The 57,152-nt window shown below is 60.9% G+C and carries 51 protein-coding genes and 1 pseudogene (1 of these 52 running past the window's edge); 26 read left to right on the top strand and 26 right to left on the bottom strand.

Going from position 1 to position 57,152, the window contains the following annotated elements:
* The first annotated feature begins 89 nt into the window (after window positions 1-89).
* On the top strand, window positions 90-290 hold the full coding sequence (locus G0Q00_RS06660; protein WP_370458546.1) for a DUF1513 domain-containing protein: 201 nt from the start codon (window positions 90-92) through the stop codon (window positions 288-290).
* 100 nt (window positions 291-390) lie between these two features.
* Here the strand turns inward: G0Q00_RS06660 and G0Q00_RS15850 are convergent, their stop codons facing one another.
* The 5 genes from G0Q00_RS15850 to G0Q00_RS06685 form a co-directional block, all read right to left on the bottom strand.
* Window positions 391-672, bottom strand: a complete 282-nt coding sequence (locus G0Q00_RS15850; RefSeq protein WP_239058336.1) for a hypothetical protein — start codon at window positions 670-672, stop codon at window positions 391-393.
* Window positions 673-832: 160 nt separating this feature from the next.
* On the bottom strand, window positions 833-3,337 hold the full coding sequence (locus G0Q00_RS06670; protein ID WP_163037536.1) for an FAD-dependent oxidoreductase: 2,505 nt from the start codon (window positions 3,335-3,337) through the stop codon (window positions 833-835).
* A 109-nt stretch (window positions 3,338-3,446) separates the two neighbouring features.
* Complete coding sequence (locus G0Q00_RS06675; RefSeq protein WP_163037538.1) at window positions 3,447-4,103, bottom strand: hypothetical protein; 657 nt, start codon at window positions 4,101-4,103, stop codon at window positions 3,447-3,449.
* Window position 4,104: 1 nt separating this feature from the next.
* Window positions 4,105-4,638, bottom strand: a complete 534-nt coding sequence (locus G0Q00_RS06680; protein WP_163037540.1) for a hypothetical protein — start codon at window positions 4,636-4,638, stop codon at window positions 4,105-4,107.
* Between the two features lie 6 nt (window positions 4,639-4,644).
* On the bottom strand, window positions 4,645-5,631 hold the full coding sequence (locus G0Q00_RS06685; protein ID WP_163037542.1) for a D-glycerate dehydrogenase: 987 nt from the start codon (window positions 5,629-5,631) through the stop codon (window positions 4,645-4,647).
* A 185-nt stretch (window positions 5,632-5,816) separates the two neighbouring features.
* Here G0Q00_RS06685 and G0Q00_RS06690 point away from each other — a divergent pair, with 185 nt between their 5' ends.
* Both G0Q00_RS06690 and G0Q00_RS06695 read left to right on the top strand, forming a co-directional pair.
* Window positions 5,817-6,299 carry an SH3 domain-containing protein gene (locus G0Q00_RS06690; protein ID WP_239058393.1) on the top strand — a complete coding sequence of 161 codons (483 nt, stop codon included), beginning with the start codon at window positions 5,817-5,819 and terminating at the stop codon, window positions 6,297-6,299.
* A gap of 45 nt (window positions 6,300-6,344) precedes the next feature.
* A complete protein-coding gene (locus tag G0Q00_RS06695; RefSeq protein ID WP_163037544.1) occupies window positions 6,345-7,256 on the top strand; it encodes a cation diffusion facilitator family transporter in 912 nt (303 codons plus the stop codon).
* Here G0Q00_RS06695 and G0Q00_RS06700 read toward each other — a convergent pair.
* From G0Q00_RS06700 to G0Q00_RS06725, 6 genes are all read right to left on the bottom strand, one after another.
* A complete protein-coding gene (locus G0Q00_RS06700) occupies window positions 7,253-9,271 on the bottom strand; it encodes a M3 family metallopeptidase (RefSeq protein WP_163037546.1) in 2,019 nt (672 codons plus the stop codon). The genes G0Q00_RS06695 and G0Q00_RS06700 overlap by 4 nt on opposite strands.
* A gap of 54 nt (window positions 9,272-9,325) precedes the next feature.
* Window positions 9,326-9,721, bottom strand: coding sequence for an ACT domain-containing protein (locus tag G0Q00_RS06705; RefSeq protein WP_163037548.1), 396 nt, complete (start codon window positions 9,719-9,721; stop codon window positions 9,326-9,328).
* Window positions 9,722-9,812: 91 nt separating this feature from the next.
* A complete protein-coding gene (locus G0Q00_RS06710; protein ID WP_163037550.1) occupies window positions 9,813-10,844 on the bottom strand; it encodes a molybdopterin-synthase adenylyltransferase MoeB in 1,032 nt (343 codons plus the stop codon).
* 1 nt (window position 10,845) lies between these two features.
* The gene (gene dut, locus G0Q00_RS06715) at window positions 10,846-11,310 is read right to left on the bottom strand and encodes a dUTP diphosphatase (protein WP_163037552.1); all 465 of its coding nucleotides are present in this window, start codon (window positions 11,308-11,310) and stop codon (window positions 10,846-10,848) included.
* A 49-nt stretch (window positions 11,311-11,359) separates the two neighbouring features.
* Window positions 11,360-12,559 carry a bifunctional phosphopantothenoylcysteine decarboxylase/phosphopantothenate--cysteine ligase CoaBC gene (coaBC, locus tag G0Q00_RS06720; RefSeq protein ID WP_163037554.1) on the bottom strand — a complete coding sequence of 400 codons (1,200 nt, stop codon included), beginning with the start codon at window positions 12,557-12,559 and terminating at the stop codon, window positions 11,360-11,362.
* Window positions 12,560-12,625: 66 nt separating this feature from the next.
* The gene (locus tag G0Q00_RS06725) at window positions 12,626-13,399 is read right to left on the bottom strand and encodes a ChaN family lipoprotein (RefSeq protein ID WP_163037556.1); all 774 of its coding nucleotides are present in this window, start codon (window positions 13,397-13,399) and stop codon (window positions 12,626-12,628) included.
* Between the two features lie 82 nt (window positions 13,400-13,481).
* On the opposite strand from G0Q00_RS06725, the gene cobU reads away from it, so the two are divergent.
* The 4 genes from cobU to G0Q00_RS06745 all read left to right on the top strand — a co-directional run bounded on the left by cobU (window position 13,482) and on the right by G0Q00_RS06745 (window position 17,120).
* Window positions 13,482-14,024, top strand: coding sequence for a bifunctional adenosylcobinamide kinase/adenosylcobinamide-phosphate guanylyltransferase (cobU, locus tag G0Q00_RS06730; protein WP_163037558.1), 543 nt, complete (start codon window positions 13,482-13,484; stop codon window positions 14,022-14,024).
* Window positions 14,021-14,605: a histidine phosphatase family protein gene (locus tag G0Q00_RS06735; protein ID WP_163037560.1), complete on the top strand. Its 585-nt coding sequence runs from the start codon at window positions 14,021-14,023 to the stop codon at window positions 14,603-14,605. The genes cobU and G0Q00_RS06735 overlap by 4 nt, the downstream gene beginning before the upstream one ends.
* Before the next feature lie 57 nt (window positions 14,606-14,662).
* Entirely contained in the window at window positions 14,663-15,544 is an 882-nt protein-coding gene (locus G0Q00_RS06740) for a glutathione S-transferase (protein ID WP_163037562.1), read from the top strand.
* 64 nt (window positions 15,545-15,608) lie between these two features.
* Complete coding sequence (locus G0Q00_RS06745; RefSeq protein WP_163037564.1) at window positions 15,609-17,120, top strand: YifB family Mg chelatase-like AAA ATPase; 1,512 nt, start codon at window positions 15,609-15,611, stop codon at window positions 17,118-17,120.
* Here G0Q00_RS06745 and G0Q00_RS06750 read toward each other — a convergent pair.
* From G0Q00_RS06750 to rsmI, 4 genes are all read right to left on the bottom strand, one after another.
* Window positions 17,108-18,022 carry an alpha/beta hydrolase gene (locus tag G0Q00_RS06750; protein WP_163037566.1) on the bottom strand — a complete coding sequence of 305 codons (915 nt, stop codon included), beginning with the start codon at window positions 18,020-18,022 and terminating at the stop codon, window positions 17,108-17,110. The two genes, G0Q00_RS06745 and G0Q00_RS06750, sit on opposite strands and share 13 nt — an antisense overlap.
* A complete protein-coding gene (gene gshB / locus G0Q00_RS06755; RefSeq protein WP_163037568.1) occupies window positions 18,019-18,960 on the bottom strand; it encodes a glutathione synthase in 942 nt (313 codons plus the stop codon). Before gshB ends, G0Q00_RS06750 begins: the two co-directional genes overlap by 4 nt.
* Window positions 18,961-19,036: 76 nt before the next feature.
* Window positions 19,037-19,390, bottom strand: coding sequence for a YraN family protein (locus tag G0Q00_RS06760; RefSeq protein ID WP_163037570.1), 354 nt, complete (start codon window positions 19,388-19,390; stop codon window positions 19,037-19,039).
* Entirely contained in the window at window positions 19,387-20,244 is an 858-nt protein-coding gene (rsmI, locus tag G0Q00_RS06765) for a 16S rRNA (cytidine(1402)-2'-O)-methyltransferase (protein ID WP_163037572.1), read from the bottom strand. The genes G0Q00_RS06760 and rsmI overlap by 4 nt, the downstream gene beginning before the upstream one ends.
* Window positions 20,245-20,323: 79 nt before the next feature.
* On the opposite strand from rsmI, the gene G0Q00_RS06770 reads away from it, so the two are divergent.
* The 3 genes from G0Q00_RS06770 to murJ are packed head-to-tail and all read left to right on the top strand — an operon-like array spanning window position 20,324 to window position 25,804.
* Window positions 20,324-21,496 (top strand): penicillin-binding protein activator, encoded by a 1,173-nt coding sequence (locus tag G0Q00_RS06770; protein WP_163037574.1) that lies wholly within the window; start codon window positions 20,324-20,326, stop codon window positions 21,494-21,496.
* Window positions 21,483-24,266 (top strand): [protein-PII] uridylyltransferase, encoded by a 2,784-nt coding sequence (locus tag G0Q00_RS06775; protein WP_370458547.1) that lies wholly within the window; start codon window positions 21,483-21,485, stop codon window positions 24,264-24,266. The genes G0Q00_RS06770 and G0Q00_RS06775 overlap by 14 nt, the downstream gene beginning before the upstream one ends.
* On the top strand, window positions 24,266-25,804 hold the full coding sequence (gene murJ, locus G0Q00_RS06780; protein ID WP_163037576.1) for a murein biosynthesis integral membrane protein MurJ: 1,539 nt from the start codon (window positions 24,266-24,268) through the stop codon (window positions 25,802-25,804). Before G0Q00_RS06775 ends, murJ begins: the two co-directional genes overlap by 1 nt.
* A 62-nt stretch (window positions 25,805-25,866) precedes the next feature.
* On the opposite strand, the gene G0Q00_RS06785 is transcribed toward murJ, so the two are convergent.
* A complete protein-coding gene (locus G0Q00_RS06785) occupies window positions 25,867-26,553 on the bottom strand; it encodes a rhomboid family intramembrane serine protease (protein ID WP_163037578.1) in 687 nt (228 codons plus the stop codon).
* A 98-nt stretch (window positions 26,554-26,651) separates the two neighbouring features.
* Here G0Q00_RS06785 and trpS point away from each other — a divergent pair, with 98 nt between their 5' ends.
* The 3 genes from trpS (at window position 26,652) to G0Q00_RS06800 (ending at window position 29,113) form a co-directional block, all read left to right on the top strand.
* A complete protein-coding gene (gene trpS / locus G0Q00_RS06790; RefSeq protein ID WP_163037580.1) occupies window positions 26,652-27,677 on the top strand; it encodes a tryptophan--tRNA ligase in 1,026 nt (341 codons plus the stop codon).
* 141 nt (window positions 27,678-27,818) lie between these two features.
* Window positions 27,819-28,463, top strand: coding sequence for a CDGSH iron-sulfur domain-containing protein (locus tag G0Q00_RS06795; protein ID WP_163037582.1), 645 nt, complete (start codon window positions 27,819-27,821; stop codon window positions 28,461-28,463).
* A complete protein-coding gene (locus G0Q00_RS06800; RefSeq protein WP_163037583.1) occupies window positions 28,460-29,113 on the top strand; it encodes a TIGR02453 family protein in 654 nt (217 codons plus the stop codon). Before G0Q00_RS06795 ends, G0Q00_RS06800 begins: the two co-directional genes overlap by 4 nt.
* Here G0Q00_RS06800 and hisG read toward each other — a convergent pair.
* From hisG to hisS, 3 genes are read right to left on the bottom strand one after another with little or no spacing between them, the layout of a single operon-like run.
* The gene (gene hisG, locus G0Q00_RS06805; protein WP_163037584.1) at window positions 29,110-29,808 is read right to left on the bottom strand and encodes an ATP phosphoribosyltransferase; all 699 of its coding nucleotides are present in this window, start codon (window positions 29,806-29,808) and stop codon (window positions 29,110-29,112) included. The genes G0Q00_RS06800 and hisG overlap by 4 nt on opposite strands.
* A complete protein-coding gene (locus G0Q00_RS06810) occupies window positions 29,805-30,902 on the bottom strand; it encodes an ATP phosphoribosyltransferase regulatory subunit (RefSeq protein ID WP_163037585.1) in 1,098 nt (365 codons plus the stop codon). Before G0Q00_RS06810 ends, hisG begins: the two co-directional genes overlap by 4 nt.
* The gene (gene hisS / locus G0Q00_RS06815) at window positions 30,892-32,490 is read right to left on the bottom strand and encodes a histidine--tRNA ligase (protein WP_163037586.1); all 1,599 of its coding nucleotides are present in this window, start codon (window positions 32,488-32,490) and stop codon (window positions 30,892-30,894) included. Before hisS ends, G0Q00_RS06810 begins: the two co-directional genes overlap by 11 nt.
* 95 nt (window positions 32,491-32,585) lie before the next feature.
* On the opposite strand from hisS, the gene G0Q00_RS06820 reads away from it, so the two are divergent.
* Window positions 32,586-32,843 (top strand): SlyX family protein, encoded by a 258-nt coding sequence (locus G0Q00_RS06820; protein ID WP_370458548.1) that lies wholly within the window; start codon window positions 32,586-32,588, stop codon window positions 32,841-32,843.
* Window positions 32,844-33,018: 175 nt separating this feature from the next.
* On the opposite strand, the gene dnaE is transcribed toward G0Q00_RS06820, so the two are convergent.
* On the bottom strand, window positions 33,019-36,534 hold the full coding sequence (gene dnaE, locus G0Q00_RS06825) for a DNA polymerase III subunit alpha (RefSeq protein ID WP_163037587.1): 3,516 nt from the start codon (window positions 36,532-36,534) through the stop codon (window positions 33,019-33,021).
* A 197-nt stretch (window positions 36,535-36,731) separates the two neighbouring features.
* Between dnaE and xdhA the strand changes: the two genes are divergently transcribed.
* The 11 genes from xdhA to G0Q00_RS06880 all read left to right on the top strand — a co-directional run bounded on the left by xdhA (window position 36,732) and on the right by G0Q00_RS06880 (window position 49,475).
* Window positions 36,732-38,093: a xanthine dehydrogenase small subunit gene (gene xdhA / locus G0Q00_RS06830; RefSeq protein WP_163037588.1), complete on the top strand. Its 1,362-nt coding sequence runs from the start codon at window positions 36,732-36,734 to the stop codon at window positions 38,091-38,093.
* Complete coding sequence (gene xdhB / locus G0Q00_RS06835; RefSeq protein WP_163037590.1) at window positions 38,090-40,366, top strand: xanthine dehydrogenase molybdopterin binding subunit; 2,277 nt, start codon at window positions 38,090-38,092, stop codon at window positions 40,364-40,366. Before xdhA ends, xdhB begins: the two co-directional genes overlap by 4 nt.
* On the top strand, window positions 40,356-41,312 hold the full coding sequence (gene xdhC / locus G0Q00_RS06840) for a xanthine dehydrogenase accessory protein XdhC (protein ID WP_163037592.1): 957 nt from the start codon (window positions 40,356-40,358) through the stop codon (window positions 41,310-41,312). The genes xdhB and xdhC overlap by 11 nt, the downstream gene beginning before the upstream one ends.
* Before the next feature lie 29 nt (window positions 41,313-41,341).
* Complete coding sequence (locus tag G0Q00_RS06845; protein ID WP_163037594.1) at window positions 41,342-42,841, top strand: ABC transporter ATP-binding protein; 1,500 nt, start codon at window positions 41,342-41,344, stop codon at window positions 42,839-42,841.
* Window positions 42,838-43,938, top strand: coding sequence for an ABC transporter permease (locus G0Q00_RS06850; RefSeq protein ID WP_163037596.1), 1,101 nt, complete (start codon window positions 42,838-42,840; stop codon window positions 43,936-43,938). The genes G0Q00_RS06845 and G0Q00_RS06850 overlap by 4 nt, the downstream gene beginning before the upstream one ends.
* Window positions 43,938-44,861, top strand: a complete 924-nt coding sequence (locus G0Q00_RS06855) for an ABC transporter permease (RefSeq protein ID WP_203564905.1) — start codon at window positions 43,938-43,940, stop codon at window positions 44,859-44,861. The genes G0Q00_RS06850 and G0Q00_RS06855 overlap by 1 nt, the downstream gene beginning before the upstream one ends.
* A 15-nt stretch (window positions 44,862-44,876) precedes the next feature.
* Window positions 44,877-45,656 (top strand): ion transporter, encoded by a 780-nt coding sequence (locus G0Q00_RS06860; RefSeq protein WP_163037598.1) that lies wholly within the window; start codon window positions 44,877-44,879, stop codon window positions 45,654-45,656.
* Between the two features lies 1 nt (window position 45,657).
* Window positions 45,658-46,743 carry a BMP family ABC transporter substrate-binding protein gene (locus tag G0Q00_RS06865; RefSeq protein WP_163037600.1) on the top strand — a complete coding sequence of 362 codons (1,086 nt, stop codon included), beginning with the start codon at window positions 45,658-45,660 and terminating at the stop codon, window positions 46,741-46,743.
* Window positions 46,744-46,867: 124 nt separating this feature from the next.
* On the top strand, window positions 46,868-47,374 hold the full coding sequence (locus G0Q00_RS06870; RefSeq protein ID WP_163037601.1) for an EF-hand domain-containing protein: 507 nt from the start codon (window positions 46,868-46,870) through the stop codon (window positions 47,372-47,374).
* A 99-nt stretch (window positions 47,375-47,473) separates the two neighbouring features.
* Entirely contained in the window at window positions 47,474-48,409 is a 936-nt protein-coding gene (locus G0Q00_RS06875) for an aldo/keto reductase (protein ID WP_163037603.1), read from the top strand.
* Window positions 48,402-49,475: an FAD-binding oxidoreductase gene (locus tag G0Q00_RS06880; protein ID WP_163037605.1), complete on the top strand. Its 1,074-nt coding sequence runs from the start codon at window positions 48,402-48,404 to the stop codon at window positions 49,473-49,475. The genes G0Q00_RS06875 and G0Q00_RS06880 overlap by 8 nt, the downstream gene beginning before the upstream one ends.
* 79 nt (window positions 49,476-49,554) lie before the next feature.
* Here the strand turns inward: G0Q00_RS06880 and G0Q00_RS06885 are convergent, their stop codons facing one another.
* The 4 genes from G0Q00_RS06885 to G0Q00_RS06900 all read right to left on the bottom strand — a co-directional run bounded on the left by G0Q00_RS06885 (window position 49,555) and on the right by G0Q00_RS06900 (window position 56,135).
* A complete protein-coding gene (locus tag G0Q00_RS06885) occupies window positions 49,555-50,478 on the bottom strand; it encodes a histone deacetylase family protein (RefSeq protein ID WP_163037607.1) in 924 nt (307 codons plus the stop codon).
* Window positions 50,479-50,502: 24 nt separating this feature from the next.
* Window positions 50,503-53,184, bottom strand: a complete 2,682-nt coding sequence (locus G0Q00_RS06890; protein ID WP_163037609.1) for a bifunctional acetate--CoA ligase family protein/GNAT family N-acetyltransferase — start codon at window positions 53,182-53,184, stop codon at window positions 50,503-50,505.
* A 90-nt stretch (window positions 53,185-53,274) separates the two neighbouring features.
* Window positions 53,275-53,676: a Cu(I)-responsive transcriptional regulator gene (gene cueR / locus G0Q00_RS06895; RefSeq protein ID WP_163037611.1), complete on the bottom strand. Its 402-nt coding sequence runs from the start codon at window positions 53,674-53,676 to the stop codon at window positions 53,275-53,277.
* Window positions 53,673-56,135: a heavy metal translocating P-type ATPase gene (locus G0Q00_RS06900; RefSeq protein ID WP_163037613.1), complete on the bottom strand. Its 2,463-nt coding sequence runs from the start codon at window positions 56,133-56,135 to the stop codon at window positions 53,673-53,675. The genes cueR and G0Q00_RS06900 overlap by 4 nt, the downstream gene beginning before the upstream one ends.
* A 120-nt stretch (window positions 56,136-56,255) precedes the next feature.
* Between G0Q00_RS06900 and G0Q00_RS06905 the strand changes: the two genes are divergently transcribed.
* Window positions 56,256-56,447, top strand: a complete 192-nt coding sequence (locus G0Q00_RS06905) for a heavy-metal-associated domain-containing protein (protein WP_163037615.1) — start codon at window positions 56,256-56,258, stop codon at window positions 56,445-56,447.
* Window positions 56,448-56,544: 97 nt separating this feature from the next.
* On the opposite strand, the pseudogene oppB reads toward G0Q00_RS06905, so the two are convergent.
* Window positions 56,545-56,712 (bottom strand): annotated as a pseudogene (gene oppB / locus G0Q00_RS06910) (oligopeptide transporter permease); the annotation flags it as partial.
* Between the two features lie 185 nt (window positions 56,713-56,897).
* A protein-coding gene (locus tag G0Q00_RS15855; RefSeq protein WP_239058338.1) for a hypothetical protein crosses the window boundary here: on the bottom strand, window positions 56,898-57,152 show its 3' portion. Its footprint extends 9 nt past the window's final position; 255 of the gene's 264 nt are visible here — the last part of the coding sequence; the start codon falls outside the window, past its right edge — the gene reads right to left on this strand; the stop codon is at window positions 56,898-56,900.

Raw genomic sequence — 57,152 nt, forward strand, 5'->3', positions numbered from 1 at the left:
CCGAATAGGTTTGAACCCCGAAACACCAGGGCGGCCACGCAGATGGACCCGCGCGGCATTGTCTTGGCTCAGACGATCACACAGGATTGGTGCTGCGTTTATCCGTTCCCGGCGAGGTTTCGGGCCGTGTTCTGACCAATCTGGACGCCAAGGGCAGTATTACCGATCAGGCCGTGCTGGACAGCGAGGTACATCAAAACTCAATCCGCCATATCGCGCTGGATCACCGGGACCACGCGGTCGCCGCACTGCAATGGCAGGGGCCGCGCGGCGCCGTACCGGCGGGTTGATGATCACCCGCGACGGTGGGCTTGTGCATCGTGTGAACGGAGGGAAAACGCTTATTCCGGTCACCGGAGACTGGGCGTGGGGCAATCACCTGGTTGCGCTCTAGTCCAAAAACTCAAAACTGTCGGCCCCATCGAAATGGCGCGCCGTCAGCGCATTCATGACCTCAAGCGGCGCCATGCGCAGGTTGACCGCGAACCGTTCCTGATCCGCGTTTTTCCCCGGCCCCCAATGAGTGATACAGCCGCAGGTTTTGCAGGCGTGGAAGTCGATCATGTGATCGCCCCAGCTGTGGGTTCTTGTGTGGCCATGCCCGGTCAGGATCGCGCCTTCATTGGGCGGGCAATGCGCCCAGAGCGCGCCATACGGCGACACATCGAACAATTGCAGGACACCACGAATTCAGGTTGGCTCACCTCGAATGTCACCGCACCGCAGTGGCAGGATCCTTGGATTTCTTCGGGCATTGAACACCTCCTGAGCGATGCTTGCACAAAGAAAAAGGCCCCGCGATCGCGGGGCCTTTTGTCTGTTTCTGAAGCGATTAGCCGTTGACGCGGATCGTTTCGTTTTTCGGGTCATAGGGGCTGTCGACCGTAACTTCGGCGTCATAAAGACCACCCATGATCTTGACCTTCAGCTTCTGGCCCGGCACCGCCAGTTCAGGCGGCAGATAGCCCATGCCGATCGACTTCTCGAACGCGACCGAATAGCCGCCCGAGGTCAGACGACCCACTTTCTTGCCATCCAGGAACAGCGCCTCGCGACCCCACGGATCGGCATCATCCGGACCGTCGATCAGAAGGGTGCAGCACTTCACGCGCACGCCGGTTGCCACCATGGCGTCCTTACCGTGGAAGTCTTTTTCCAGATCAATGAAGCGCGGCAGGTCGGCTTCGGCCGGGGTTGCATCGCGGCCCAGTTCGGTGCCGAATGCACGGTAGGATTTCTCCTGACGCAGCCAGTTCTGGGCGCGGGCGCCAACCAGCTTCATGCCGTGCTTCTCGCCTGCATTGACCAGCAGATCCCACAGATAGTTCTGCATCTCGATCGGGTGGTGAAGTTCCCAACCCAGTTCGCCGGTATAGGCCACACGGATCGCGTTCACCGGGCACATGCCCAGTTCGATCTGCTTCGCCGACAGCCACGGAAACGCTTTGTTGGTCAGCGCGTTTTCCGGGTCTGCATCGACGATGATCTCTTTCAGAACATCACGCGATTTCGGACCTGCGATGGCGAAAACGCCCCACTGGGTGGTCACGTCCTGGATCTCGATGTAGCCGAACTCGTCCATCTTGTCCTCGGCGGCCTTACGCAGGAAGTCGGCGTCGTACTCGGTCCATGCACCGGCCGAAACGAGGTAGTAGTTATCCTCGCCATTGCGGACGATGGTGTATTCGGTGCGGGTGGTGCCGTGCGAGGTCAGCGCATAGGTCAGGTTGATCCGGCCAACGCGCGGCAGCTTGTTACAGGTGAACCAGTCCAAGAACTGAGTCGCACCGGGGCCTTTGACGACGTGCTTGGTGAACGCGGTTGCGTCGATCAGGCCAACGCCCTCACGCACGGCTTTCGCCTCGTCCACGGCATATTGCCACCAGCCACCGCGACGGAACGAACGCGATTCCTCGTCGAAGTTCGAGGGCGCGTCGATGGGACCGTAATAGTTCGGACGTTCCCAACCATTCACCCAACCAAACTGAGCGCCTTTTTCTTTCTGGCGATCAAAGGCAGGCGAGGTACGCAGCGGACGGGCCGCCGGGCGCTCTTCGTCGGGGTGGTGCAGGATGTAGACGTGCTCGTAGCATTCTTCATTCTTGCGGGCGGCAAACTCGGTGGTCATCCAGTTCGACGAGTAACGCTTGGGGTCAAGCGATGCCATGTCGATCTCGGCCTCACCGTCGACCATCATCTGGGCAAGGTAATAGCCGGTGCCGCCAGCAGCGGTGATCCCGAACGAAAAGCCTTCGGCCAGCCACATGTTGCGCAGACCGGGGGCCGGACCCACCAGCGGGTTGCCGTCAGGGGTATAGCAGATCGGACCGTTGAAGTCGTCTTTCAGACCGCTTTCGGCACAGGACGGCACGCGCTCGGCCATCGCCATGTACTGATCCGCGATACGGTCCAGATCCAGCGGGAACAGGTCGGCACGGAAGCTGTCGGGCACGCCGTGTTCAAAACGGGCGGGTGCGCCGCGCTCGTAGATGCCAAGGATCCAGCCGCCACGCTCTTCACGGGCATAGGATTCGTTGTCGGCGTCGCGCACAACGGGGTGCTCGGGGTTACCAGCTTCGCGCCATTTCACCAACTCGGGGTCTTTGTCCATGACGATGAAGGTGTGCTCGACCGGGATGGCGGGCATCTTAATGCCCAACATCTTGGCGGTGCGTTGTGCGTGGTTGCCCGAGGCGGTCACGACGTGCTCGGCGGTGATCACAACTTTCTCGTCGCTCTCGATCAGGTTGCCGCCTTTTTCCACCATCTTGGTGCAGGTGACTTCCCAGTGGGTGCCGGTCCAGTTGAAGTCATCGGCTTGCAGCTTACGGTGAATTTCCACACCGCGCTGACGCGCGCCTTTGGCCATCGCCTGTGTCACGTCTGCCGGGTTAATGTACCCGTCTTCGGTGTGATACAGCGCGCCCTTCAGGTCCGAGGTCTCGATCAGCGGCCAACGCTCTTTGATCTGATCCGGGGACAGGAATTCATAATTGATGCCAACGGTATCCGCGGTCGAGGCGTAGAGCTGGTATTCATCCATACGCTCGTCGGTCTGCGCCATCCGCAGGTTGCCCACAACGGCAAAGCCCGCGTTCAGACCGGTTTCGGCCTCAAGCTCTTTGTAGAACTTGACCGAGTAGTCGTGGATGTGGGTCGTCGCATAGGACATGTTGAACAGCGGCAGCAGACCGGCAGCGTGCCAGGTCGAGCCCGAGGTCAGCTCGTCACGCTCGATCAGCATCACATCATCCCAGCCAGCTTTGGCCAGGTGATAGGCGATCGACGTACCGACGGCACCACCGCCGACGACAAGCGCTTTTACATTGGTTTTCATGGGGCGACTCCCTTGGGAAAAATCTGTTGCATCATAGATGCCGAAAGGCAGCGGTCAGGTCCGAACCTGCCCGACCTTACAAAGATAGAAAACGACATAGGTGGCGGAATCAACGCCCTAGCACGTCCGCCAACTGGTCCACGGGGATCACGGGCGTGATCAGCGCCTCAAGCTCTTTGCGGCGTGGATGGTCGGGGACGAACAGCGTCATGCATATATAGTCCTCGACCAAAGCCGCCTGCGCTTCGAAGTTATAGGACAAGTAAGCGCCGGGTTCGCGCCCCGGCCAGTAGTATGGATCGCCCGGTTGAAAGCTCTCGGCGCCCGATTTGGTGGGCGTATAGCCCGTGCGGTCGCGGTTCTGCCATTGCCAGACATGCACCAGCTCGTGCGCCATCAAAAGCGCATGAGGCATAGGCAGGCTTTCGGGCCAGCCTTCGAACATGTCCTCGCGATAAAGCGCGCGCTTCAGATAGATCTGATTCCACAACGCGAAGCCCGGTGGAAACTCCCATTCCCTGTCGGGCTGGGGCACGCGATCGCACACCGTTTTCGGAATGTCGCGCGGCGCGGTCTTCGGCGCGTTTTGAGGAACCGGATCGGGTTTCGGCAACGGCAGCGCGCCGATCCCGGCCCGTACGCGGACTTTGCTGGTGTCCAGACTGTCCCCGAACAAGGTCTTGGACATCTGGATCTCATTTTCGGAGAGAGGGCGCGAACAGGCGGTTAAACAGACCAGCGCGACAAGGGCGGTGGGTTTCAGCATGCTACTGCCCCTCAGAGGGTGCCTTGAAAGCTTTCCGACGTGCTGCGCGCACCTGCGCCCCCACATAGATAAGCCCGACCACCAACCCGATCATTCCCGCCATATACGAGGTGTCATGCATCATCGCCGCACGGCCATATCCGATGGGGTCCTTGGCCGCCGCAGGTACTGGGATATGCTCCATCGGCGGATCAAAGGCGAGACTCACCAAGCCCAGCGCCAGCGTGATCGCGACCACCAGAAACGCCGCCCGCAGAAACACGCGCCATGCCTGTGTAGATGACGGGATCCCCAGTGACATGACGGCGATCGGAATGCCGATCACCAGCCCCATCCACCAGCTGGCCTGCCAGCCGACATAACCCGCGCCAACCCGGCTTTGCAAAAGCTCCGGGATGCGGAATTGCGGAAATTTCAGAGCGTAGAAATAGTCCGGCCCGACCGTGAAGCTGATCTGGTTGTGCACAATGCCATAGACACCGGCCAGAACACAGGCGAAGCCTACCATCACGGGAAGGGCCAGAAGGCGGCGCATACCGGGTCAGAGCATTCCGGGCACGACCTGATCGGGCGGACGGTGACCGTCGGCGAAGGTCTTGATGTTGATCAGAACCTTCTCGCCCATCTCGACGCGCCCTTCGACCGTCGCCGATCCCATATGCGGCAGAGCCACGACATTGGGCAGATCGCGCAGACGGGGATTAATTTCGTTGCCGTGTTCATACACGTCCAGACCAGCGCCGGCGATCTCGCCCGCGCGCAACATCCGGGTCAGCGCGTTTTCATCAATCACCTCCCCGCGCGAGGTGTTCACGATCACCGCATCCGGCTTCATCAGCTTAAGGCGCCGTGCGTTCATCAGGTGAAAGGTCGACGGCGTGTGCGGGCAGTTGATCGACAGGATGTCCATCCGCGCAACCATCTGATCGAGGCTTTCCCAATAGGTCGCCTCGAATTGCTCTTCGATCTGCGGATGCAGACGTTTGCGGTTATGGTAATGCACCTGCATCCCAAAAGCGCGTGCACGGGCGGCGACGGCCTGACCGATGCGACCCATGCCCAGAATGCCCACGCGGCGCCCTTGAATACGGCGGCCCAGCATGGCTGTAGGCGACCAGCCCTCCCATTCACCGGATGCCATCATGCGAATACCTTCCGGGAAACGGCGAGTAACGGCGAGAATCAGCGCGATGGCCATATCCGCCGTGTCATCGGCCGAGACGCCCGGCGTGTTGGATACCAGAATGCCGCGCTGACGGGCCGATCCGACATCAATGTGGTCCACACCTGCGCCATAGTTGGCGATTAAACGCAGACGTTCGCCGGCGCCCGCCAACATATTGGCATCAATTCGGTCGTTGATGGTCGGCACCAGCACGTCGCAACGCTTCATCGCGTCGGCAAGCTCGGCTTGGCTCATCGGTTTGTCATCGTCTCGAAGCTCGACATCAAACAGTTCCATCATCCGGGTCTCGACAACCTCGGGCAACCGTCGCGTCACGACAACACTTAGACGTTCAGCACTCATGCCAGCCCTCCCTGCGGGTTTTCTTTTGCGCGTGTCCCTGACAAAGTGACAAGGAACGAGGCAAGGTACAAGCTCTCTCCGGATCGCAGACGAAATAAAATTGCGCGGGCGGTGTTGGGCAGCAGGAGATCACTGTGCGTTTTCGATTTGGCATCCGTTTTGCGGCTTCCGTTCTGGCTGTGTGCTTGGCCACGCAGGTAGGGCATGCGCAGTCTGATACAACACCCGAGGCCGCACCGGAACGCGGCGCAGTCACCAACCTACCGATTCCCCGCTTCGTGTCCCTAAAAGGGTCCGAAGGTAACGTGCGCCGGGGACCATCGCTGCGCCACCGGATCGACTGGGTCTTCAAACAGCGCGGCATGCCCTTGCGCGTCATTGGAGAGTTCGAACATTGGCGTCAGGTGCAGGACCGTGACGGCGTCGGCGGCTGGGTACACTACTCACTTCTGTCGGGCGCGCGGACGGCGATTGTGGATCAGGATTTGATGCCGCTTTACGGCCGCGCCGACCCCGAAAGCCAGATCAACGCTTATCTTGAGGCCGGCGTGATCGCGCGGATCGAAAGCTGCGGGCCGGTCTGGTGTCGCCTGAAGGCCGACGGTATTCGTGGGTGGACGACCAAAGAAACCATCTGGGGCGTTGGCTCGGACGAAGAGATCAAGTAGCGGTCGCAACTTGCACACCCCGCCCACGTGGGCTAGCCCAGACATATGAACAAACCTGAAAGCACCAGATTGAACCTGTCGGCGGGCGCTGCCTCGGCACTTGTTGCCGTGACGCTTGTGGCGCTGAAGCTGTGGGCGCTAGGCGAAACGCAGGCCCTGTCCGTGGCTGCATCGCTGGCCGACAGCGCGATGGACCTTATGGTGTCACTGGGGGCGTTGGCAGCGATCTGGTACGCCTCGCGCCCAGCGGATAAGGATCACGCCTTTGGCCATTCCTCGGCCGAGGATCTGGCAGCGTTGGGCCAAAGCCTGTTCATTCTGGTCTCGGCCGGGATCATTGCATGGGCGGCCGTGGCACGGCTGTTGTCGGGCGAGCCCGCCCCTATCATGTCCCATGAAAGCGGGATCTTTGTGATGGTCGTGTCCATCGTGCTGACGCTTGCGCTGGTCCTGTGGCAACGCCACGTGGCCACACGCACGGGGTCTGCCGTGGTGAAGGCGGATAGCCTCCATTATCTAGGCGACCTCATCCCCAATATCGGTGCGATCCTGTCGCTCTGGGCGGCTGCGTGGTTCGGGATGGAGCAGATTGATAGCGTCGTCGCCATTGGTGCCGCGATCATGCTGGCGGTAGGTGCGCTGCGTATCTTCAAAACTGCGTGGGACGGATTGATGGACCGCGCCGCAGATCCGGCCGTGATTGCAGGGGTCGAGGCCATCGCCCGCGACCATCCCGGCATCCACGGGTTTCACGATCTGAAGACCCGCCGGTCAGGCTCGATCACCTTTATCAATATGCATATCGAACTGGATGGCACGCAAACGCTGGACCAAGCGCATTCTATCGGCGCCAGCCTACGCCGCACCATTCTGCATGCTTACCCGAACACCGATGTTCTGATCCACAAGGATCCGGTGGGGGTCGAAACGCATCCGGACGACCCCCAGAAAGCTTAAGTCAACCCGCGCCCCTTCAACAGCGGCTCAACGCCGGGCAAACGTCCACGGAAGGCAGTGTACAGGTCTGCTGCATCCACCGATCCGCCTTTCGACAGGATATGCTCCTCCAGCTTCTCGGCCATTGCCGGGTCGAACGCATCGCCCGTTTCGGTAAAAGCGTCGAATGCGTCAGCGTCCATGACCTCGGACCACATATAGCTGTAGTAGCCCGACGAATATCCGTCGCCTGCAAAGACATGGGCAAACTGCGGGGTGGCGTGGCGCATGCGGATCGCAGCGGGCATGCCGATGCGGTCGAGCGTTGCGGCCTGCGCCTCCATCGGATCAGCGGGCGCTGCACCGTCGTGAAAGTCCAGATCGACAATGGCCGAGGACAGGAATTCGACCGTCTGGAACCCGGTGTCGTGTGTGGACGCGGCCAGCAATCTGTCCAACAGCGCAGTCGGCATCGCCTCGCCCGTTTTCGCATGGGTGGCGAACTTGCCCAGCACCTCGGGCACTTCCAACCAGTGTTCGTAAAGCTGGCTGGGCAGCTCGACAAAGTCCCGCGCGACGGATGTGCCCGAGATCGACGGGTATGTCACATCGGACAGCATTTGGTGCAGCGCGTGACCGAACTCGTGGAACAGGGTCCGCGCGTCATCCCACGACAAAAGACCGGGCTGGCCGTCCTCGGGCTTGGCAAAGTTGCAGACATTGACCACGATGGGGCGAATGTCGCCCGCCAGTTTCTGCTGGCTGCGCATGGCCGAACACCACGCACCGGATCGCTTCGAACCACGCGCGAAGTAGTCGCCCACGAACACCGCGATGTGCTGGCCATTGCGGGTCACTTCCCACGCGCGGGCGTCAGGGTGATAGAACGTCACGTCCAAAGGCGCGAACTCCAGCCCGAATAGGCGGTTGGCGGTGTCAAACGACGCCTCGATCATCCGGTCGAGCTGAAGGAACGGTTTGATCTCGGCCTCGTCCAGATCGTGCTCGGCCTCACGCCGACGTTCCGCGTAAAAGTGCCAATCCCACGGCTCCAGATCACCATTATGGCCGTCCGCGTGCAGCATCTCGGTCATACGGAGCGCATCCTTATTGGCCGCGTCTCGGGCCGGTTCCCAGACCTGCATCAGCAGATCGCGTACACGGTCGGGCGTTCCTGCCATCTCGGTCTCCAACTTGAATGCCGCGAAACTGTCATAGCCCAACAGACGCGCGCGTTCTTCGCGCAGAGACAGCGTTTCAGCGGCAATCGCACGGTTGTCGGTGTCACCTCCATTCGCGCCACGCGCGGTATAGGCCTTATACGCTTTCTGGCGCAGATCGCGGCGGGTGGAATGCTGCAAGAACGGCGTGATGACCGAGCGCGAGAGCGTCACGGCAGGTCCGTCCACTCCTTTTTCTGCCCCGGCTACCCGGGCAGCATCCAGCACGAAATCGGGCAACCCGTCCAGATCATCCGCCTCCAAGGGCATGAACCAGCTGCGCTCATCCGCCAGAAGGTTCTGGGTGAACTCGGTTCCTAGCGTGGCAAGCCGTTCAAGAACCTCTTTCAACCGATCCCGATCCGCGCCTTCCAACAGCGCGCCTGACCGTACGAAATTGCGACGGGTCAGCATCAGAACGCGCGCCTGTTCATCAGTTAATCCTAGCGCGTCGCGCGACTGCCACAGCACTTCAACCCGCTGAAACAACTCCGCGTTCATCGACACCTCGGACGAAAACGCCGCGAGCAGAGGCGAAAACGTGCGCTGCAACTCTTCCCGTGCTGGGCTGCTGTCAGCACCCGCCACGTTGTAGAACACGCCGAGCACCCGGTCGAGCGGCGCATCCGCAAGCTCCAACGCCTCGATCGTGTTGGCAAAACTCGGCGCATCCGGGTTGTCTGTGATCGCCGCAATCGCCGCACGGGTGTCGTCCAATGCAACGTGGAAAGCCGGCTCGAAATCGGCATCCGTGATCAGGTCAAACGGCGGCAGCTCAAAGGGCGTGTCCCAAGCGGACAGAAGCGGGTTGGTCATGGGGATCTCCTTTGAGGGAAAGCTAGGGGGCAAGGATGGGGAAGGAAGGGGTGTTCAGCGTTGTGACATGGCCTTTAGGACGTTCATGGCGTCCTCCTGGCGTCCATCCGGCACAAACAAATGGTCATGAAAAAATCCAGAGACGGGATTTACGCCCATGTCATACTTTGCAAGCTCAGTGGCTATTCGAGCCATGAAGCCAACCGCTTCAAGCGACGAATGAATATTAAGAGTGATCATACGACACGGAAATTCATAGGGCAGCCCAAGCTTTTCCGCTTCGGACTTCAGCAAGATATAAGTGGTGCCTTCCGCCTCTTTGAAAGTCATACGAGGTTCGATGTCGGGCAGTGGTTGATCCGGCTGGACAGTCACAAACACATACAATCCATCAACTAGAACTGCCGACATGGACTTAATCAGTTCGTCTAGATTGGTTTCACCACTCATCTCGACGACCTCCAATGATTAGATTTTGAACAGTATTATGCTACGGTACGGCATAGGTGACGATTTGAACGGGAAGACGTCCCGAACCCTCTCACCCACAACATGGACACCCCTCGCGCCGCTTCGTCTTGATCACCCGCGTCTCGGCATACATCGCGTCATAGATCAGCATTCGGCCGCGCAGCCCCTCGCCCGCGCCGGTGATCTCTTTCACCGCTTCGGTCGCCATGATGCCGCCGATGATGGCGGGCAGCGGGCCAACAACGCCCGCTTCAGAGCAGCTTGGGGCCAGCCCGGCTGCAGGAGCTTCGGGAAAGATGCATTGATAGCAGGGCGCGCCATTGGCCGGATCGAACGTGGATACCTGCCCTTCCCACTGACTGAGCGCGCCACCGATGACGGGCTTGCCCAGTTTGGCGGCGACGCGGTTCACCAGATAGCGCGTCTCGAAATTGTCCGAGCCTTCGAGGATCAGGTCGTAGTCTGCCAGCAGATCATCAGCGACGTCCTCGGTCAGACGGCGATTATACGGGCGCACCTCAATGGCAGGATTTTGCGCCTTCATCGCGGCCTCGGCCGAGAAGACTTTGGGGATGCCGATGTCGGCATCACGGTGGATCACTTGCCGCTGCAGGTTCGAGTTATCGACCACGTCGTCGTCAATCACGCCGATAGTACCGACCCCTGCCGCCGCCAGATAGAGCAGCACCGGCGAGCCAAGCCCCCCAGCCCCGATGACCAGGACCTTGGCCTCTTTCAGCGCCACCTGCCCCGGCCCGCCGATTTCGCGCAAGACGATGTGGCGGGCATAGCGGTCAATCTCGGTATCTGTGAAGGGGCCATCATCCTCGTCAGGCGTCGGCGCATCGGGCACGCGGGATTTCAGCCACGCCAAACCACGCCCGTAAAGCGCAGCCAAACCGATCGCCGCAAAAAACACCGCCCAGATGGTGAAATTGCCACCCAAACCGGCAGCGATGGGATTGCCCGCAGGCAGGACCGCGAAGCTCAGAAGAACCACTACCGCCAGCAGCCCGGTCAAATACCAGCGCTGCACCTTGGAGAACCGCATATACGCGCCGCCCAACCAGATCAGAGCCAATGTCAGAAGAACCCACGCCATATCAGCCGCGCCCCGTGGAGCCGAACCCACCGGCTCCGCGCGAGGTGTCGCCCAGCACGTCCACTTGAACGTACTCCGCCTGCACCACGGGGGCAATCACGGCCTGCGCAATGCGCTCGCCATGACCGATGGTAAACGGCTCGGCCCCCAGATTGATCAAGATCACCCCAAGCGGCCCGCGATAATCACTGTCAATGGTGCCCGGCGCATTGGCCAGCGTCACGCCATGCTTGGCCGCCAACCCGGAACGCGGACGGATCTGCATTTCAAACCCATCCGGGATCTCAACACGCAGACCTGTCGGCACAATCCGCCGCTCCATCGGCGCCAGAACCCACCCCGCCGCACGATCCGCTTCGGGCAGATTGGCACGCAAATCAGCACCCGCTGCCCCGGCAGTCTCGTAGGACGGCAACACCACGGACACATCTGCGCCCTCTTCACGAACAACCTTGATCTGTGGCATCGGCCCTCTCATTTTCTTGCTTCAAATATCCCCGCCGGAGGCATGAAATCTACTTCGCCAACGCATCCGCAATGCGCGCAGCCAGCTGACGGGCAACATCGTCCTTACCCATACGCGGCCAAACATCGACGCCGGTTTCAGAGATCAGCGTTACCGCATTCTCGGATCCGCCCATGATCCCGGTTTCCGGGCTGACATCATTGGCGACGATCCAGTCACAGCCTTTCCGCTCACGTTTCGCGGTGGCATTGGCCATGACGTCATCGGTTTCCGCGGCAAATCCCACGACCAGCGGCGGACGACCTTTCTTCATCTTGGACACCTTGGCCAGAATGTCCGGATTCTCGGCAAACTTCAGAACCGGCATGCTGCCCTTGGCATCTTTCTTGATCTTGCTATTCGACGCCGAGGCGACACGCCAGTCGGCCACAGCAGCGGCGAAGACCGCGGCATCAGCAGGAAGCGCAGCTTTCACGGCCTTCAACATCTCTTGCGCAGATTGCACCTTCACCACGGTCACGCCCTCAGGTGGGGGCACGTCCGCGGGACCGGTGACAAAGGTCACATCCGCACCAAGCGCGGCCAAGGCGCGGCCCAGCGCGGTGCCCTGCGCCCCCGATGATCGGTTGGCGATGTAGCGCACCGGATCAATCGGCTCATGCGTCGGGCCCGAGGTCACAAGCACATGCTTGCCCTTCAAGGGTCCGTCCATCAGCGCCTCTTCAACGGCAGAGACAATTTCCAAAGGCTCAGACATCCGGCCCGGACCGTACTCGCCACAGGCCATCGCGCCTTCGTTCGGGCCAACGAACAACACGCCGTCACCTTTCAAAGTCTCAACGTTGCGCTGGCAGGCCGGGTGCTCCCACATGCGCACGTTCATTGCGGGCGCGACCAGCACACGCTTGTCCGTCGCCATCAGAAGGGTCGAGGCCAGATCGTTCGCCAGCCCCCCCGCCATCTTGCCCAACAGGTCCGCCGTGGCGGGCGCGACCACCACCAGATCGGCAGCGCGGGACAGTTCGATATGGCCCATCTCGGCCTCGTCCGTCAGGTCAAACAGATCGGTATACACCTTGTTCGCCGCCAAACCGGACGCGGACAAGGGCGTCACGAATTCCTGCCCGGCTTTGGTGATCACGGGCGTCACCTCGGCCCCGCGTTCGCGCAGGCGTCGGATCAGGTCCAAGGATTTAAAGGCAGCGATGCCGCCGCCGATGATCAGAAGGATGTGTTTGCCAGCCAGCATGGGGATCCCCTTAGAAGTACAATCAAACAGTTACGGGAGCATGGCCTGCCTTTCAATGGGCAGGTTCTATTTGAGCTGCGCGCAGGGATCAGGCCGATCCGGCGCAGGCGCGTTCAGAACAAAGTCAAACTCACCCTCGGGCGGTACGCCGTCTTCGCCCTGCCCGACCGAAATCACGCGTAACTCGGGCGCTATCCGCGCCAGATAAGCAGGCACACCCCAGTCCCTACGCGCGTGGCCGTTCCCGGTGATGACCACCACCGGGCCGCCCGTATCCGCCACCGCCTGCACCACCCCGGCGGCCAAGGTGGCGTCCCGCAGGCGCTGCACTTCGATCATACCGCCCATCATCTCGCGCGGCATGGCTTCGCAATGGGCTTGGAACTGCAATTCGATCCGCTGGTTTTGTTGGTCTTCCGGAAGCGCTTCGGTCAAACCATAGGCCACCGAATCCCCTTGAAAATGTGCCACGACCCCATCCGCATAGGTCGCGCGTGCCACCTCGCGGGGGACGGCGGCACCAATGATCGGCCCGTCATGCACCAGAAAGATCGGTAGATACATCTGGAAATCCGGCCAACCAGTTTCGGCCCAACGATCTGCAAACGCGGCGGGATCTGCGGCTAATGCAGTGGCGTCTTCCTGCTCCAGCATCTCGATCACAAGCGCGGCGGCGGCCAAATCCTGCACGATCTCCGCCTGCCTGTCATGGTGGGCTGGGTTGTCATGCACCTCGCCCAAGATCACGACATCCGTAGCGGCCACACGCGACCACTCGTCATAGGTTTGCGCAGAAGCGGGCACGGCCACCAGAGTCAGGGCATAGAGCAACTGTTTCATACGATCAGGCTAGGGCGCAGTCCCACCACCCTCAAGCGCTTTCGCCTTGACGCGCCATGTGTCGCAATGCCACGTCAGATGGATGAGCATGACACTTCCCCCACTGACCCTCGTGCTGGGCGGCGCGGCCTCCGGCAAGTCTGATTATGCCGAGAATCTGGTCACGGCCACCGGTCGCCCGATGCTGTATATCGCTACGGCACAGTCTTTCGACACCGAGATGGATGACAAGATCGCCCGCCACCAAGCGCGACGGGGCGACGGCTGGCGCACGATCGAAGCGCCTTTGGAGGGATCCGTGGCCCTCGATTGCGCCCACGCGAACGAGGTGGTCCTGTTCGATTGCGCGACCATGTGGCTGTCAAACCAGCTGTTTGCGGAAACCGATCTGGGCGCGGCAGAAACGACCCTATTCAAAGCAATGGCAGACTGCGCGGCCCCGATCGTTGTCGTCTCAAACGAGGTCGGCGCGGGGATCGTCCCGGAAAACGCATTGGCGCGGAGGTTTCGGCAGGCGCAGGGCGAACTGAACCAGCGCGTCGCCCAACGCGCGGATCTGGTGGTCACGGTGATGGCTGGGTTGCCCTTGGCACTGAAGGGCAACTTGCCCGATGGCGCACCATGAGCACGCCGGTCACTTGGTGGTGGGTCCGTCACGGGCCAACCCACGCCAAGAACATGGTGGGCTGGCGGGATCTGCCGGCGGACCTGTCGGACACCGCTGCCTTGGCACGGTTGTCGGACCACCTGCCGGATGAGGCGGCGGTGATTTCAAGCGATTTGATCCGCGCCTCGGCTACGGCAGATGCGATCGGGAACGATCGGGCCCGCCTACCGCACCACCCAGACCTGCGCGAGTTTCACTTTGGCGAATGGGACGGGCTGGGCTGGCACGAGGTCGCGGATCGCGACCCGGACCTGTCGCGCGCCTTTTGGGAAACGCCCGGGGATCACGTGGCACCAGGGGGCGAAAGCTGGAACCAACTTGCTGCGCGCGTGACCGGCGTAGTGGACGGGCTGAATGCATCCGGCCACCGGCACGTCATCGCGGTCGCCCATTTCGGCGTCATCCTGACCCAGATCGCGCGCGCGGGCGGAATGACAGCCTATGATGCGCTTGGCTACAAGATCGACAACCTGTCGGTCACGCAGCTGCATTGGGACGGGGCCGCGTGGTCGGTTGAGGCGATCAATCACTTGCCGTGAACACCCTCGTCACAAATTGGAAATTGCACGCGGATCACATCACGTTACCGTAAGCCTATGACTTACGATCTTTATATCGGCGACCAGACATTTTCGAGCTGGTCCCTGCGCGGTTGGCTGATGTTCGAAGCGTTCAACATCCCCTTTCGCTCCCATTTGGCCGGGCTTTATAGCGGCACGTTGAAAGAAGATTTGGCCGAGCTGGCCCCCGCGCGCTTTGTACCCGTGATGAAGACGCCGGACGGCATCCCGGTAGGCGACACGCTTGCCATGGCCGAGACCTTGGCCGAAGCCCATCCCGACGCTGGCCTCTGGCCTGAGGACCCTGCCGCCCGTGCGCTGGCTCGGTGGCTTGTCGCCGAGATGCACTCGGGCTTCGGTGCGCTGCGCGGCGATTGTCCGATGCAGCTTTTGGGCGTGGTCGACGGATTTGATCCCTCCGCCGAGGTTCTGGCCGATCTCACCCGCATCGAAGAGCTGTGGGCCATCGCCCGTGCCAAGTTCGGCCGAGACAACAGCCCGTGGCTGTTCGGAGATTACTCGCTAGCCGATGTGTTCTATGCCCCCGTGGCCGCGCGGATCGCCGGGTTCGGCCTGCCGGTCAGCGCGGGTGCACATGCCTATGTGGCGGCGCATCTGGCCGATCCCGCCTTCCGCCGCTGGCGCGCAATGGGGCTTTTGAAATCCTACGATCCGGTGCCCTATATCGACGGGCTTCCCCTGTCGGATTGGCCCGGCCCCGCCCCCTTGGCGGCCGTCGCCTGTAGTGGTCCTTCGATCAACGACGCCTGCCCCTATTCCGGCGATCCGGTCACGGATTTTCTGAAGCTGAACGGGCAGGTCTGGGGCTTCTGCAACCCGGGATGTCGCGACAAGACGGTGAACGACCCAGAAGCATGGCCCGCCTTCGTGGCGATGGTGGCCGCGCATAGCGGTTAATACCACGATTAACCTTTTACTAACCATGTCGGTCTAGCCTGCCTGAAAAGGGGCAGGCTGGATCATGGTGGCACGTATCAGCACGGTGGCGTTCGAAGGCATCGACGCGAAGATTGTCGAGGTCGAATGCGCCCTCTCGCCCGGCCTGCCCAGCTTTGCCATCGTCGGCCTGCCGGACAAGGCCGTATCCGAAGCGCGTGAACGGGTGCGCGCGGCGCTGGCGTCGATGTCCGTCGCCCTCCCCCCGCGCAAGATCACCATCAACATGTCCCCCGCCGACATGCCCAAGGAAGGCTCGCATTTCGACCTTCCCATCGCACTGGCCCTGCTGGCCGAGGCCGGGTTGATCCCCCGCGAAGACCTGGAGGGCAGTTTGGCCATTGGGGAATTGTCTCTCGACGGATCGCTGATCCCGGTGCTGGGCGCCCTCCCTGCGGCCCTCGCCGCCGCCGAGAACGAGCTGGACCTGATCTGCCCCAAGGCCTGCGGGGCGGAAGCCGCATGGATCGACGCGACCAAAGTGCTGGCCGCCGACAGCCTTGCGGGCGTGCTGCAACATTTCACCGGGCAGTCCCCCATCGTGCCAGCCTCGGCGGGGCAGGTTACCACTGCAGCCACATCAAAGGACCTCGCCGAGGTGAAAGGCCAAGAGCGCGCCAAACGAGCGCTAGAGATCGCCGCCACCGGACGGCACCACCTGTTGATGGTCGGCCCACCGGGGTCCGGCAAGTCGATGCTGGCCGCCCGTCTGCCCGGCATTTTGCCGCCCCTGTCCGCGCGCGAGGCGCTGGAAACCTCGATGATCCATTCGGTCTCGGGCCTATTGGATGCAGGCGGCATTTCGCAAACCCGCCCCTTCCGCGCACCGCATCACACGGCCTCAATGGCCGCAATTGTCGGCGGCGGGCGCGGCGCAAAGCCGGGCGAAATCAGTCTGGCCCATAATGGCGTGTTGTTTATGGACGAGTTCCCCGAATTCAATCGCCAGACGTTGGAAACGCTGCGCCAACCTTTGGAAACTGGCGACGTTACCGTGGCACGGGCGAATGCGCATTTACGCTATCCCAGCCGGTTCCTTTTGGTGGCCGCTGCGAACCCCTGCAAATGTGGCTACCTGACTGACGCCGCCCGCGCCTGCAATCGCGCGCCCAATTGCGGCGCGGATTACATGAGCAAAATCTCGGGGCCGTTGCTGGACCGTTTTGACTTGCGGCTTGAAGTGCCCCCGGTCAGTTTTCAGGACCTTGACCTGCCTGCCACCGGCGAACCCTCCGCGGATATTGCCGCCCGTGTGGCCGAAGCACGTGCGCGGCAAACCGAGCGCTATGTGGATCAGCCCGAGGTCACGACGAATTGCGACATCGAAGGCGATCTTCTGGCGCGGGTGGCCACGCCGGATCACGATGGGCGCGAAATTCTGAACAAGGCGGCGGACCGTTTTGGCCTATCCGCGCGCGGATACCATCGCGTGCTGCGCGTGGCGCGAACGATTGCGGATCTGGACGGGGCTGACTACGTCGGACGCAGCCACGTAGCCGAAGCACTGGGATACCGTCTGGTAGGTCAGACCGCGTGATCTGCAAGCGCTTGCTCGATGGCGGCCGCGATGCGGCGCACCGAGTGATTGGCCTCGGGCAGTCTTCCTGCAAACATCTGCCAGACATGCGGCAAGCCGTCCGCCTCGTGCAGATCGACGGACACCCCGTGATCTTCCAGAACCTGCGCCATGCGGCGGGCGTCATCCAAGAAAATCTCGGACCGGCTAGCGGTGATCAGGACCGGCGTTGCCCCTGTAAACTCGGCAAAAAGCGGACTGGCCAGAGGGTGGAGGGGATCAGCGCCGTCAAGGTAATACCGGGCCAGATCGTCCATCCGCTCGGCGGGTAAAACCACTTCGGTCGCATCATTGCCCTTGATCGATGCACCGCTGGTGGACATGTCCGTCAACGGCGACATAGCGACGGTCAATGCGGGTTTCGGAAGGTCCATCGCTACGATCTGCGAGAGCAACACCAGCGCCAAACCACCCCCGGCACTGTCTCCGCCCAGAATGATGGGGCGATCCGGGTGGGCAGCGATCACGTCCCGATAGGCGGCAAGCGCATCTTCTGGGGCGGCAGGAAAAGGGTGTTCCGGCGCCAGACGATAGACGGGCAAAAGCGCGCGCACGCTGGACGCATGCGCGATACGGCCCACCATGTTGCGGACGGTTCTGGGCGAACCGAAGAAATAGCCGCCACCATGGAAATACAGCAGAATCGGCGCATCACCGGCCACACCCGGGTTAATTTCCATCACCGGGCGCGTCATGTGGTCATGCCAATCGTAACGAAGACCGCGTGGAGGAGGCAGCGTCAGACGCGTCACCCTCTCGAACCTTCTGCGTACGCGATGCACCGTTTGGGGTGTGGCGCGGGTCAACGCCGGACGCTCGGTCAGGCGCAGCCACAGATTTAAGGGGCGGCGCAGCCAGCTCATGCGCGGCGGGCTTCGATGGCCTGCCAGATTTTCTCGGCCACGTTTGTGCCGTCAAAGCGCTCCAGCTCTTGAATGCCGGTGGGCGAGGTCACGTTGATCTCGGTCAGGTAGTCGCCAATCACGTCGATGCCGACGAAGATCTGACCTTTCTCGCGCAGAAGTGGGCCGATGGCAGCGCAGATTTCTAGATCACGCTCGGTCAGGCCGATCTTCTCGGGTCGCCCGCCCACATGCATGTTCGAACGCGTTTCGCCCGCTGCGGGAACGCGGTTGATCGCGCCGACAGGTTCTCCATCCACAAGGATCACGCGCTTGTCACCATTCGAGACGTCGGGCAGGAATTTCTGCGCGATCAGCGGCTCACGGTTGATGCCCGCGAACAGCTCATGCAGCGAGGCGAGATTGCGATCATATTCGTCCAAACGGAACACGCCCGCACCGCCATTGCCGTAAAGCGGCTTCAGGATGATGTCCCCATGGTTGTGCTTGAACGATTTCAGCGTTTCAAAATCGCGCGCGATCATGGTGGGGGGCGTCAGGTCGGGGAATTCCAGAACCAACAGCTTCTCGGGGTAGTTGCGCACCCAGAACGGGTCATTCACCACCAGAGTGTCCGGGTGGATCATGTCAAGGATATGGGTCGTTGTGATATAGCCCATGTCAAAGGGCGGATCTTGCCGCAACCAGACCACATCCATGTCTGCCAGATCCATGTCCTGAAGAGCACCTAGCGTGAAGTGATTGCCTTGCTCGCGACGAACAGTCAGCGGCCAGCCGCGCGCGATTACGCGCCCTTCGCGATAAGACAGCTGATCAGGGGTGTAGTAAAACAGGCTGTGCCCCCGCGCCTGTGCCTCTTCCGCGATGCGGAAAGAGCTGTCGGCGTTGATGTCGACATGGTCGATCGGGTCCATTTGGATGGCAACTTTAAGCGACATGTGGGGCTCCGTCTGAATTCAGTCCCCCATAAATGGGGCAGAGCAGCCCGTGGCGCAATGGGGCATCCCCCCCAATTCAGTAGCCCAGCGCATTTTCAACGATCTGAATTTCGCCAATGCCGTTCACCAAGGCCACATCGAAACGGCAGGGTGTCAGGTCCCCTTTGGGTTCACCGCACAGAAACTCAGCTGCCGTTTGATAAAGCCGCTTGATCTGCGCCTTGGACAACGCTTCGGCCGCCCGCAGAAAATCGCGGGATTTCTTGACTTCGACAAAGATCACCTCGTCGCGATCGCGCACAATCAAATCGATCTCGCCACGCTTACCACGCCAACGTCGAAACGCCACCTGCCGCCCGTTCCCCTGATAGGCACGTGCAACAGAATCTTCGGCAGCCAGACCAGACAGATAAGACACCTTACCGCTCATGCGTCGCGCCCCATCGCCAATGCGGCTTGATAGACCTTGCGCCGCGGCAGGCCAGTAGCCTGTGTTACCATCGCGACCGCATCTTTCATGCTCATATCTTTCAAGGCAGTGCCCAGCATCTGTTCAAGGTCCACGACTTCTTCCCCCGCTTCTGCTGGCCCAACGACAAGGGCGATTTCGCCCTTCAACGTCATGTCCGACAACTGATCAAAAAGTTCGTTAACCGTTCCACGCCGGATTTCTTCAAACTTCTTAGTCAATTCGCGGCAGATGGCAGCCGAGCGGGACTTCGCCTCAGTGGAACACAAATCTTCTAATAGCCGGTTAATGCGTTTGGGGCTTTCATAGATGATCAGCGTTGCGGGGATCGCCAGAAGTTCGGCCAACCATTTCTGGCGCGCGCCTTTGGAGGAGGGGGCAAATCCTGCAAAGCAGAACCGGTCCGATGGCAGGCCAGAAAGACTGAGCGCGGTGATGGCAGCGGTGGCGCCCGGAAGGGCGGTCACGAAGCCGTCGTCCTGCGCGACATCTCGCGCAAGAGCAAAGCCGGGATCCGCCACCAATGGGCTGCCTGCTTCGCTGGCATAGGCCACCGATTTGCCCTGTCCAATCAGCTTCTTGATGCCATCGCGACCCGCCTGTCCCGAGTGGTCATGATAGGCAATCAATTTGCGGTCCCCCAGCGCAATTCCGTGAATTTCCAAAAGCTTACGCGTCGTCCGGGTATCCTCGGCAGCGATCACATCAGCCGAGGCCAACACATCCAGAGCACGCAGCGTGATATCACGCGCATTTCCGATGGGCGTGGCGACCAGATATAGTCCGGGATCAAGGGGAGTATTCAGGGGTTTCACACTGGACCTGCCTGTTCTGAGAGTTATTATGTAGCCGTCTGTCGGGGGGCGTTCTGCCTCGCCCGGGAAAGGATATTGTATGTTTGCCGTTTTCGCACGCACCCGCAAGGCTCTGGGTGCTCTTACTATCTTCGCGTCGTTTTCCGCTCTTGTTGCCTGCACCCCAACCGGGTCGCAAATTGGGCAGAATATCAACACGTCGAAGCCCGTCCCCGTTGCTCTTCTGGTGCCGTCAGGGTCAGGATCCGAGAACGACGAAAGCCTTGCACAATCGCTGGAAAACGCAGCCCGATTGGCCATGTCTGAACTGTCAGGAGTCACCATCGACCTGCGCGTCTACAGCACCGCGGGCGATACGAATCAGGCCGCATCTATGGCGACGAAAGCCGTCAACGACGGTGCCAAGATCCTTCTGGGCCCAGTCTTCGCGCAAAACGCCAACGCCGCTGGTGTCGCTGTGGCCCGCCGCAATGTGAACGTGCTGAGCTTTTCCAACAACCCAAACATCGCAGGCGGAAACGTCTTCATTCTGGGCAACACGTTCCAGAACACGGCCAACCGCCTGACCCGCTATGCCACCCGTCAGGGCAAGGGCAACATCTTGGTCGTGAACGGTCAGGACCAGGCCGAAAACCAAGGCAGCGCAGCCATTCAAACCGCCATCCTGAATTCGGGTGCTACGCTTGCGGGCACATCCTCGTTCGAGCTGTCGCAGAATGGCATCGTCAACGCTTTGCCCGGGATCAGCGAACAGGTCCGCAGCTCGGGTGCTCAGTCGATCTTCCTGACCTCGGGCACATCCGGGGCGCTGCCCTTCCTGGCAGGTCTGCTGCCGGAAAACGGCGTCGATCCTGCCACGATCCAGTATATCGGCCTGCAGCGCTGGGACATTCCGGCGAACGCCATGTCGCTGCCCGGTCTGCAAGGCGGCTGGTTCGCCATCCCGGACCCGGCACTCAGCAGCCGCTTCTCGGGGCGCTATCACGCCCAGTATGGCGCCACCCCGCATCCGATTGCCGGGCTCGCCTATGATGGCATTGCCGCCATCGGCGCACTGGTTAAAGCGGGCAAAGCCAACGCATTGACCACCACGGCTCTGACCCAGCCGCAGGGCTTTGTGGGCGTCAACGGCATCTTCCGCCTGCGCGGTGACGGCACGAACGAGCGTGGCCTCGCCATCGCCCAGATCCAGAACGGATCGGTGGTCATCATCGACCCCGCACCCAGAAGCTTTGCCGGTGCCGGATTCTAAGCGCGACCGGCCCGAGCCGGACCAAACGGCGGGGCGGCTGATTTGCCCCGCCAACGACATCCTTGATGAGAAGGCCCTCTGGCAGCGGCTCGACTTTGCGTTCGAGGATGCAAAGGATGCCTCGGCCATTCGCAAGCTGACGGTTGTCGAGCTGCGCACCGCCATCAAATCGGGCCGCGCCAACATAGCCGAGGCGTTGTCGAAGGCCCCGCTAGATGCACATCCTGCCACCGCTGCGTACAGTTTTCTGACCGATTGCGTGGTGCGCTGCGTGCATCGGGTCGCGACCGAGCGCCTTCACCCCCTGCCCCTTCCCACCACGGCCGAGCGGATCGCTGTAATTGCCGTGGGCGGGTATGGCCGCGGTGAAATGGCGCCGCAGTCGGACGTGGATCTGCTGTTCCTGACGCCCTACAAAATCACCGCCTGGGCGGAGAGCGTCATTGAAAGCATGCTCTACATGCTGTGGGACCTGCGCCTGAAAGTAGGCCACGCCTCGCGCACGATCGACGATTGCCTGCGTCTGGGGCGCGAAGATTATACCATCCGCACCGCGCTTCTAGAGCAACGCCCCGTCTGTGGTGACGCTGAACTGGCGCATGATCTGGACGAACGGCTGTGGAAAGACCTGTTTGACGACACGCTGGCCGAGTTCATCGAGGCCAAACTGGCCGAGCGCGACACCCGCCACACCAAACAGGGTCAGCGCTATGTGGTTGAACCCAATGTAAAAGAGGGCAAAGGCGGGCTGCGAGACCTTCAGACGCTCTTTTGGGTGGCCAAGTATCAGCACCGCGTGGCGCACCCGTCCGAGCTGGTCTCGAAAGGCGTGTTCACCGACGACGAGTTCGAAACCTTCCGTGACGCTGAAAGTTTTCTGTGGGCAGTGCGCTGCCAGCTGCATCTTCTGACCAATCGCCCCTCGGACCAACTGACCTTTGACCTGCAGGTCGAGGTCGCCGACAGATTGGGCTTTGAAGACACCGAAGGCCGACGCGCGGTCGAGCATTTCATGCAAGCATATTTCCGCCACGCAACCCAAGTGGGCGACCTGACGCGGATCGTGCTGACCGCGCTGGAAGCGCAGCACCTGAAGAAGGAGCCGCGCCTGATGCGGCTTCTGAAACGTCGGCGCAAGTTAAAGCACGGCTTTGTTGTACAACAGGGGCGACTGGATGTTCCTGACGAAGCCGCATTCCTGTCCGACAAGCTGAACCTCTTGCGCATCTTCGAGGAAGGCCTGCGCACCGGCATGTTGATCCACCCGCATGCCATGCGGTTGGTCTCGCACAATCTGCATCTGATCGACGACGAGGTGCGCGAAGACAAGGAAGCAATCCGCATCTTCCTTGATCTGCTGTTGAAACACGGTAACCCCGAACGTGCACTGCGCCGGATGAACGAGCTGGGTGTTTTGGCCGCCTTCATCCCTGAGTTCGAGCCCATCGTGGCGATGATGCAGTTTAACATGTACCACTCGTACACGGTGGACGAGCACACGATTCAGGTGATCTCGAATTTCGCACAGATCGAGCGGCACGAGCTGGAAGACGAGCTGCCGATCAGTTCCGAGATCATCAACAAGGGCGTCAATCGCAAGACCCTGATGGTCGCGATGCTGCTGCACGACATCGGCAAGGGTCGCCCACAGGATCACTCGGTTCTGGGGGCCAAGATTGCCCGCAAAGTCGCCCCACGGCTGGGCATGACACAGAGAGAATGCGAAACAGTCGAATGGCTGGTGCGCTATCACCTTCTGATGTCCGACATGGCGCAGAAACGCGATATTTCGGACCCGCGCACAGTGCAGGATTTCGCCAAGGCGGTCCGTTCGGTCCGGCGGCTGGACCTGCTGACCGTACTGACGGTCTGTGACATTCGCGGCGTCGGGCCGGATACGTGGAACAACTGGAAAGCCACCCTGATCCGCACGCTTTACAACCAGACGCGCCGGGTTTTGGAAGATGGGACCGAGGCACTGAACCGCGAAAGCCGCGGGGCCGACAGTAAACGCGCTTTGCGTAAAGAGCTGGCGGGCTGGAAGCCCAAAGACCTGAAGACTGAAACTGCCCGGCACTACGATGCCTATTGGCAGGGGCTGCATGTCTCGGCCCACGCAGTTTTTGCCCGGCTTCTGCGTGACATTCAGGACAACGAGGTCCGGATCGAGCTTGAGCCTGATCAAGATCGCGACGTCACCCGTGCCTATTTCGTGCTGGCCGACCACCCCGGCATTTTCTCGCGTCTCGCAGGCGCGCTGACCTCGGTCGGGGCCAACATCGTGGACGCGCGCACTTATACCTCGAAAGACGGCTATGCGACGGCGTGTTTCTGGGTGCAGGACGCCGACGGAAACCCGTTCGATGTGGCCAAGCAGAAACGCCTGACCCAGATGACCCACAAGATCCTGAAGGGCGAAGTCGTCGCGCGCGACGCCATTGCAGGCCGCGACAAAATCAAGAAACGCGAGCGCGCCTTCAAGGTGCCCACCACGATCACCTTCGACAACGAAGGTTCGGAAATCTACACGATCATCGAGGTCGACACCCGCGACCGCCCCGGTCTGCTCTATGACCTGACCCGCACCTTGGCCGATGCCAATGTCTACATCGCGTCTGCCGTGATCGCGACCTATGGCGAGCAGGTCGTCGACAGCTTTTACGTCAAGGATATGTTCGGCCTGAAATACTACGCCGAACACAAACAGGATCTGCTGGCAGGCAAGCTGCGCACGGCGATCGAAAAAGGCGCGGAAAGGGCGACAGCGTAATGGCGTCGCGACTTGCCAGAGGTTTCATGACCGTTGGCGGCTGGACGATGGCCAGCCGTATCTTGGGCTTCGTGCGCGACATCATGATCGGTGCATTTCTGGGGTCCAGCGCGGTGGCCGAGGCCTTCCTGATCGCCTTTTCCCTGCCCAACATGTTCCGCCGCTTCTTTGCAGAAGGCACGCTGAACGTGGCCTTCGTGCCGATGTTCGCCAAGAAACACGAGGCCAGAGACGGCGCGTTGGAATTCGCCCGCGATGCATTTGCGGGACTGGCCTTTATCTTGGTCATATTCTCAATCATCGCGCAGATCTTCATGCCCGCGCTGGTCTATGCCATGGCCTCGGGCTTTACCGAGGATAATCGCTTCGACCTCGCCGTCACCTATGGCCGGATCGCGTTTCCCTATATCCTGTTTATCTCGCTGGCCGCCCTTTTATCGGGCGTTCTGAACGCCACCGGGCGCTTCATGGCCGCCGCCGCCGCCCCGGTGCTTCTGAACGTGATCTTCATCGCAGCGATGCTAATCGCGGACCTGATGGGCGGCGACATCGGCTTGGCCATGACATGGACCGTCCCCATCGCCGGCATTGCCCAAGTCGTGCTGGTCTGGATCGCCGCCAGCCGCACCGGATACCGCCTGATTCCGCGCATACCAAAAATGACGCCCGAGCTGAAACGGCTCGCCATAATTGCCGCCCCGGCAGCCCTTGCGGGCGGTGTCACCCAGATCAACCTTCTGGTGGGCCGTCAGGTCGCCAGCTTCTTTGAAGGCGCGGTGGCGTGGCTCTACTATGCCGATCGCCTGTACCAACTGCCCTTGGGCGTGGTCGGCATCGCCATCGGCATCGTGCTGCTGCCGGAACTCTCGCGCAACCTGCGCGCCGGAGATATGGCCGCCAGCCGCGACGCGCTCAGCCGAGCGGGCGAGATGTCACTGGCTCTGACTGTCCCCGCCGCCGTCGCCCTGATGGTGATCCCGATCCCGCTGATCGAGGTGCTGTTCCAACGCGGCGCCTTCACGCTCGACGATACGAAATGGACCGCACTTGCCACCGCGATCTACGGCGCAGGCCTGCCCGCTTTCGTGCTGCAAAAAGTACTTTCCTCGGTGTATTTCGCCCGCGAGAACACCCGCGCGCCTTTCCATTTCGCGCTTGTCGGCATGGTCGTGAATGCCGCCATCGCCATCGGGCTCAGCTACCATCTGGGTTTCATCGCCGCCGCCATCGGGACAACACTGGCCGGCTGGACCATCACCACGCTAACATGGATCGGCGCAACGCGGATGGGCGAGGAAACCCGCTTTGACACGCGCTTCTGGTCCCGCCTGTGGCGCATCTGTGCCGCCAGCGCCATCATGGGTGCTGCCCTCGTCGCGGCAACCTTCGTCATAACACCGCTTTTCGCAATCGCAGGCGTAAAGATCGCAGCCCTGGCCGTACTCGTCCTTGGTGGGATTGCAATCTACGGTCTGGCGGGGCAAATGCTTGGCGCCTTCCACATGGCAGACATCAAATCCGCTTTCCGCCGCGGCTAACGCGCGTATCGCATTTTCTTGTCTTAAATATCCCGGGGTCCGGGGCTGGCCCCGGTCCCGCTTCACCGCTGCCGCAAGCGCTGCACCACACGCGACCAGCCGCCGGGACTGACCAGAAAACTCAGGCCGAAGCCAGCGACAAAACCCGAAACCTCGCTGACCCAGTTCAGCCCAGCCCCGAACAGCAGACTAAAGATCAGCTGAATACCCAGGAGGAACGCGATGATCCGGAAGGCGGACAGCTGATTGCCACCCGTCGCGCCCAACTCGGCCCACAGGATGAACGTGTAGGCTCCGATCAGGCCGTAAACCGCCGGATAGCCGCCGAACAGCACGACGCCCGTGTCCCACACCAGCCAATAGACCAGCGCGCCCACGATGGCCGAGCCGAAATAAACCACCAGAAAGGCAAGGGCCGAGAAGACCTCGCCCACCATTTTGCCAAGCGCCAGAAGGAAGACGAGCACGAAGAGCAAGTGGGTAAAACTGAGATGCAAGAACGGATAGGTGAAGAACCGCGCCACATCCTTCAGGGGATAGCGGCCGTTTTCGACCATCCACGCGAACAGAGGTTCGCGAAAGCCCCAGTTTTCGATCGTGGCGATCCGCCACCCGGCGGCTTCGGGTCCGCCAACCAGACCAGAATTCCCCGCGACGAACACAAGTTCAATCCCGACTAGGAAAACCGCAAGGGCAATCACCACCGGCGGCAGTGGATTGACGGGATTTTCATCATGCGGATGGGTCACGGGCTGCTCCTTTGCCCGCGTTTGTCCGGGCTTTCCTTGACGGTCTCTGCCCAGCTAGGTAATCGACATGGGCACAGAATTCCAGACGGAGCATACACATGACCAATCACACGCCGCGCGTATTTTCGGGGATCAAACCCTCGGGCGGGCTGACGCTGGGCAACTACCTTGGCGCCATCAAGCGTTTCGTGGACATGCAGGCACAGGATTTCGAGACCATTTACTGCGTCGTCGACCTGCATGCCATCACCGTCTGGCAAGACCCGAAAGAGCTGACGGACGCCACCCGCGAAGTGGCCGCCGGGTTCCTGGCCTCGGGCATTGATCCCAGCCAGTCGATCCTGTTCAACCAAAGTCAGGTTTCGGCCCATGCCGAGCTTGCGTGGCTGTTCAACTGCGTCGCGCGCGTGGGGTGGATGAACCGGATGACCCAGTTCAAGGACAAGGCCGGTAAGAACGCCGAGCAAAGCTCGCTTGGGCTGTACGCCTATCCGTCGCTGATGGCCGCCGACATTCTGCTGTATCACGCGACCCACGTCCCCGTGGGCGAGGATCAGAAGCAGCATGTCGAGCTGACGCGCGATATTGCGGCGAAGTTTAACCACGACTTCAAGGCGGAAGGCTTCTTCCCACAGCCCGAGCCGATCATCGAAGGCCCGGCGACCCGTGTGATGAACCTGCGTGACGGCACCAAGAAGATGTCGAAATCGGGTGAAAGCGATATGGAACGCATCAACATGACCGATGATGCCGACAAGATCGCCAAGAAGTTCAAAAAGGCGAAGACGGACCCCGAGCCTCTGCCCGAAACTTTGGATGGCCTTAAGGACCGCCCCGAGGCGAAGAACCTTGTGGACATCTATGCTGGCCTATCGGGTCTGACCAACGAACAGGTGATCACCGAATACGCGGGCGCTGGCTGGGGCCGGTTCAAGCCCGCGCTGGCGGATCTGGCGGTCGAGAAGCTGGCACCGATCTCGGAAGAGATGTCGCGCCTGATGGGTGACAAGGCCGAGATCGACCGCATTCTGGGCGAGGGTGCCGACAAGGCCGAGGCGATCGCTCAGCCCATTCTGGACCAGGCCTATGACATCACGGGCTTCCTGCGTTCGCGCAAGCGGTGAGGCCGGACCGGGGCCAGCCCCGGACCCCGGGATATTTAAGACAAGAAAATGAGAGGCGTCCGACAGCGGGCGCCTTTTTTCGTGATTTTGTGATTTCCCGGGGCTGGGCTAGGCTGGCAGATGCCAGCATGGGAGCCAGATATGACACGTAAAGAGTATACGGGTGAAGAGATCACGGTCACCTTTGACCTGAAGCGCTGCATTCACGCGCGGAACTGCTTTCTTCAACTGCCCGATGTGTTTGATCCCTCGAAGCGGCCTTGGGTGCAGCCCGACAAGGCCAGCGCTGAGGAAGTGGCCGCGATGATCCGGACCTGCCCCTCGGGGGCACTGGCATTCCGGCGCAAAACTGGCGTTGAAGAGCGTGCACCGAAGATCAACCGGCTGGCGGTACTGGAAAACGGGCCGTTGGTGCTGGCCGGTGACGTCTGCGTCGAAGGCGGCGATCGTGAAACCCGCGTGGCGCTCTGTCGCTGTGGGTTGTCGAAGAACAAACCCTATTGCGACTACAGCCATGTGGAAGGTGGATTTGAAGCCACTGGCGAACCTGACCCCAAAACGCCCCCAGAGATCGAAGAAGCAGGTGGCCCGGCGGATGTCTCGCGCCGCCAGAATGGGCCGCTGATCATTGATGGGAATCTTGAGCTGTGTTCGGGTACCGGGCGACGGATTGGCACTGTGGACAAAGCATTTCTATGCCGCTGCGGACATTCGAAGAACAAGCCGTTCTGTGATGGCAGCCACAAGGCTGCCGGGTTCAAGGACCCGGCCGAACCGACGTCATGACCTGGTTCAGCGACGAAACTCTGTCGTTTCTTCGCGACCTGTCCCAGCACAACACCCGCGACTGGTTTCATGAGAACAAGCCGCGCTATGAGGCGCATATCAAAGACGCCGCCGCTCAGTTTGCGGATGCGCTGACCCAAAAGCTCGCCGCGGCCTATGCAACCGGCGTGACCGCGCGGATTTTTCGGATGCATCGCGACCTTCGATTCTCAAAGGACAAAACGCCCTATAACACGCATATCCATATCGGCTTTGCAGACGCGCAGACCGGGGCCAGTTGGATGGTCGGGTTGCAGACCGAGCACCTTGTGGTGGGCTTCGGGGTCTTCGCCTTCGAACGCGAGGCGTTGGATCATTGGCGCGAGAGCGTGGCCGGGCCGCAGGGCGAAGTCTTGCAGGTGCTGCACACGAAAGCGGAATCCGATGGATTACGGATTTCCGAACCCGAGCTGAAACGCGTCCCGATGGCGTGGGAGGCAGACCATCCGCATGGCGATCTACTGCGCCGCAAGGGAATCGTCTGGTGGAACGATCACGTCCCGCAGACCGAGATCATGGGGCCGGACGGACCGGCCATGATCGCAATCGAACTTCGCGCCATGGAGCCATTGCGCAACTGGATGGTCCTTGCGCTGGATCCGTCGTCTTAGGACTGAAGGCCCAGCTTCCCGGACAGCGTAGCTAGGGTCGCGCGGGTTGACTCGTTCCAATCCGCATTGCGCGACTTGAACAGGGTGGCTTGCGATTTGTGCACAGGTTTGCCCGCCAGGATCTTCAGGTGGTTGGCGCGCAGGGTTTCCCCGGTCGAGGTGATGTCGGCCACGGCCTCGGCGGTTTCGTTCTTGACGGTGCCTTCGGTCGCACCTTGGCTGTCCACTAGCTGATAATCCGCCACGCCATGATCGCGCAGGTGATCGCGAATCAGGCGGTGGAACTTGGTGGCAATGCGCAGACGGAACCCGTGTTGCGCGCGGAAAGCCGCTGCAGCGGCATCCAGATCGTCCAGCGTGTTCACATCAACCCAGCATTTGGGCACGGCAATGATCAGGTCCGCGTGGCCAAATCCCATCAGGGCCAGTTCAGATACTTTGTCCTGCCAGCCGCCCAGCTTCTCGCGCACAAGGTCCGAGCCCGTTACGCCCAGATGGATGCGACCCGCGGCCAGCTCGCGCGGGATTTCACCGGCGGACAGCAAAACCAACTCGATCCCATCGATCCCGTTAACCGCAGCCGCATATTCGCGGTCCGATCCGGTCCGGGCCAGTTCCACACCACGGGCACCGAACCAGTCAAAGGTCTTCTCCATCAGACGGCCCTTCGAGGGCACACCAATCTTCAGGGTCATTTTGCACCCCCTGCGTTCAGTTCCAACACGATCTCGGGGCGGATGACGCCACCGACGGCGGGGATCTCATGCCCCTTGGCACGGCCCAACACGCGGGTCAGCGCGTCATAGCGCCCCCCCGTGGCCACCGGGGGCAGGTCGGGGCGGGTTTCGGCATAGAAACCGAAGACGAACCCGTCATAGTATTCCATCGAGGTGCGGCCATAGCTGCCTTCGAAATCCAGATTGTCCACGTCAACGCCGCGCTGATAAAGCGCCTCGGCGCGCGCTTCCAACCGGTCGACGGCATCCGCGATGGCGGGCATGTCGACCGCGATGTCGCGCAGACGCGACAGCACATTCACCGTGGTTTCGCGCAGACCCAGCAGATCATCCAGAAGCTCGACTTCCTGCGTCGAGATCGGAGCAGCAGCGGCATCTTCGCGCAAGGCTTCTATCCGGTCAGCGATTTCAGCCGCCGAGCGCAAGCCGATCTGAGGACCTGCATCCTGCATCGGATCGTCCTTCGCCAGCATCGCCTCGCGGCCTTCCGGCAATGGCGCACGCCCGGCGAACCGATCCAGCAAAGCGCGGAAACGGCGTGGACGCCAGATGTGGCGCAGCAGGGCTGCCTTGCGGCGGTCCGTGGTTTTCAGCCCGCGCACAGCGGCCAGAAGCAGGCCCATATCGCCAGTGGCAGCCCGCAGCGACAAAGGCGATAGCGCGTCTTGGATAAAGGCAAAAACCTCGGCATCTGCTTCGATGGGGGCGTCGCGGTCAAAAACCTCGTAGCCCACCTGGAAATATTCGGAGGCGCGATGGGTGGCCTCTTCCTGCGCGCGAAAGACCTCGCCCATATAGGTGTAGCGGGCGGGTTCAGCTCCGTCGGCCATGTGCATTTGCACGACAGGCACGGTGAAGTCGGGGCGCAGCATTGCCTCGCCCCGGATGGGGTCATGGGTCACGAAGGCACGGCCCCGGATGTCTTCGCCGTAAAGGTCCAGAAGCGTGCCTGCGGGTTGCAGGATGTCGGCCTCGACCGCGGTGGCGCCTTTGGCTTCAAAGACCCCCATTAGGCGGGCGGCTTCGGCCCGGATCTGTGCCTTATCCGTCATCAGATGCCTCGATGATTTCACGGACCTTGGCGACCATATCGGCGCGGTCGCATTCGAACTGGCTGGGGCGTTCTTTCCATTCCTCAAGCGTGGCGCTTTCGGCGATCTTGGCGCCCAGCACCAGATCCTTGATCTGCACCTTGCCCGCGTCGAACTCGTCCGAGCCTGCAATCACCGCGACAGGCGAGTTGCGCTTGTCCGCGTATTTCAGCTGGTTGCCAAAGTTCTTGGGGTTGCCCAGATAGACCTCGGCCCGGATGCCCGCGTTGCGCAGGTCGGACACCATCGCTTGGTAATCCGCGAGGCGCGATTTATCCATGACGGTGACGACAACGGGACCGACGGCCTTGCCGCCCATCCGGCCCTTGGCGCGGAGTGCTGCCAGAAGGCGGTCGACACCGATCGAAACGCCGGTGGCCGGAACGGCCTGCCCGGTGAAGCGCTTGACCAGATCGTCATAACGACCACCACCCGCGACCGAGCCGAACTGACGCGGACGGCCTTTTTCGTCTTGAATTTCGAAAGTCAGCTCGGCCTCGAAGACGGGGCCGGTGTAGTAACCAAGGCCGCGCACGACGGACGGGTCGATTTCGATACGGTCGGGTCCGTATCCCTGTGCTGAAAGCAAGTCGACAATTTCACCAAGCTCTTTCAGTCCTTCAAGTCCGACTTCGGAGTTTCCGACCAACCGCATAAGATGGTCAAGAACACCCCATTGCATCGCTCTTCCGGCTTCAACAGAACCATCTTCTGGATCGTTATAGGTAATTCCCATTCCACCCGGAATCCGATCATCAGGATTTGGCGGACCGTTTTTGATTTCTTCAGCTACGATTTTTTTCGACGTCAGGAATGAGATAGCGGTCTCGATCTGTTCATCCGACAGACCCACGCCGTCGATATACGCACCCGAGGCATCCAGACGCCCCTTGCCCAACAGCTCGCGCACGCCGGCCTCGCCCACTTTGTCGAACTTGTCGATGGTGCGCAGAACCGCGTCACGTTCCGGGCCGTCTTCGACCCCCATAACCTCAAGCACACCGTTCATGACTTTGCGGTTGTTCACCCGGATAATATAGTCGCCATTTAGGCCCACAGTTTCCAGCGTGTCGGCCAACATGGCGCAAATCTCGGCGTCTGCGGCCATCGAGGCCGTACCAACCGTATCCGCATCACATTGATAGAACTGACGAAAACGCCCCGGACCGGGCTTTTCGTTGCGCCACACGGGGCCCATCGCGTAGCGACGATAGGGCGTCGGCAGATCGTTGCGATGCTGCGCATAGACGCGGGCCAAGGGCGCGGTCAGGTCATAGCGCAGGGCCATCCAGTCGCCATTGTCCTTCTCGTCGAACTCTTGCCACGCAAAGACGCCTTCGTTCGGGCGATCCACGTCGGGCAGGAACTTGCCCAGCGCCTCGACCGTCTCAACAGCCGAGCTTTCCAGCGCGTCAAAGCCATAGCGATGATACACCGCCGCAATCTGGTCGAGCATATGTTTACGCTCGTCCACTTCCGCTCCGAAATAGTCGCGAAATCCCTTGGGCGTGATTGCCTTGGGGCGGGGCTGTTTTTTCTGCTTGGCCATGTCTGGTCCCGGTTCATATATGTGTCGCGGGCGGTCTAGCGGATGGGGGCGTCAGGGGCAAGGAAAGCCTGTGTTTCTTCACAATTTACCGCCACATGTGGATTTCGCTGGGTCTTGCCCGACAGACACGCTATCACGCCGCCATGTCACAAGATCGCATCACTCAGCTTGAAGAAACCATCGCGCATCTGACCCTTGTGGTCGATGATTTGAACGAGGTTGTAACCAAACAGGACGCGGAACTTGCCCGTCTGTCACATCTTGTACGCATTCTGACCGAGCGCGAGGCCGAGCGCGAGCAAGGCAATTCGGGTGGTGTTGTTTTGGGCGATGAACGGCCGCCGCATTACTGACGCTCCCGCCCGTATCCCCTATCTGACGACGCGGATTTCGGCTGGGGGGGTAGCCTCGCTTCGCTCGGCGGATTTGAGGCCTCCGGCGGGGATATTTACAACAAGAAAAAGAGCTCAGCGCCTTTTCTTGTCATAAATATCCTGGGGTGAGGCCGCTGGCCGAGGGGCAAAGCCCCTACACTTCCTCCACGTCAATCACATCATTTAGCGATTTCAGCGCGCCTTTGACCTGTGGATTCAGCGGGTATGACTGGCCGAGTGTCATCTCGACCTCGCCCGGCAGGCTGGGATCCATCAAACAGACCGAGACCTCGCCGGGACGGGCATTGCGCGCTTTGTCCGCTGCATCTTGCAGGACCGAAGCCACCTGCGTCAAAGCCGAGGCGTTTTCGAGGTAAAGCTTCAGCGCCATCCCCCCCACATCCGACACCACATTGTCGATGGGCGAGATTGAGCGGGCCAGAAGTTTTAGCTGATCGGCCTCCATCGTCGCCTCGACTGTGACGACCACGTCAGACCCGGTCTCCAGATAATCGCGACATTTCTCCAAGACATCCGAGAAGATCGTGACCTCATACTGCCCAGTTGGATCGGTCAACTGGGCGAAGGCAAAACGGTTGCCACGGGCGGATTTGCGTTCCTGACGGCCTGCCACGGTTCCCGCCAGTTTCGCCACCATCGCCCCGCGTTCGGCTTTCTTTTCAAGTTCTTGCAAGGACAGAACCTGCTTGCGTTTCAGCGCAGCCATATAGTCATCCAGCGGGTGGCCCGACAGGTAGAAGCCAATCGCTTTCTGCTCTTCCGCCAGCCGTTCGCTGGGCAGCCAATCCCCCACAGGGGACAAGCGCGGTTCGGGCAGGTCGTCGCCTGCCTCGCCAAACAGCGACACCTGATTGGAGGCGCGCTGTTCGTGGATCGCTGCGGAATAGCTGACCAGCCCATCGAGGCTGTCAAAGATGCGGCGGCGGTTTTTGTCGAGCTGATCGAAGGCCCCAGCGCGGGCCAGCATCTCCATCGGGCGTTTGCCGACGCGTTTCAGATCGACCCGGCGTGCGACGTCGAACAGTGTCGCGAAGGGCTTGTCGACACCGTCCACCTTGCGGCCTTCGACCACTAGTTTCATCGCCTCGATGCCGACGTTTTTCAGCGCACCCAGACCGTAGACGACCTTGCCATCCTTCACGCTGAACGTCTCGAGCGAGCGGTTTACGCAAGGGGGCACGATCTCGATATCCATGCCGCGACGAACTTCGTTGGCGTAGACCGACAGCTTGTCCGTCAGGTGGATATCGCAGTTCATCACGCCGGCCATGAACTCGACCGGGTGGTTCGCTTTCAGCCATGCGGTTTGATAGCTGACCACGGCATAGGCGGCGGCGTGGGATTTGTTGAAGCCGTAGTTGGCGAACTTTTCCAGAAGGTCGAAAACTTCCGAGGCCTTCTTTGCAGGCACTCCGTTCTCTGCAGCCCCCTTTTCGAACTTCGGACGCTCAGCGTCCATCGCCTCTTTAATCTTCTTACCCATCGCACGGCGCAGCAGGTCAGCGCCGCCAAGCGAATAGCCCGCCATGACCTGTGCGATCTGCATAACCTGTTCCTGATAAACGATAATGCCCTGAGTTTCCTCAAGAATATGGTCGATCAGGGGGTGGACGGATTCAATCTCGCGCTGACCATTTTTGACCTCGCAATAGGTCGGGATGTTCTCCATCGGGCCGGGGCGATAGAGCGCCACGAGGGCCACGATGTCTTCGATACAGGTGGGTTTCATGCGCCGCAGCGCGTCCATCATGCCCGTCGATTCCACCTGGAACACGGCGACGGTTTTGGCAGCGGCATAGAGCTTGTAGGTCGGTTCGTCATCCAGCGGGATGGCGTTGATTTCGTTCACCGCGCCTTCAGGCGGATCATAGAGCGTATCGCCCCCGGGAGCCACATGCAGATCACGCCCTTGCCCCCGGATCAGATCGACAGCGTTTTGAATGACGGTAAGGGTTTTCAGACCCAGAAAGTCGAACTTAACGAGGCCCGCTTGCTCGACCCACTTCATGTTGAACTGGGTGGCGGGCATGTCGGATCGCGGATCCTGATAGAGCGGCACCAGTGCGTCCAACGGACGGTCCCCGATCACAACACCCGCCGCGTGGGTCGAGGCGTTGCGAAGCAGCCCTTCGATCTGCTGGCCGTATTTCAGAAGACGATCAACGACCTCCTCCGCGCGGGCTTCTTCGCGAAGTCGCGGTTCATCGGCCAAGGCTTTCTCGATTGAAACGGGTTTCACGCCCTCAACCGGGATCATCTTGGACAGGCGGTCCACTTGCCCGTAAGGCATCTGCAACACCCGGCCCACGTCACGCACGGCGGCTTTTGACAAAAGCGCACCGAAGGTGATGATCTGGCCCACCTTGTCGCGGCCATACTTTTCCTGAACGTAGCGAATGACTTCCTCGCGGCGATCCATACAGAAGTCGATGTCGAAATCCGGCATCGACACACGTTCGGGGTTCAAGAAGCGTTCGAACAGCAGTGAATAACGCAGGGGATCAAGGTCGGTGATCAACAGGGCATAGGCAACAAGGCTACCCGCACCGGACCCACGACCCGGCCCCACCGGAATGCCCTGATCTTTGCCCCATTTGATAAAATCCGCAACGATCAGGAAATAGCCCGGGAAACCCATCCCTTCGATGATGTCGAGCTCGAAATCGAGCCGCTTCTTGTATTCCTCGACGCTGACCGCATGGGGGATCATTGAGAGGCGATATTCCAGACCTTCCTCGGCCTGACGACGCAGTTCGGCCACCTCGTCATCCGCAAATTTCGGCAGGATCGGGTCGCGGCGATAGGCCATGAAGGCGCAACGCTTGGCGATCTCGACAGTATTTTCGATCGCCTCGGGTAGATCCGCGAACAGCGTGATCATCTCTTCGGGCGATTTGAAATAATGCTGCGGGGTCAGGCGGCGACGGCCCTCCTGCTGGTCCACATAAGCGCCTTCTTTAATGCAGATCAGCGCATCATGGGCTTCGTAAAGCTTCTGGGCAGGGAAATAGACATCATTGGTCGCGACAAGCGGAATGCCCATCGCGTAGGCCATTTCGACGAAGCCGCGCTCGGTCAGACGTTCAGGCTCGGTGGGCTGGCCACCCTCGCCCGGATGGCGCTGAAGCTCGACATACAAACGGTCACCATAGGTCGCGTGCAAGCGGCGCATCAAGGATTCGGCCTTGTCGCGCTGACCGTTTTGTAACAGCTGCCCCACCGGACCTTCCGCCCCGCCTGTCAGGCAAATCACGCCTGCAGCATTGGCCTCCAAATCCTCCAACGTGACCTGCGGCAGCGCGCCGTTCTTGTCCACATAAAGGCACGTATTCAGACGCATCAGGCCTTCGTAACCTTCCTCGTTCTGGGCCAAAAGCACCACCGCAGCGGGGGCTTTCGGGGCCTCGCCCGGCGCGGGCGGGTCAAAGCAGACATCCACCTGACAACCAATGATCGGCTGCACGCCTTCACCCGCCGCGGTCACGGAAAATTCCAATGCTGCGAACATGTTATTGGTATCCGTCATGGCGACGGCGGGCATGTCATGCGCGGCACAAAGACCGGGCAATTTCTTGACCGGAACCGCCCCTTCCAGAAGCGAGTATTGCGTGTGGGTGCGAAGGTGGATGAATCGGGGCTGGCTGCTCATCCGGGCAGGTTAAACCAGCGCCCGATCATACGAAAGGGCGCCCAGCGCTCAGCGACAAGATTTTGCCACAGGGCTTGACCGATCCCACTTTCCCGGCTTTCCTATAGGCATAAAAACATACACCCGCGCGTTTTCTACGCCGCATCGAGGACGCGGACATCGGGGCCACCAACAGGGTAAGGCGGCAGGACGATCCAATGAACATCACCTTTCTTCTGAACGGAGAGAGCGTGACCCTGCGCGATGTTGACCCCACGCAATCCACGCTGAATTGGCTACGCGACACGCGTGGTTTGACCGGTACGAAAGAAGGCTGCAACGAAGGTGATTGCGGAGCCTGTACGGTTATGCTGCGGGATGCGGACGGTGCGCGGGCAGTGAATGCCTGTATCCTGTTTCTGGGGCAGTTGGATGGCAAATCCCTGACCACGGTCGAGGCCTTGGCAGATGGTGATACCCTGCATCCAGTGCAAGAGGCATTGGTTGAAGAACACGGCTCGCAATGCGGGTTCTGTACGCCGGGGATCGCGGTATCTTTGGCCACGGCGCATCTAAACGGAGACCGGGCGCATGACGATGTGCTGGCCGGGAACCTGTGCCGGTGCACGGGCTACGCGCCGATTGTGCGCGCTGCCGAACGAGCTACCGAAGCTCCGGTGCCCGAGGGCTTCGCCGCTACGCCAGCCCTGCCCGATACGGACAACACTCCGATGCGCCCCAAGACGGCGGACGCTTTGGCGCACGCGCTGATGGAGCATCCCCACGCCACGCTGGTCGCCGGAGCGACAGATGTGGGGCTGTGGTCGACCAAGGCACTGCGCGATATTCGCCCGGCGATCTTCCTGAATGGCGTCACGGATCTGAAACAGATTGAGATCACGGACACCCATATCCATATCGGCGCGGGCGTCAGCATTGAGGCGTTGCGCCATCTGATGCTAGACCACCACCCCCATTTTGCCGAGATGCTGCGCCGTTTCGCGTCCACTCAGGTGCGCAACGTGGCCACCATCGGCGGCAATATTGCCAATGGCTCGCCCATCGGGGACGGGCCACCACCTCTGATCGCGCTGGATGCGGTGCTGCATCTGCGACGCGGGGACGTCCGGCGGCAGGTCGCACTGGAAGACTTCTTCATCGACTACGGCAAACAGGACCGCCAACCGGGCGAATTTGTCGAGGCGATCTCGGTCCCGAGTGGACCAGACAACCTGCGCGTCTACAAGCTGTCGAAACGCTTTGATCAGGACATCTCGGCCGTGCTGGGCGCGTTTAATATCGCGGTTGAGGATGGCAAAGTCGCCACCGCACGGATCGCCTTCGGGGGAATGGCCGGGACGCCGAAACGGGCATCCCATGTCGAGGACGCCTTGATCGGACAGCCGTGGGAGCTAGCGACCGTTGAAACCGCCGCGCAAGAGTTCTCCAAGGACTATACGCCCATGACCGACATGCGTGCCTCTGCTGACTACCGCTTGCGCACGTGCCAAAACATGCTGATCCGCTGTTTCCATGAAGGGTCCGGGGCCAAAACTTCGGTGCTGGAGGTGACGTCATGAGCGCCGGAGCCCCTCTGCCCCACGACGCCGCGGCCCTCCATGTGACGGGTGCCGCGCGCTATGTGGATGACATCCCGATGCCCGCGAACTGCCTGCATCTGGCGTTCGGTTTGGCGGACTGCGCCCGTGGCGTGATCACGCAAGCGGATCTATCGAAAGTACGCGAAGCCGACGGCGTGGTCGCCGTTCTGACCGCCGCCGATCTGCCGTTCGAGAACGACGTCTCGCCCTCGATCCACGACGAACCCTTATTGGCGCAAGGCGAGGTGTTCTATCACGGCCAACCCATCTTTCTAGTCGTCGCCACCAGCCATCTGGCGGCGCGCAAAGCCGCGCGCTTGGGGCAGATCACCATCGACCCGCGCCCGGCCATCCTGACAATTGACGAGGCATTGGCCGCTGACAGCCGGTTTGAGAACGGGCCTGTTGTGTGGTCGCGCGGCAATGCAAGCACGGCGATGAACACCGCCCCGCACATCATCGAAGGCAGCTTTGAGATGGGCGGGCAAGAGCACTTTTATCTGGAAGGCCAAGCCGCGCTCGCCGTGCCGCAGGATGATGGAGACATGCTGGTTCACAGCTCGACCCAGCACCCGACCGAAATCCAACACAAAGTGGCCCACGCGATCGGCGTTCCCATGAACGCCGTGCGGGTCGAGACCCGCCGGATGGGCGGCGGGTTCGGCGGCAAAGAGAGCCAAGGCAACGCGCTGGCCGTGGCATGTGCCGTCGCTGCGCGCCAAACCGGGCGCCCTTGCAAGATGCGTTATGACCGGGATGACGACATGGTCGTCACCGGCAAGCGGCACGACTTCCGGATTACATACCGTGCAGGCGTGGATGAGGACGGGCGGCTGGTCGCGCTGGACGTCACCCAGCTGGCCCGCTGCGGCTGGGCGCAGGACCTGTCACTACCAGTGGCGGATCGCGCAATGCTGCACGCGGACAATGCCTATTTCCTGCCGGATGTGCGGATCGAAAGCCACCGGCTGAAGACACACACCGCCTCGGCCACCGCGTTTCGCGGGTTTGGCGGTCCGCAGGGTGTGTTCGGAATCGAACGGATCATGGACCACATCGCCCGCGCCCGCGGGCTGGACCCGATGGATGTACGCCGGGTGAATTTTTACAGCGACGGACAGACCACCCATTACGGGCAGGAAATCCAAGGCTTCCATATCCCCGCCATGACGGATGCTCTGTTGAGGCGTGCGGACTATGCCCAGCGTCGCAAAGACATCGCGGCCTTCAACGCGGAAAATCCGTTGCTGAAGAAAGGTCTGGCCTTCTCGCCGGTCAAGTTCGGGATCAGTTTCACCCTGACCCATCTAAACCAGGCGGGGGCGCTGGTGCATGTGTATCAGGACGGCTCGATCCAGATGAACCACGGCGGGACCGAGATGGGACAGGGCCTGTTCCAGAAGGTCGCGCAGGTGGCCGCGCGCAGTTTTGGGGTGCCGCTGGAGTTGGTGAAAATCACCGCAACGGACACGGCGAAAGTGCCCAACACCTCGGCCACGGCAGCGTCGTCTGGGTCGGACCTGAACGGGATGGCAGTGCAGAAGGCCTGCCTGACGATCCGCTCGCGGATGGCCGAGCATCTGGCGCAGATGTGGCAATGTACGACTGCCGAGATCACCTTTGTAGACGGTCAGGTGCATGGCCCTGCGCAAAGCATCTCGTTCCAAGAGGCCGCGCAGATGGCTTATGAAGCGCGGGTCAGCCTGTCGGCCACCGGCTTTTACAAAACGCCCGAAATCACATGGGATCGCGTCAAAGGACAGGGGCGACCGTTCTTCTATTTCGCCCATGGCGTGGCGCTGACCGAAGTGGTGATCGATACGCTGACCGGCGAAAACCGCGTTTTGCGGGCCGATATCCTGCATGACGCGGGCACCAGCCTGAATCCGGCCTTGGATATCGGGCAGGTCGAGGGCGGCTATGTGCAAGGTGTGGGTTGGTTGACGACCGAAGAATTGGTCTGGGACGACAAGGGCGTTCTGCGCACCCATGCGCCGTCAACCTACAAGATCCCGGCCTGTTCCGACCGGCCGCGTGTCTTTAACGTGGACCTGTGGGATCAGCCCAACCACGAAGACACGATTTTCCGTTCCAAGGCCGTCGGAGAACCACCCTTCATGCTGGGGATCTCCGCATGGCTGGCGCTGGCAGATGCCGTTGCGGCTTGCGGCGACGGGTTCCACGACATGAACGCGCCTGCGACGGCGGAAGAAGTTCTATCCGCTGTGAAAAGGGTGCGCGATGGCGATTGATCTGCCTCAGCTAGACCGCACGATTGCCACCCACGGCCCCGTGGCCCGCGTCGTGGTGGCCGACACTGCCGGTTCCACTCCACGCGAAGTTGGGGCGGCGATGCTGGTCTGGACAGACGGGCAATCTGGCACGATTGGCGGTGGAGAGCTAGAGTTCCGCGCTGCACGCGACGCACGCACGCAGCTTCAGCAGGGGCAGAACCTCAAAACGGTGCGCCTGCCCCTTGGCCCCGCGCTGGGGCAATGCTGCGGTGGTGCCGTGACGCTTCTGACCGAGATCTACTGCGCCGAGGATATCACCCGCCTGGCAGATACCAGCATCCATGCGCGCTCAACGACCGGTAACGACACCGCGCCGCTTGCCGTCAGCCGCACACTCGCGAAGGCCCGCAATCAGGGCGTGCTGCCCGAGCCCACACTAATGCAAGGCTGGATGATCGAACCTGTCGCTCGCCCCCAAACCCCAGTCTGGATCTATGGCGCGGGTCATGTGGGACGTGCGCTGGTCCAGACCCTCGCGCCGCTGCCTGATCTGGCGATCACGTGGGTCGATGTGGACCTCTCGCGCTTCCCAAAGAACGTACCCGAGGGCGTCACTTGCCTGCCCGCCTCCGATCCGGCCAAAGCCGTCGCGCTTGCGCCCGCCGATGCCCATCACCTTGTGCTGACCTATAGCCACGTCATGGACCTTGAGATCTGTCACGCGATTCTTTCGCATAGGTTTGCCAGCGCCGGACTGATCGGATCCGCCACCAAATGGGCGCGTTTCAGATCGCGACTGACCGCCTTGGGGCATAGCCGCACAAAAATTGATCAAATCAACTGCCCAATCGGTGATCCGAGCCTGGGAAAACACCCTCAAGCCATTGCTCTGGGGGTTGGGACCGCGCTACTTAAGAGCGTCGCATATAACAATAATCTCGACAGGGGAGTGTTAACCAAGTGACAGGGGATCTACGCCAAAGTGATGCGCTAATGACGTTGGAGGGCCTGACCAAGGCCTATCCCGGCGTCTTGGCCAACGATCAGGTTTCGTTTTCGCTCTTACCCGGCGAAGTACACGCCCTTTTGGGAGAGAACGGCGCGGGCAAATCCACGCTGGTCAAAATGATCTACGGGCTGGTGAAGCCCGACGCGGGTCAAATGTCCCTGAACGGCGAAGAATTCACCCCTGTGAACCCCGCCGCAGCCCGCGCTGCCGGTGTTGCGATGGTGTTCCAGCATTTCAGCCTGTTTGACGCGCTGTCAGTGGCGGAAAACATCGCCCTTGGCATGGACAACCCACCCAGCACGCGCGAATTGGCCAGCCGCATTCGCGACGTTAGCCAAGCCTATGGCCTGCCCTTAGACCCTGACCGAATTGTTGGCGATCTGTCCGCCGGTGAACGCCAACGGGTCGAGATCATTCGCTGCCTGCTTCAGAATCCGAAGCTTTTGATCATGGATGAACCGACCAGCGTTCTAACCCCGCAAGAGGTCGAGATCCTGTTCGAAACCCTGCGGAAGCTGACCTCCGAGGGGACCTCGATCCTCTATATCTCGCACAAGCTGGAGGAAATCCGGTCGCTTTGTGAACACGCCACGATCCTGCGTCACGGCGTGGTGGTCGACACCTGCGACCCGCGCGAAAAATCCGCCCGTGAACTGGCCGAGCTGATGGTGGGTGACAAGCTGCACGTCCCTTCGCGCGATCCTGCCGAACCCGGCGACGTCGCACTGTCCTTGTCCAGCGTCTCGATGCCCTCGCCCAGCGAGTTTGGCACCGATTTGCGCAATGTCTCGCTTGAGGTGCGCAAGGGCGAAGTCTTGGGCATCGGCGGCGTGGCCGGCAACGGGCAGGACGAGCTGTTAGCCGTCATGTCGGGCGAAGCGCGTGCGCAAGATGGGTCCATTACGCTGGCCGGAGAAGAGATTAACACGCTGTCCCCCGGCGCACGCCGCGCGCGTGGATTGCTGACCGCACCAGAAGAACGGCTGGGCCATTCTGCGGCCCCCGAGATGAGCCTGATCGAGAACGCTCTGCTGACCGGCTCGGTGCGCGAGAAGCTTGTGGACCGTGGGTTCCTGCGTTGGAGCAAGACCGAGAAATTCGCCCGTCGCATCATCGAAGCGTTCGACGTCCGCACCCCCGGCCCGGACAATGCCGCCGGATCGCTATCGGGCGGCAACCTGCAGAAATTCGTCATTGGCCGCGAGGTGTTGCAAGACCCTGATGTCTTGGTGGTGAACCAGCCCACATGGGGTGTGGATGCGGCGGCTGCGGCCTCGATCCGGCAATCGCTGCTGGATTTGGCGCATAAAGGCGCGGCGGTCATCGTGATCTCACAGGATTTGGACGAATTGATGGAAATTTCAGACCGCTTCACGGCGCTGAACGAAGGGCGCTTGGCTCGTCCGGTGCCGATGCAAGGGCTGAGCGTTGAAGAAATCGGCCTGATGATGGGTGGCTCAGAAGCAGACGAGGTGGCCGCATGATCCGTTTGGAAAAACGACCCCAGCCGTCCAAGGTCTGGGGCGCACTGACACCGGTTTTGGCCGTGGTTGCAACTATGATCGCTGGCGGCATCCTGTTCTGGATGCTGGGGAAAGACCCGCTTGAAGCCATTCGCACGATCTTCTGGGATCCGCTGTTTCACGAGACTTTTGGGCCGTATTCACGCCCGCAGTTGTTGGTAAAAGCCGGTCCGCTGATCCTGATCGCCATTGGCCTGTCCTTAGGCTTCCGCGCCGGGATCTGGAACATCGGGGCCGAGGGTCAGTACATCATGGGCGCCATCTGCGGCGCTGCTGTCGGGCTGGCCTTCTACCCGTCAGAAAGCATTCTGATTTTCCCGGCCATGGTGCTGGCAGGGGCCATCGGCGGCTGGGCTTGGGCCATGATCCCCGGTGTTTTGAAGGTGAAATTCGGCACCAACGAAATTTTGGTAAGCCTAATGCTGGTCTATGTGGCGGAAAACATTTTGGCCTCGGTCAGTCAGGGGTTGTTGAAAAACCCTGACGGCATGGGCTTTCCCGGCTCGCGTAACTTCCGCGACTTCCCGGCTGCTTACAACACTGATCTGATCGAGGGCACGGGCATGCATTGGGGTGTGGCTGCGGCCTTCATCGCTGTCATTCTGGCCTATATCCTACTGACCCGTCACATGCTGGGCTTTCAGGTCCGTTTGACCGGCGAAGCCCCGCGGGCCGCGAAGTTCGCGGGCGTGAACCCGACACGGCTGATCCTGTTCTGCCTTGGCACATCCGGCGCGCTGGCCGGTTTGGCGGGACTGTTCGAGGTCTCGGGGCCCTCGGGTCAGGTCTCGATCGACTTTAACGCAGGCTACGGCTTCACCGCGATCATCGTGGCCTTCCTTGGCCGCTTGCACCCGATCGGCATTCTGCTGGCGGGGCTCTTGATGGCGCTGACCTATATTGGCGGCGAGCTGGCGCAGCTGATGCTGGGTCTGCCCGGTGCCGCGATTCAGATGTTCCAAGGGATGCTGATGTTCTTCCTACTGGCGATGGACATGCTGTCACACTATCGCGTGCGGTGGAAAGCGCCGGTGGCTGCGCAAGAAGGAGCGAAATAATGGATCTTGGACAAATTAATCCGCTTCTGCTTCTGGCGTCCCTCATGGTGGCCGCAACCCCTATCCTTCTGGCCGCAATCGGTGAAGCCGTGGTCGAGAAATCGGGCGTTCTGAACCTGGGCGTGGAAGGCATGATGATCACCGGTGCGGTGGTTGGCTTCGCGATTGGTGTGACCACCGGCGCGCCGTCGATTGGCTTTGTCGCGGCTGCGGTCGCGGGCGCTGCGCTGTCGATGCTGTTTGGCGTGCTCGTCCTGTATCTGAAGTCGAACCAAGTGGCGACCGGTCTGGGCCTGACGCTGTTCGGGCTGGGGCTGTCTGCCCTGATCGGCAAGCCGTATGAGGGCATCAAAGCCCCCACTATGGCCAAGTGGGAGATCCCGCTGCTGTCCGACATTCCAGTGCTGGGCCCAATCATGTTCCGCCATGACCCGATGGTCTATGTCAGCCTGATTATCGTCGCCCTGACATGGTACGTGCTGACGCGCACCCGTGCGGGCTTGATCCTGCGCGGTGTCGGTGAAAACCACAACGCCGCCCACGCGCTTGGCTATAAGGTCATCCGGGTGCGCTTGATGGCGATTGCCTTTGGTGGCGCCTGCGCGGGGATGGGCGGTGCCTATATCAGCCTAGTGCGCGTGCCGCAGTGGGTCGAAGGCATGACGGCAGGCGCGGGCTGGATCGCGCTGGCCATTGTGGTCTTCGCCAGCTGGCGCCCATGGCGTGTGCTTCTGGGCGCATATCTCTTTGGGGGAATCTCGGTTCTGCAGCTGAACCTTCAGGCCGCCGGTGTCCCCATCCCGGTCGAGATCCTGGCCATGAGCCCCTATATTATCACCATCCTTGTGCTGGTTGTGATCTCGCTACGTGGCAATCACGGGGCCCCCGGATCCTTGGGGCGCGAATTCCACGCCACCCATTAACCCGCAGGATCCCTGATGAACAAAGCAGACATTCACGACATTCTGGACGGACACAAGCCGCTTGGCGGTGTGAACGTCGCGCGTGTCATGGATGTGCTGATCCTGCTGTCGGCAATCGCCATCGCGTTGGAAACCATGCCTGAGCTGCCCGAACATCTGCGCGGGCTTTTGTTCAAGTTCGAGGTGCTGCTTTTGGTGGTTTTCGCGGCCGAGTATGTCTTGCGATTGGTCACGTCTCCGCGTCCGCTGCGCTATGCGTTCAGCTTCTGGGGACTGGTCGATTTTCTGGCCTTTGCTCCGGCCATAGCGCTTTTGACGCCGCAATGGCAGGTGGTGCGCGCCTTCCGCCTTCTGCGCCTCGTCCGGCTTTTGAAGCTGTTCCGCGGATCACACGCGATGGAGCGCCTTGTCGTGGCCTTCAGGCAGGTTCGGGGAGAGCTTTTGATCTTTGGTATCATCGCCGCTCTTATGCTTTATGTTTCGGCAGTAGGAATCTATATTTTCGAACATGAAGCCCAACCCGAAGTTTTCTCGTCTATTCCCAACAGCCTATGGTGGGCCGTCGCCAGTTTCACCACCGTGGGATATGGCGATATGTTCCCTATCACAGCCGGAGGTCGGATCTTCACCACCTTCGTCCTGTTCATCGGACTGGGTGTGATTGCCGTGCCATCGGCGATCATCACCACTGCGCTTCTCGAAAGCGAAACGAACATCCAGCGTCGTCTGCGCGAAGCCCGCGAAGAGGCCGCTGATGAAACCAATAATACTGCTCAAGACACCAAGGGAGATTAACATGCGTGTATTGAAATCACTTCTGGCTACGGCGGCTTTGGCCACCGGTCTGGCCGGGGCGGCCATGGCCGAGGACAAGACCAAGGTCGGCTTTATCTATGTCGGCCCCGTGGGCGACGGCGGCTGGACCTATGAACACGATCAGGGCCGTAAAGCCGTAGAAGCCGCATTCGGCGACAAGGTTGAAACCGTCTATGTTGAAAGCGTGTCGGAATCGAACGCAGAAGGCCCAATCACGCAGATGGCCCTGTCGGGTGCTGACCTGATCTTCACCACCTCGTTTGGTTTCATGGACGCGACTCTGGCCGTGGCCGAGAAGTTCCCGAACGTGAAGTTCGAGCACGCCACCGGCTATAAGCAGTCGGACAACGTGTCGGTCTATTCGGCGCGCTTCTATGAAGGTCGCGCCGTACAGGGTCACATCGCAGGCAAGATGACCAAGTCGAACATCATCGGCTACATCGCCTCGTTCCCGATCCCGGAAGTTATCCGTGGCATCAACTCGGCCTATATCCACGCCAAGAAGGTTAACCCGGACGTACAGTTCAAAATCATCTGGGCCTACACTTGGTTTGACCCGGCCAAAGAAGCCGACGCTGCCAAAGCTCTGATCGAACAAGGCGCTGACGTGATCCTGCAGCACACCGACTCGACCGCGCCGCAGGCCGCTGCGAAAGAAGCCGGCAACGTGATCACCTTCGGTCAGGCCTCGGACATGAGCGACTACGCCCCCTTCCCGCGCGTATCTTCGATCATCGATGACTGGGCACCTTACTATGTCGCACGCACCAAAGCCGTTATGGACGGCACCTGGGAAAGCGTCTCGACCTGGGACGGTATCGGCGCTGGCATGGTTGGCATCGGCGATATCTCGGACGCCGTACCAGCTGACGTGAAAGCCGAAGCAGAAGCCCTGCGTGATGCACTGGCTTCGGGCGAATACCACGCCTTCACTGGCCCGCTGAACAAACAGGACGGCTCGGCTTGGCTGGCAGACGGTGAAACCGCTTCCGACTATGGCGACGATGGTCTGGCTGGCATGGGCTTCTACGTAGAAGGCATCGAAGCCGAGATCCCGTCGAACTAATCGACCCTACACAAAGCATCAAAATGCCCTGCCGAAAGGTGGGGCATTTTTTATGCAAAATGCGCGACGGAAACCCGGTCACATTCCGTAATACGAATATAGGGACAACAAACGGAGCGTAACGATGCGCAAGACAACACCATTTCTGGCCACTGCGGCACTTGTATTTGCACTGCCTGCACTGGCACAAAACCAGCCCGGCGCCCATTTTATCGAGATGTGGGATCTGGATGAAAACGGCTCGGTCTCGATCGAGGAAGCCCGTGAACGCCGTGGCGACATTTTCCACACCTTCGACGCCGACGATGACGGTGTGCTGAGCGCCGAGGACTATGTTCTGTTCGACGAAGCCCGCGAGGCGGACATGAAAGAACACGGGATCGGCCAAGGCGGCGGTCAGGGTCAAGGCAAGGGTCAAGGCCAAGGTCAGGGTAAAGGCCAAGGAAAAGGCAAGAGACAGGGTATGGGCGAGCACAGCGCCGCCATGTCCATGACCCGTGAAAACGCAGACCTTGATGGCGACGGGCAAGTCACCCGTGAAGAGTTCCTTGCAGGTGTAGATCTGTGGTTCCCAAAGCAGGATCGCAACGGCGATGGCGTAATCTCGCAAGAAGATTTCGGCCGACAGTAAGTGCCCCATTTCGCGCGCTGACAAAGCGCACCAAAGAAGATCTGGCCCCGTATCACGCGAGCCCTTTTCCTTTATCGAACCGCGTGGCAATGTCGCGCCATGACCGACCTGATTTCCCTTGATGGCACCCCAGCCCAGCGCTTTGCCTTTGGCACCATGCAATTTGGCGAGAACGCTGATGAAGCCGCCTCGCGCGCGATGTTTGACGCCTGTATCGATGCTGGCATCACGCATTTCGACACGGCGAACCTGTATACGGGCGGGGCCTCGGAAGAAATCCTCGGACGGCTGATTGCACCCCTCCGCGATCGTCTGATCATCGGGACCAAGATCGGCTATGACGCGCCCGACAATGCTGCTGTGCTGCGGTCTCAGTTCGACGCCTCTCGAACCCGGCTAGGTTTGGATGCGGTGGATATCCTCTATCTGCATCGCTTCAACCCGAACATGGCGATGGAAGAGCAAATCGAACTTCTGGCTGAGCTTCAGGCGTCTGGACAAACCCGCTATCTGGCTCTGTCTAACTTTGCCGCGTGGCAAGTGATGAAAGCGCAGGCGATCGCACACAGACTGGACACGAAGATCGACGTGATCCAGCCCATGTATAGCCTTGTGAAACGTCAGGCCGAGGTCGAATTGCTGCCCATGTGCGCCTCCGAGGGCATTTTGGCGGCTACCTACTCTCCCTTGGGCGGAGGGCTTTTGACTGGCAAATACGCAAAAGGCGGTTCGGGCAGACTCTCCGAAGATCACCGCTACGCTGCGCGCTATGGTCTGGACTGGATGCACAATGCAGCCAAGGCACTGCCCGAGATCGCACTGGACCTGAACACACATCCGGCCACTTTGGCCGTGGCGTGGACAGCCAGCCATCCGTCCCGCCCCGCACCCATCCTATCGGCACGATCTCTGGACCAATTGCAGCCATCTCTGGACGCGCTGACCTTCGAGATGCCCCCCGAGTTGCGCGATAGATTGACCGCGCTAACCCCCACACCTGCCCCCGCAACGGATAGGATTGAAGAGAATGTTTGATTTCGTCGTTATCGGCGGTGGCATCGCCGGAATATCCGCAGGCGCACGGCTGTCGCAACTGGGCAGTGTTTGCGTGTTGGAAGCCGAGAACGCATTGGCCTATCACGCCTCTGGCCGGTCAGCTGCAATGTACGAGGCAACCTATGGCGCGCCATCCGTGATCGCCTTGAACCTAGCGTCGCGCGAGTATCACGAAACCGTAAATGGTGGCGTGTTGTCCCCGCGAGGGCTGATGATTGTTGGTGGCAAAGGACAGGATAAAGAGCTCGCCCACGACCTTGAAGTAATGAAGATGGATCCCCTTTCCACGGACGAGGCATTGGATCTATTTCCCATCCTTAATCCTGACGCGATGATTGGTGCAGGCTATCATGCCGACGGATGGGACATCGACACGGATCTCCTGTTGCAAAACTTCGCGCGCGACATTCGCGCAAATGGTCAGGTGCACACACGCACCAAAGTCACGGCCATCACGCGCTTGCCAAACGGGTGGGAGGTCACGACGCCGAAGATGACGGTTCAGTGCAAAACACTGGTCAACGCGGCTGGGCCATGGGTCGATCAAGTCGCAGCCCTGGCCGGAATCAAGCCCATCGGCATTCAACCTTATCGGCGCTCCATGGCACGAATTGCCGCTCCCGAGGGCATGGATGTTTCGGGCTGGCCTATGGCAATGGGCGCGGGCGAAAGCTGGTATGCGAAACCGGATGCTGGTGCGCTATTGGTGTCACCCGAGGAAGAAGACCTGATAGAGCCCATGGATGCTTGGGCCGATGACATGGTGCTGGCAGAAGGGATCGCCCGCTATGAAGAAATGGTGACCCAACCGGTCACGCGCATGATCGCAAACTGGGCCGGGCTGCGTAGTTTCGCGCCGGATCGTAATCTTGTGCTGGGACCAGCGCCCGAAGATCGCAGCTTTATCTGGTGCGCCGGGCAAGGAGGATACGGGTTCCAAACCTCGCCCGCTGCGTCAAAACTGCTGGCAGACCTCGTCGCTGGGCGCACACCGGAGATCGAAGCCGAAACCGTGGCAAAAATCGTTCCGGACCGGTTCGCATAACCGATCTGACCCGTCCTTTCGCATTTTCTTGTCACAAATATCCTGGGGTGAGAGCCACAGGCTCGAGGGGCAAAGCCCCTTACCCCAGCAACACGTCGAGATGCTTCACCACTGATCGCGCCAGAACGTCAGGTTCGTACCCGCCTTCCAACATTGACACGATCCGACCGTCTGCGAACTCGTCCGCCACGGCCTTTAGCTCGCGCGTGACCCACTCGTAATCCGCGTCCGTTAGCTGAACGCTGGACATATCGTCAGCCACATGGGCGTCAAAGCCTGCCGAGATAAAGACGAATTCCGGTTTGAAGTCGCGCAGATGCGGAATCCAGTGGCCGGACACGGCCTCGCGGAACTCGGCACTGCCAGCGCCTGCGGACAGAGGGATATCGACCAAATTGTCGGTTTCTTTCTCGTGCCCGGTGAAGGGATAGAACGGGTGCTGGAAGCTGGAGCAGAACAGCACGCGCGGCTCAGCCTTGAAGATCTCTTCCGTGCCGTTTCCGTGGTGCACATCGAAGTCGATGATCGCCACGCGGGACAGTCCGTGTGCTTCCAACGCGTGGGCGGCAGCTACGGCAATGTTGTTGAACAGGCAGAACCCCATCGCCTTGTCGCTTTCCGCGTGGTGGCCCGGCGGACGGACCATGCAGAAGATTGGATTGGCCTCTTTCGACATAACCAGATCGACACCCATGCAGCCCGATCCGGCCGAGCGTTCGGCGGCCTTCAGTGTTCCGGGGCTCATCACCGTGTCCCCGTCGACCTCGACGCTTTCCATCCCCTGCCCTGGTGCCAGCGCATAGACGCGATCCAGATAATTGCTGTCATGCACGCGCTCCAGCTGTTCGCGGGTGACCAGCGGCGCATCGTGATGGCGCACCACATAGTCCATGCCCGACATGATCAACTGGTTGTTGATCGCATCCAGCCGCGCCTTGCTTTCCGGGTGCAATGGCCCCGCATCGTGGTCACGGCATTCACTATGCGAAATGATGGATAGCATTCGGTCTCCTCCCTCAATACTTCTTCAAAGCCAGCGTTCAACGATGACCACATCACGGTCATCGGGGTCTGGCCGCTGAGTAAAGCCCAGCTCTTTCATTAGGCGCAGCATCGGGTCGTTCTTCTTCAGAACCGTCCCTTCGATCACGTCCAATCCATGATCTTGTGCCGCGCTGAACAGCCCCTTCATCAGGCGTGTCCCAAGCCCCTGATGCTGGATCCGGTCCGACACGACGATGGCAAATTCACAGCTTTTCTGATCGGGGTTGATCACATAGCGTGCGACACCTACCAACACATCCTTCCCGTCAATTTCCGCCATGGCACACAGCGCCATTTCGCGGCGATAATCGATGGCCGAGAACTGGGCGAGCATTTCAGGGCTGAGTTCATTCACCGAGCCCATGAAGCGCATCTTCTTGGCCTCGGGCGACAGGTCGCGCATGAAGGACTGCAGATACTCGGCATCTTCGGGGCGGATTGGACGAATTACCAGAAGCGTGCCGTCCGACAAGAACGTCTCGCGCGCAAGATGGCGCGGATAGGGGTGAATTGCCATGTGGTCATAGGGGCCATCCTTCGCAGGCGCCCGCTGGATTGAAATGCGCGCATCCACCGCCAAAACCCCATCGGGGCTGACGAACAGTGGGTTGATGTCCAGTTCGGTGATTTCGGGCAGCTCGCTGACAATAATGGACACGCGTTTCAGCACATCAACCAGCGCGTCACGATCCACGGGCGCGGAATCGCGGAAGCTTTCCAGTGCCTTCGCCACCCGCGTTTTGTTGATCAGCCGCTCGGACAGAACCGCGTTCAGCGGCGGTAGGGCAACGGCGCTGTCTTTCATCACCTCAACCATGGTGCCACCCGCCCCAAACAAAACCGTAGGGCCAAAAACCGGGTCGCGACTTGCGCCGATCACCAGCTCGCGCGGGTCTTTTAGGCGCGCCATCGGCTCGACCGTGACCCCGTTGATCTGCGCGTCGGGGCGTGCGGCTTTGGCGGATTTAACCAGCTCGTGAAACACCCGCGAGACCGAGGTCGCATGCGCCACGTTCACCCGCACGCCACCCACATTGGTTTTATGCGTGATATCGGGCGAGGCGATTTTCATCGCCACCGGATAGCCAACAGATTCCGCAGCAACCAAGGCTTGCGAAGGCGTTGTCGCCTCGATTGTCATATTCACCGGAATGTTGAAGGCCTTCAGCAGCGCCTTGCTTTCCGTGTCCGACAGCATCTTGCGTCCGTCCGACAGGGCAGACGCGATGATCAGGTGCGCGCCGTCCAGATCCAACCCTTTCTCGAACGCACGGGCGCGGGGAACCTCCAGTGCCAGTTTGCGGTTGCGACGGTGTTGAACCAGATAGCTAAAGCCCTCGACCGCGCGTTCGGGCGTTTGGAAATCCGGCACGCCCGCTTTGGACAGGATTGCGCGACCTTCTTCGACGGACGGTTCACCCAGCCAGCAGGCCAGAACGGGCTTCTTGCGCCGCTTTGGCAGGGCATCCACCACTGCTTGCGCGGTTGCCACCGAGTCAGTCATCGCCTGTGGGGTCAGCATCACCAGCACCCCGTCGTTATCCGGGTCGGCAATGGCAGCTTTCACGGCGGCGGCATAGGTTGCGGGGTCCGCGTCTCCCAGAATATCGACCGGGTTGGCGTGGCTCCAATAGGGGGGCAAGACCTTGTCCAGCGCGTCTTTGGTTGCGTCAGACAGCGGCGGCAGCGCAATGTCCAGATCGCCTGCTCGGTCGGCGCCCAAAACCCCAGCGCCGCCGCCATTGGTGATAATGCACAGGCGATTTCCGCCGACTTTGCGGGTGTTGGCGAGGATCTCGGCCGCAGCGAAGAGCTGACCCAGAGTGCCCACTCGCACCGCACCGGCGCGTTCCAGCGCGGCATCAAACACATCATCCGAGCCAATCAACGCGCCAGTATGCGTATGCGCCGCTTGCGAGCTGGTCGCGTGGCGGCCTGATTTCAGCACGATCACCGGCTTCAGACGCGACGCCCGACGAAGCGCCGACATGAAGTTCTGCGCGTCTTTGATACCCTCAATATAGAGCAAAATGGCGTCCGTGCGCGGGTCCATCGCCAGAAAATCCAGCACGTCCCCGAAATCAATGTTGGTTGAATTGCCAAGGCTAACCATGGCGGAGAAGCCCGAATGATGCGGCCCGGCCCAGTCGGCGATCGCAGACACCAATGCGCCAGATTGCGACACAAACGCCAGCCGCCCCTTCGGCGGGTCAGAACGCAGGAAGCTCGCATCCAGCCCCAACCACGGGCGAACCAGACCCACGCAATTCGGCCCCATGAACCGGATGCCAGCCTTGCGTGCGGCGGCCACGACCTGAGCTTCCAGATCCTTGCCGCGCCCGTCGCCTTCTCCGAACCCTGCGGACAGGATGATGGCGGATTTCACGCCAGCCTCGGCGCAGTCGCGCATGATCCCCGGCACGGTACGCGCAGGCGTTGCGATCACAGCAAGATCCACTTCGTCCGGCAGATCAGTCACCTTGCGATAGCAGGTCGCATCACCAATGGCTTTATGCTTGGGATTGATCGGATAGAGCGGGCCTTCGAACCCGCCGGCCACCAGATTGCTCCACGCCATTGCGCCAACCGAGTTTCCGCTGGGGCTGGCCCCGAACACGGCGACCGAGGTGGGATCGAAAAGCGGGGTCAGAGGGCTTTTGTCCATCAGACGATTCCTTTACGAATGCGCGAACATGCTCCGCACAGCTTCGCCCATGGATAAACGCCACGGCAACCCGCGCGTCTTTGATGTGCCTCAAGCTTTTGGCACAGAGTTGGCTTCGAGCCCCTTCAGGATCGGGCAGTCCGGGCGGTCATCGCCAGCGCAGGCCTGCACCAGATGCGACAGCGTATCACGCATGGCGATCAAGTCTGCGATCTTCGCCTCGATCTCGTCCAGATGGGTGCGCGCGATGCGTTTGACATCGGCGCTGGCACGGGATTGATCTTCGTACAAAGCCAGAAGAGCGCGGCAATCCTCGACCGAAAACCCCAGGGCGCGAGAGCGGGCAAGGAAGGTCAGCTTGTGCAGTTCGGTCTCGCCGAAGACACGATAGCCATTGGTGTCGCGCAAAGGCGTAACCAGCCCGATATCCTCGTAGTAGCGGATTGTTTTGGCGGGCAAGCCAGTGTGTGCAGCAGCACCGGAAATATTCATGATGCGTCCTCCAAAACCGGTTTGATGAAGCGCAGGCGCAGGGCGTTGGTCAGAACCAGAACCGAGGACGCCGCCATCGCCCCTGCCCCCAACATTGGTGACAAAAGCACGCCCCATGCCGGGTAGAGAACCCCCGCCGCCACGGGAACCAGCGCCACGTTGTAGCCGAACGCCCAGAAGAGGTTCTGGCGGATGTTGGTCATGGTGCGGCGGCTGACCTGAAGCGCATTCACCACGCCCGATAGCGCGCCCGAGGACAGGACCACGTCGGCGGCCTCGATCGCCACATCCGTGCCCGTGCCGATGGCGATGCCCACATCCGCTTGCGCCAATGCAGGCGCGTCGTTGATGCCGTCGCCAACAAAGGCGACGGTCTTTCCCTCGGCCTGCATGGCGGCGATGGTTTGCAGCTTCTCACCGGGAACAACACCCGCGAGCACGCGGTCGATTTCCAGCCGATCAGCGATAGCGGCGGCGGTAGCCGGGTCGTCGCCGGTGATCATCAGCAGTTCTTTGCCCAAGGCCCGCAACGCCTCCAGCGCTTTGGTGGTGCCGGGTTTCACCGGATCGGCCACGCCGATCAGCGCGGCAAGCTGTCCGTCATAGGCCGCGAAGAACACGGTCTGCCCGTCCGCGCGCATCGGGTCGGCGCGTTCGATGATATTCGTCAGAGGGACCCCCTCGCGGGCCATGTATTGCTGCGAACCGATCAACAGGCGCTTGCTGTCAGCCTCGGCCGACAAGCCAAAACCAGTTTCTGTTTGAACGTTGCTGACGGTGGCTGGCGTGACGCCGCGATCAACCGCGCCAGATAGAATGGCTTGTGCCAAGGGGTGTTCGCTTTGTGCCTCGGCCCCCGCGATCAGGGCGAGGAGCGCGTCGGCATTCTGCCCGTCTGCGACCTCGAAAGCGGTCAGCGCGGGGCGGCCTTCGGTCAACGTGCCTGTCTTATCAAAGGCCACCACGTCCACAGATTGTAACGCTTGCAGAGCGTCCCCGCGTCGAAACAGCACACCCAACTGCGCGGCACGGCCGGTCCCCACCATGATTGAGGTCGGCGTGGCCAAGCCCATCGCGCAGGGGCACGCGATGATTAGGACCGAGACACCCGCGACCAGCGCCAGACCCAACGCAGGGTCCGGGCCGATCAAAAGCCATACCGCAACAGTCAACGCAGCAACCGCCATAACGACAGGCACAAACACGGCGGTGATCTTGTCGACCAGCGCCTGAATGGGCAGCCGTGCGCCTTGGGCGTCTTCGACCATCCGCACGATCTGGGACAGCATCGTGTCAGGGCCAACGGCGGTTACGCGGGCCTTCAGGGCGCCGGTGCCATTCACCGTGCCGCCAGTCACGGGACTGCCCGGTGTCTTCGCGACGGGCACGGGTTCCCCAGTGATCATGCTTTCATCCACAAGGCTCTCACCCTCGATGATTTCGGCATCCAGAGGGACGCGTTCGCCGGGGCGGATCACGATGATCTCTCCAGTGATAACCTGTGCGACGGGGCGGGTGATCTGGCGGCCCTCAACTTCAACCGTGGCTTCGTCCGGGGCCAGTTCGACCAGCGCGCGGATCGCTTCACCGGTGCGGCCTTTGGCGCGGGCTTCCATCCAGCGGCCCACAAGGATCAGGGTGACGATGACGGCGGCGGCCTCGAAATACACGTTCACGGTGCCTTCGGGCAGGATGCCGGGGGTGAGCACAGACACCAGCGAATAGAGATAAGCCGCCGAGGCGCCCAGCGCGACCAGCGCGTTCATCTCGGGCGCGCCGCGCAAAAGTGCCGGAATACCCTTGGCGAAGAACAGGCGGCCGGGACCGAACAGGACAATCGTCGTCAGGATCAGTTGGAGCCAATGCGACACCCCCTGCCCGATATTGTGCATGATCCAATGGTGGAACGGCGGGTACAGGTGTCCGCCCATCTCGATCACAAAGACCGGCAGGGTCAGGGCGGCAGCAAGCAGTGCTTTGCGTTTCAACACCCGCGCTTCGTCCGCTTTGTCACGCGGGCCGGTGGTGCTGCTGTCGGTACGCGGGGTGGTCGGGAACCCTGCCTTGGTGATCTTCGCCGACAGCGCCTCGGGCGTCACGGATCCGGTCAGGAAGGTGACAAAAGCGCGTTCCGAGGCAAGGTTTACCCGCGCGTCCAGCACGCCCGGTGTGGCTTTCAACATGCGCTCGACCCGGCCCACGCAGGCGGCGCAGGACATCGACTGGACATCCAGAACCACCGTGTCCCGCCGCGCCGGATAGCCTGCGCGGTCAAGCGTGGTGGCAAGGCTTTCTGTGTTGGCAGGGGCTGCGAAGGAAACCCGCACGGTTTCCGTTGCAAGGTTCACGGGGGCCGCGTCCACGCCCTCGACCGCGTCCAAGGCACGCTCGGCCCGCCCGACGCAGGACGCGCAAGACAGGTTTTCCAGCTCGAGTGTGAGTGTTTTCAAGGCAGCCATGAGATTCTCCGCTATGACGGAGTATAGATAGAGATTCCAGTGACTGGAAGGTCAAGGGCAAAGCGGCATTGACCCGCGCGATTGCTGCGCTATTCAGTTGGCAAACCAATAGGAGCCCCCATGACCACTTTCCACGTCCCCGATATGAGCTGCGGCCACTGCAAAGCCTCGATCACCGAAGCGCTGGAAGGGCTGGGCGAGGTGACCCTGAGCTTCGACATGGACACCCGCGAGGTGCAAGTGGACGGGCTGGAGCCCGCAGCCGTCATCGACGCGCTGGACGAGATCGGCTTTTCCTCCACCGTCAAATAAAAACCCCGGCATGTAGCCGGGGCTCCCATTAGCGTTTGTGACAGGCCACTTGCTGCCCGTTGCCGCGATCCGTCAGGGGCGGCTTGGTTTCCGCGCATTCCAGCCCGTATTTCGCCTCGATATTGGCGAGGACCTGCGCAGGCAAGGGACGTTCCGATGTGAACGCTTCGCCGGGCGCTGTCTGCATCAGCCAAAACGAGGCGACCAGAAGAATGATAAGAGTGGGGATCGCGACGGCGACCCTGCGTATGATGAAGTCAAGCATCTTTACCCCTAGGAGATGCGGCGTTGTCGGACCCACGATACACGAAATGGCGAACCCTACGTAAAGCCGGATTAAGCGCCTAGGACAGTTTGGTTAACGGCCTTCGTTGATCTGGATCAGAAACGCAGATGCGGGTGGGGCACCGCACGCGATGCGCGGTGCCCCAGTTTCAGATCAGATCCGGCTTACTTCGCGACCTTGTACAAGTCTTTCGAGCACCAGTTCTGTTCCACGTTTTCGACGGGCCAGCTGCCTGCAATCGAAGGCTGCAGCATGTAGTCTTCGGTGTAGTGATAGATCGGAATGATTGGCATGTCGGCTGCGATGATTTCCTCGACCTTGGTGTAGTTCGGTTGAGGGTTGTCCATCGTCTTGGCGTCTGCCAGCAGGCTATCGACCATATCGTTGGCATACTTGGCGTCGTTGTAGCCCGACCCAGA

This window comes from Aliiroseovarius sp. PrR006 (assembly GCF_010500215.1).
Classification (GTDB): Bacteria; Pseudomonadota; Alphaproteobacteria; order Rhodobacterales; family Rhodobacteraceae; genus Aliiroseovarius.

Bases quoted from the DNA above. Each gene is read 5' to 3' on its own strand.
- G0Q00_RS06740 (WP_163037562.1), top strand. From the start codon at position 14,663: ATGACTTACGATCTTTATATCGGCGACCAGACATTTTCGAGCTGGTCC.
- G0Q00_RS06875 (WP_163037603.1), top strand. From the start codon at position 47,474: ATGACCGACCTGATTTCCCTTGATGGCACCCCAGCCCAGCGCTTTGCC.
- G0Q00_RS06795 (WP_163037582.1), top strand. From the start codon at position 27,819: ATGACACGTAAAGAGTATACGGGTGAAGAGATCACGGTCACCTTTGAC.
- xdhA (WP_163037588.1), top strand. From the start codon at position 36,732: ATGAACATCACCTTTCTTCTGAACGGAGAGAGCGTGACCCTGCGCGAT.
- coaBC (WP_163037554.1), bottom strand. From the start codon at position 12,559: ATGCTGGCTGGCAAACACATCCTTCTGATCATCGGCGGCGGCATCGCT.
- G0Q00_RS06905 (WP_163037615.1), top strand. From the start codon at position 56,256: ATGACCACTTTCCACGTCCCCGATATGAGCTGCGGCCACTGCAAAGCC.
- G0Q00_RS06735 (WP_163037560.1), top strand. From the start codon at position 14,021: ATGAGCACGCCGGTCACTTGGTGGTGGGTCCGTCACGGGCCAACCCAC.
- G0Q00_RS06680 (WP_163037540.1), bottom strand. From the start codon at position 4,638: ATGCGCCGCCTTCTGGCCCTTCCCGTGATGGTAGGCTTCGCCTGTGTT.
- G0Q00_RS06855 (WP_203564905.1), top strand. From the start codon at position 43,938: ATGGATCTTGGACAAATTAATCCGCTTCTGCTTCTGGCGTCCCTCATG.
- G0Q00_RS06810 (WP_163037585.1), bottom strand. From the start codon at position 30,902: ATGACGGATAAGGCACAGATCCGGGCCGAAGCCGCCCGCCTAATGGGG.
- G0Q00_RS06700 (WP_163037546.1), bottom strand. From the start codon at position 9,271: ATGACCAACCCGCTTCTGTCCGCTTGGGACACGCCCTTTGAGCTGCCG.
- dut (WP_163037552.1), bottom strand. From the start codon at position 11,310: ATGCCACAGATCAAGGTTGTTCGTGAAGAGGGCGCAGATGTGTCCGTG.
- xdhB (WP_163037590.1), top strand. From the start codon at position 38,090: ATGAGCGCCGGAGCCCCTCTGCCCCACGACGCCGCGGCCCTCCATGTG.
- G0Q00_RS06760 (WP_163037570.1), bottom strand. From the start codon at position 19,390: ATGAGCGGTAAGGTGTCTTATCTGTCTGGTCTGGCTGCCGAAGATTCT.
- G0Q00_RS06860 (WP_163037598.1), top strand. From the start codon at position 44,877: ATGAACAAAGCAGACATTCACGACATTCTGGACGGACACAAGCCGCTT.
- G0Q00_RS06900 (WP_163037613.1), bottom strand. From the start codon at position 56,135: ATGGCTGCCTTGAAAACACTCACACTCGAGCTGGAAAACCTGTCTTGC.
- G0Q00_RS06880 (WP_163037605.1), top strand. From the start codon at position 48,402: ATGTTTGATTTCGTCGTTATCGGCGGTGGCATCGCCGGAATATCCGCA.
- G0Q00_RS06820 (WP_370458548.1), top strand. From the start codon at position 32,586: ATGTGGATTTCGCTGGGTCTTGCCCGACAGACACGCTATCACGCCGCC.
- G0Q00_RS06885 (WP_163037607.1), bottom strand. From the start codon at position 50,478: ATGCTATCCATCATTTCGCATAGTGAATGCCGTGACCACGATGCGGGG.
- G0Q00_RS06770 (WP_163037574.1), top strand. From the start codon at position 20,324: ATGTTTGCCGTTTTCGCACGCACCCGCAAGGCTCTGGGTGCTCTTACT.
- G0Q00_RS06675 (WP_163037538.1), bottom strand. From the start codon at position 4,103: ATGCTGAAACCCACCGCCCTTGTCGCGCTGGTCTGTTTAACCGCCTGT.
- G0Q00_RS06850 (WP_163037596.1), top strand. From the start codon at position 42,838: ATGATCCGTTTGGAAAAACGACCCCAGCCGTCCAAGGTCTGGGGCGCA.
- gshB (WP_163037568.1), bottom strand. From the start codon at position 18,960: ATGTCGCTTAAAGTTGCCATCCAAATGGACCCGATCGACCATGTCGAC.
- hisG (WP_163037584.1), bottom strand. From the start codon at position 29,808: ATGACCCTGAAGATTGGTGTGCCCTCGAAGGGCCGTCTGATGGAGAAG.
- G0Q00_RS06705 (WP_163037548.1), bottom strand. From the start codon at position 9,721: ATGAGTGGTGAAACCAATCTAGACGAACTGATTAAGTCCATGTCGGCA.
- G0Q00_RS06670 (WP_163037536.1), bottom strand. From the start codon at position 3,337: ATGAAAACCAATGTAAAAGCGCTTGTCGTCGGCGGTGGTGCCGTCGGT.
- G0Q00_RS06800 (WP_163037583.1), top strand. From the start codon at position 28,460: ATGACCTGGTTCAGCGACGAAACTCTGTCGTTTCTTCGCGACCTGTCC.
- G0Q00_RS06745 (WP_163037564.1), top strand. From the start codon at position 15,609: ATGGTGGCACGTATCAGCACGGTGGCGTTCGAAGGCATCGACGCGAAG.
- G0Q00_RS06725 (WP_163037556.1), bottom strand. From the start codon at position 13,399: ATGAAACAGTTGCTCTATGCCCTGACTCTGGTGGCCGTGCCCGCTTCT.
- G0Q00_RS06685 (WP_163037542.1), bottom strand. From the start codon at position 5,631: ATGAGTGCTGAACGTCTAAGTGTTGTCGTGACGCGACGGTTGCCCGAG.
- cobU (WP_163037558.1), top strand. From the start codon at position 13,482: ATGAGCATGACACTTCCCCCACTGACCCTCGTGCTGGGCGGCGCGGCC.
- murJ (WP_163037576.1), top strand. From the start codon at position 24,266: ATGGCGTCGCGACTTGCCAGAGGTTTCATGACCGTTGGCGGCTGGACG.
- cueR (WP_163037611.1), bottom strand. From the start codon at position 53,676: ATGAATATTTCCGGTGCTGCTGCACACACTGGCTTGCCCGCCAAAACA.
- G0Q00_RS06865 (WP_163037600.1), top strand. From the start codon at position 45,658: ATGCGTGTATTGAAATCACTTCTGGCTACGGCGGCTTTGGCCACCGGT.
- G0Q00_RS06870 (WP_163037601.1), top strand. From the start codon at position 46,868: ATGCGCAAGACAACACCATTTCTGGCCACTGCGGCACTTGTATTTGCA.
- G0Q00_RS06845 (WP_163037594.1), top strand. From the start codon at position 41,342: ATGACGTTGGAGGGCCTGACCAAGGCCTATCCCGGCGTCTTGGCCAAC.
- G0Q00_RS06890 (WP_163037609.1), bottom strand. From the start codon at position 53,184: ATGGACAAAAGCCCTCTGACCCCGCTTTTCGATCCCACCTCGGTCGCC.
- trpS (WP_163037580.1), top strand. From the start codon at position 26,652: ATGACCAATCACACGCCGCGCGTATTTTCGGGGATCAAACCCTCGGGC.
- G0Q00_RS06695 (WP_163037544.1), top strand. From the start codon at position 6,345: ATGAACAAACCTGAAAGCACCAGATTGAACCTGTCGGCGGGCGCTGCC.
- xdhC (WP_163037592.1), top strand. From the start codon at position 40,356: ATGGCGATTGATCTGCCTCAGCTAGACCGCACGATTGCCACCCACGGC.
- hisS (WP_163037586.1), bottom strand. From the start codon at position 32,490: ATGGCCAAGCAGAAAAAACAGCCCCGCCCCAAGGCAATCACGCCCAAG.
- dnaE (WP_163037587.1), bottom strand. From the start codon at position 36,534: ATGAGCAGCCAGCCCCGATTCATCCACCTTCGCACCCACACGCAATAC.
- G0Q00_RS06710 (WP_163037550.1), bottom strand. From the start codon at position 10,844: ATGGCGTGGGTTCTTCTGACATTGGCTCTGATCTGGTTGGGCGGCGCG.
- G0Q00_RS06750 (WP_163037566.1), bottom strand. From the start codon at position 18,022: ATGAGCTGGCTGCGCCGCCCCTTAAATCTGTGGCTGCGCCTGACCGAG.